Annotated in this window: 50 protein-coding genes and 3 pseudogenes (2 of these 53 only partly in view); 46 read left to right on the top strand and 7 right to left on the bottom strand. The window is 30.0% G+C overall.

From position 1 onward, the window contains the following. Nucleotides 1-29, top strand: the 3' portion of a protein-coding gene (locus Q5O44_RS15060; RefSeq protein WP_022169282.1) for a YhgE/Pip domain-containing protein. The gene continues 2,122 nt to the left of window position 1, outside the view; the window shows 29 of its 2,151 coding nt (coding positions 2,123-2,151); the start codon falls outside the window, past its left edge; the stop codon is at nucleotides 27-29. 263 nt (nucleotides 30-292) lie between these two features. After that, the gene (locus Q5O44_RS15055) at nucleotides 293-2,050 is read left to right on the top strand and encodes a DEAD/DEAH box helicase (protein ID WP_302637367.1); all 1,758 of its coding nucleotides are present in this window, start codon (nucleotides 293-295) and stop codon (nucleotides 2,048-2,050) included. Between the two features lie 36 nt (nucleotides 2,051-2,086). Here the strand turns inward: Q5O44_RS15055 and Q5O44_RS15050 are convergent, their stop codons facing one another. The 5 genes from Q5O44_RS15050 to Q5O44_RS15030 all read right to left on the bottom strand — a co-directional run bounded on the left by Q5O44_RS15050 (nucleotide 2,087) and on the right by Q5O44_RS15030 (nucleotide 7,124). Beyond that, nucleotides 2,087-3,190, bottom strand: coding sequence for a DEAD/DEAH box helicase (locus Q5O44_RS15050; RefSeq protein ID WP_291661898.1), 1,104 nt, complete (start codon nucleotides 3,188-3,190; stop codon nucleotides 2,087-2,089). Between the two features lie 135 nt (nucleotides 3,191-3,325). Further along, nucleotides 3,326-3,514, bottom strand: coding sequence for a hypothetical protein (locus Q5O44_RS15045; protein ID WP_022169279.1), 189 nt, complete (start codon nucleotides 3,512-3,514; stop codon nucleotides 3,326-3,328). A 154-nt stretch (nucleotides 3,515-3,668) separates the two neighbouring features. Next, nucleotides 3,669-5,588, bottom strand: a complete 1,920-nt coding sequence (abc-f, locus tag Q5O44_RS15040) for a ribosomal protection-like ABC-F family protein (protein WP_022169278.1) — start codon at nucleotides 5,586-5,588, stop codon at nucleotides 3,669-3,671. A 180-nt stretch (nucleotides 5,589-5,768) separates the two neighbouring features. Further along, complete coding sequence (locus Q5O44_RS15035; protein ID WP_022169277.1) at nucleotides 5,769-6,386, bottom strand: DUF4397 domain-containing protein; 618 nt, start codon at nucleotides 6,384-6,386, stop codon at nucleotides 5,769-5,771. Nucleotides 6,387-6,398: 12 nt separating this feature from the next. Continuing rightward, nucleotides 6,399-7,124, bottom strand: a complete 726-nt coding sequence (locus tag Q5O44_RS15030; protein ID WP_022169276.1) for a hypothetical protein — start codon at nucleotides 7,122-7,124, stop codon at nucleotides 6,399-6,401. Between the two features lie 177 nt (nucleotides 7,125-7,301). On the opposite strand from Q5O44_RS15030, the gene Q5O44_RS15025 reads away from it, so the two are divergent. Further along, entirely contained in the window at nucleotides 7,302-8,594 is a 1,293-nt protein-coding gene (locus Q5O44_RS15025; RefSeq protein WP_022169275.1) for an aminotransferase class V-fold PLP-dependent enzyme, read from the top strand. Nucleotides 8,595-8,676: 82 nt separating this feature from the next. Then, nucleotides 8,677-9,210 carry a carboxypeptidase-like regulatory domain-containing protein gene (locus Q5O44_RS15020; RefSeq protein ID WP_022169274.1) on the top strand — a complete coding sequence of 178 codons (534 nt, stop codon included), beginning with the start codon at nucleotides 8,677-8,679 and terminating at the stop codon, nucleotides 9,208-9,210. Nucleotides 9,211-9,266: 56 nt separating this feature from the next. Here Q5O44_RS15020 and Q5O44_RS15015 read toward each other — a convergent pair whose 3' ends face one another. Then, a complete protein-coding gene (locus Q5O44_RS15015; protein WP_022169273.1) occupies nucleotides 9,267-10,457 on the bottom strand; it encodes a 6-phosphofructokinase in 1,191 nt (396 codons plus the stop codon). A gap of 220 nt (nucleotides 10,458-10,677) precedes the next feature. Here Q5O44_RS15015 and Q5O44_RS15010 point away from each other — a divergent pair, with 220 nt between their 5' ends. The 24 genes and pseudogenes from Q5O44_RS15010 (at nucleotide 10,678) to Q5O44_RS14895 (ending at nucleotide 41,198) form a co-directional block, all read left to right on the top strand. Next, a complete protein-coding gene (locus Q5O44_RS15010) occupies nucleotides 10,678-11,232 on the top strand; it encodes a manganese efflux pump (RefSeq protein ID WP_022169272.1) in 555 nt (184 codons plus the stop codon). A gap of 257 nt (nucleotides 11,233-11,489) precedes the next feature. Next, nucleotides 11,490-14,075, top strand: coding sequence for a 3'-5' exonuclease (locus tag Q5O44_RS15005; RefSeq protein WP_022169271.1), 2,586 nt, complete (start codon nucleotides 11,490-11,492; stop codon nucleotides 14,073-14,075). A 93-nt stretch (nucleotides 14,076-14,168) separates the two neighbouring features. Further along, nucleotides 14,169-14,942, top strand: a complete 774-nt coding sequence (locus tag Q5O44_RS15000; RefSeq protein WP_022169270.1) for a hypothetical protein — start codon at nucleotides 14,169-14,171, stop codon at nucleotides 14,940-14,942. Nucleotides 14,943-15,058: 116 nt separating this feature from the next. Further along, a complete protein-coding gene (locus Q5O44_RS14995; RefSeq protein ID WP_022169269.1) occupies nucleotides 15,059-15,739 on the top strand; it encodes an ABC transporter ATP-binding protein in 681 nt (226 codons plus the stop codon). After that, nucleotides 15,739-17,604: an FtsX-like permease family protein gene (locus tag Q5O44_RS14990; RefSeq protein ID WP_022169268.1), complete on the top strand. Its 1,866-nt coding sequence runs from the start codon at nucleotides 15,739-15,741 to the stop codon at nucleotides 17,602-17,604. The genes Q5O44_RS14995 and Q5O44_RS14990 overlap by 1 nt, the downstream gene beginning before the upstream one ends. Before the next feature lie 310 nt (nucleotides 17,605-17,914). Next, nucleotides 17,915-18,556 (top strand): annotated as a pseudogene (locus tag Q5O44_RS14985) (response regulator transcription factor); the annotation flags it as partial. A 1-nt stretch (nucleotide 18,557) separates the two neighbouring features. Next, nucleotides 18,558-18,908, top strand: a complete 351-nt coding sequence (locus Q5O44_RS14980) for a hypothetical protein (RefSeq protein WP_022169266.1) — start codon at nucleotides 18,558-18,560, stop codon at nucleotides 18,906-18,908. 93 nt (nucleotides 18,909-19,001) lie between these two features. Next, a complete protein-coding gene (locus Q5O44_RS14975) occupies nucleotides 19,002-19,808 on the top strand; it encodes a sensor histidine kinase KdpD (protein ID WP_291661875.1) in 807 nt (268 codons plus the stop codon). A 14-nt stretch (nucleotides 19,809-19,822) separates the two neighbouring features. Then, the gene (locus tag Q5O44_RS14970; RefSeq protein ID WP_022169264.1) at nucleotides 19,823-20,089 is read left to right on the top strand and encodes a hypothetical protein; all 267 of its coding nucleotides are present in this window, start codon (nucleotides 19,823-19,825) and stop codon (nucleotides 20,087-20,089) included. 53 nt (nucleotides 20,090-20,142) lie between these two features. Next, complete coding sequence (locus tag Q5O44_RS14965) at nucleotides 20,143-20,541, top strand: DUF6762 family protein (RefSeq protein WP_022169263.1); 399 nt, start codon at nucleotides 20,143-20,145, stop codon at nucleotides 20,539-20,541. Between the two features lie 38 nt (nucleotides 20,542-20,579). Beyond that, nucleotides 20,580-22,376: an oligoendopeptidase F gene (gene pepF / locus Q5O44_RS14960; protein ID WP_022169262.1), complete on the top strand. Its 1,797-nt coding sequence runs from the start codon at nucleotides 20,580-20,582 to the stop codon at nucleotides 22,374-22,376. 2 nt (nucleotides 22,377-22,378) lie between these two features. Then, nucleotides 22,379-23,344, top strand: coding sequence for a rhomboid family intramembrane serine protease (locus Q5O44_RS14955; RefSeq protein ID WP_022169261.1), 966 nt, complete (start codon nucleotides 22,379-22,381; stop codon nucleotides 23,342-23,344). After that, nucleotides 23,341-23,955, top strand: a complete 615-nt coding sequence (locus Q5O44_RS14950) for a hypothetical protein (RefSeq protein ID WP_022169260.1) — start codon at nucleotides 23,341-23,343, stop codon at nucleotides 23,953-23,955. The genes Q5O44_RS14955 and Q5O44_RS14950 overlap by 4 nt, the downstream gene beginning before the upstream one ends. 42 nt (nucleotides 23,956-23,997) lie before the next feature. Further along, nucleotides 23,998-25,110: a glycosyltransferase gene (locus tag Q5O44_RS14945; protein WP_022169259.1), complete on the top strand. Its 1,113-nt coding sequence runs from the start codon at nucleotides 23,998-24,000 to the stop codon at nucleotides 25,108-25,110. Between the two features lie 112 nt (nucleotides 25,111-25,222). Beyond that, nucleotides 25,223-26,569 carry an NADP-specific glutamate dehydrogenase gene (gene gdhA / locus Q5O44_RS14940; RefSeq protein ID WP_022169258.1) on the top strand — a complete coding sequence of 449 codons (1,347 nt, stop codon included), beginning with the start codon at nucleotides 25,223-25,225 and terminating at the stop codon, nucleotides 26,567-26,569. A 254-nt stretch (nucleotides 26,570-26,823) separates the two neighbouring features. Then, nucleotides 26,824-28,395 (top strand): annotated as a pseudogene (locus Q5O44_RS14935) (type IIA DNA topoisomerase subunit B); the annotation flags it as partial. 776 nt (nucleotides 28,396-29,171) lie between these two features. Continuing rightward, the gene (ltrA, locus tag Q5O44_RS14930; protein ID WP_022169255.1) at nucleotides 29,172-31,082 is read left to right on the top strand and encodes a group II intron reverse transcriptase/maturase; all 1,911 of its coding nucleotides are present in this window, start codon (nucleotides 29,172-29,174) and stop codon (nucleotides 31,080-31,082) included. An 89-nt stretch (nucleotides 31,083-31,171) separates the two neighbouring features. Next, nucleotides 31,172-31,549, top strand: a pseudogene (locus Q5O44_RS14925) (DNA topoisomerase IV subunit B); the annotation flags it as partial. 23 nt (nucleotides 31,550-31,572) lie between these two features. Next, nucleotides 31,573-34,467, top strand: coding sequence for a DNA topoisomerase IV subunit A (locus Q5O44_RS14920; protein WP_022169253.1), 2,895 nt, complete (start codon nucleotides 31,573-31,575; stop codon nucleotides 34,465-34,467). Between the two features lie 128 nt (nucleotides 34,468-34,595). After that, nucleotides 34,596-35,132 carry a DJ-1 family glyoxalase III gene (locus tag Q5O44_RS14915; RefSeq protein ID WP_022169252.1) on the top strand — a complete coding sequence of 179 codons (537 nt, stop codon included), beginning with the start codon at nucleotides 34,596-34,598 and terminating at the stop codon, nucleotides 35,130-35,132. Nucleotides 35,133-35,244: 112 nt separating this feature from the next. Further along, nucleotides 35,245-35,520: a hypothetical protein gene (locus tag Q5O44_RS14910; RefSeq protein ID WP_022169251.1), complete on the top strand. Its 276-nt coding sequence runs from the start codon at nucleotides 35,245-35,247 to the stop codon at nucleotides 35,518-35,520. 761 nt (nucleotides 35,521-36,281) lie between these two features. After that, entirely contained in the window at nucleotides 36,282-38,156 is a 1,875-nt protein-coding gene (gene ltrA / locus Q5O44_RS14905) for a group II intron reverse transcriptase/maturase (protein WP_022169250.1), read from the top strand. A gap of 90 nt (nucleotides 38,157-38,246) precedes the next feature. Then, the gene (gene recJ / locus Q5O44_RS14900; RefSeq protein WP_022169249.1) at nucleotides 38,247-39,791 is read left to right on the top strand and encodes a single-stranded-DNA-specific exonuclease RecJ; all 1,545 of its coding nucleotides are present in this window, start codon (nucleotides 38,247-38,249) and stop codon (nucleotides 39,789-39,791) included. Between the two features lie 159 nt (nucleotides 39,792-39,950). Then, complete coding sequence (locus Q5O44_RS14895) at nucleotides 39,951-41,198, top strand: NlpC/P60 family protein (RefSeq protein WP_022169248.1); 1,248 nt, start codon at nucleotides 39,951-39,953, stop codon at nucleotides 41,196-41,198. 63 nt (nucleotides 41,199-41,261) lie between these two features. Here the strand turns inward: Q5O44_RS14895 and Q5O44_RS14890 are convergent, their stop codons facing one another. Further along, entirely contained in the window at nucleotides 41,262-41,462 is a 201-nt protein-coding gene (locus tag Q5O44_RS14890; protein ID WP_022169247.1) for an alpha/beta-type small acid-soluble spore protein, read from the bottom strand. Between the two features lie 144 nt (nucleotides 41,463-41,606). Between Q5O44_RS14890 and Q5O44_RS14885 the strand changes: the two genes are divergently transcribed. From Q5O44_RS14885 to fliM, 18 genes are all read left to right on the top strand, one after another. After that, nucleotides 41,607-42,680 carry an undecaprenyldiphospho-muramoylpentapeptide beta-N-acetylglucosaminyltransferase gene (locus Q5O44_RS14885; RefSeq protein WP_022169246.1) on the top strand — a complete coding sequence of 358 codons (1,074 nt, stop codon included), beginning with the start codon at nucleotides 41,607-41,609 and terminating at the stop codon, nucleotides 42,678-42,680. A gap of 100 nt (nucleotides 42,681-42,780) precedes the next feature. Further along, nucleotides 42,781-43,224 (top strand): flavodoxin domain-containing protein, encoded by a 444-nt coding sequence (locus Q5O44_RS14880; protein WP_022169245.1) that lies wholly within the window; start codon nucleotides 42,781-42,783, stop codon nucleotides 43,222-43,224. 98 nt (nucleotides 43,225-43,322) lie between these two features. Further along, complete coding sequence (gene nifJ, locus Q5O44_RS14875; protein WP_022169244.1) at nucleotides 43,323-46,847, top strand: pyruvate:ferredoxin (flavodoxin) oxidoreductase; 3,525 nt, start codon at nucleotides 43,323-43,325, stop codon at nucleotides 46,845-46,847. A gap of 151 nt (nucleotides 46,848-46,998) precedes the next feature. After that, complete coding sequence (locus Q5O44_RS14870) at nucleotides 46,999-47,277, top strand: four helix bundle protein (protein WP_022169243.1); 279 nt, start codon at nucleotides 46,999-47,001, stop codon at nucleotides 47,275-47,277. A 116-nt stretch (nucleotides 47,278-47,393) separates the two neighbouring features. Continuing rightward, complete coding sequence (locus tag Q5O44_RS14865) at nucleotides 47,394-47,723, top strand: DUF1292 domain-containing protein (RefSeq protein ID WP_022169242.1); 330 nt, start codon at nucleotides 47,394-47,396, stop codon at nucleotides 47,721-47,723. A gap of 148 nt (nucleotides 47,724-47,871) precedes the next feature. Then, nucleotides 47,872-48,693, top strand: a complete 822-nt coding sequence (locus tag Q5O44_RS14860) for a PHP domain-containing protein (RefSeq protein ID WP_022169241.1) — start codon at nucleotides 47,872-47,874, stop codon at nucleotides 48,691-48,693. Nucleotides 48,694-48,712: 19 nt separating this feature from the next. Beyond that, nucleotides 48,713-49,906, top strand: coding sequence for a pyridoxal phosphate-dependent aminotransferase (locus Q5O44_RS14855; RefSeq protein WP_022169240.1), 1,194 nt, complete (start codon nucleotides 48,713-48,715; stop codon nucleotides 49,904-49,906). A 60-nt stretch (nucleotides 49,907-49,966) separates the two neighbouring features. Beyond that, complete coding sequence (locus tag Q5O44_RS14850) at nucleotides 49,967-50,605, top strand: HAD-IB family hydrolase (RefSeq protein ID WP_022169239.1); 639 nt, start codon at nucleotides 49,967-49,969, stop codon at nucleotides 50,603-50,605. A 186-nt stretch (nucleotides 50,606-50,791) separates the two neighbouring features. Next, nucleotides 50,792-51,481 carry a flagellar assembly protein A gene (locus tag Q5O44_RS14845; protein WP_022169238.1) on the top strand — a complete coding sequence of 230 codons (690 nt, stop codon included), beginning with the start codon at nucleotides 50,792-50,794 and terminating at the stop codon, nucleotides 51,479-51,481. A gap of 107 nt (nucleotides 51,482-51,588) precedes the next feature. Next, the gene (locus Q5O44_RS14840) at nucleotides 51,589-52,098 is read left to right on the top strand and encodes a hypothetical protein (RefSeq protein ID WP_302638252.1); all 510 of its coding nucleotides are present in this window, start codon (nucleotides 51,589-51,591) and stop codon (nucleotides 52,096-52,098) included. Between the two features lie 10 nt (nucleotides 52,099-52,108). Beyond that, complete coding sequence (locus Q5O44_RS14835; RefSeq protein ID WP_022169236.1) at nucleotides 52,109-52,564, top strand: chemotaxis protein CheW; 456 nt, start codon at nucleotides 52,109-52,111, stop codon at nucleotides 52,562-52,564. A gap of 5 nt (nucleotides 52,565-52,569) precedes the next feature. Continuing rightward, nucleotides 52,570-53,067 (top strand): chemoreceptor glutamine deamidase CheD, encoded by a 498-nt coding sequence (locus tag Q5O44_RS14830; RefSeq protein WP_022169235.1) that lies wholly within the window; start codon nucleotides 52,570-52,572, stop codon nucleotides 53,065-53,067. 27 nt (nucleotides 53,068-53,094) lie between these two features. Continuing rightward, entirely contained in the window at nucleotides 53,095-53,862 is a 768-nt protein-coding gene (locus Q5O44_RS14825) for a protein-glutamate O-methyltransferase CheR (RefSeq protein WP_022169234.1), read from the top strand. Nucleotides 53,863-53,874: 12 nt separating this feature from the next. Further along, nucleotides 53,875-55,896, top strand: a complete 2,022-nt coding sequence (locus Q5O44_RS14820) for a chemotaxis protein CheA (RefSeq protein ID WP_022169233.1) — start codon at nucleotides 53,875-53,877, stop codon at nucleotides 55,894-55,896. A gap of 16 nt (nucleotides 55,897-55,912) precedes the next feature. Next, complete coding sequence (locus Q5O44_RS14815; RefSeq protein WP_022169232.1) at nucleotides 55,913-56,509, top strand: chemotaxis protein CheC; 597 nt, start codon at nucleotides 55,913-55,915, stop codon at nucleotides 56,507-56,509. A 19-nt stretch (nucleotides 56,510-56,528) separates the two neighbouring features. Continuing rightward, entirely contained in the window at nucleotides 56,529-56,888 is a 360-nt protein-coding gene (locus Q5O44_RS14810; RefSeq protein ID WP_022169231.1) for a response regulator, read from the top strand. 23 nt (nucleotides 56,889-56,911) lie between these two features. After that, nucleotides 56,912-57,307, top strand: coding sequence for a chemotaxis protein CheW (locus tag Q5O44_RS14805; RefSeq protein WP_022169230.1), 396 nt, complete (start codon nucleotides 56,912-56,914; stop codon nucleotides 57,305-57,307). Nucleotides 57,308-57,335: 28 nt separating this feature from the next. After that, nucleotides 57,336-57,671 carry the beginning of a flagellar motor switch protein FliM gene (gene fliM, locus Q5O44_RS14800; protein WP_022169229.1) on the top strand. The gene runs 663 nt beyond the window's last position, so only the first 336 of its 999 coding nucleotides appear in the window; the start codon lies at nucleotides 57,336-57,338; its stop codon lies beyond the right edge, outside the window.

The following is a 57,671-nucleotide window of genomic DNA, read 5'->3' as shown; positions in this document are numbered from 1 at the left end:
AGTTCCATGAAAGCGGACTAGGAGAATAGAAATTAATTATGAATTAAGAATTATGAATGATGAATTAAAGATAAAAGTGCTAGATATATTTTGTATCTAGCACTTTTTTTTAATTTTCTAAAATTAAACTAGGCATAATAACATTCTAAATTTCACATAATTATATATAAATTATATAGTTGTGATTTTTAAAGTGCAAATTAAAGAACAAATTCAAGGAAATAATAAAAGATATGAAGTAGAATATGTTAAAATAAGTTATAAGGATACTTTTGGAAAGGGGCTTAAATGCATGAAAAAAAATGCTGCTCAAAGAGAGTTTAAAAAATTAAAGGGACAAATAGCTAATATTGAGGATATAATAAAGCATTCTAAAGCAGGGGCTTTAGTAGAGCAGGAAACTGCACTTAGAAAGAAACTTAAAGCTTTAAAGGAAATGGAAAATCAAGGTTTTAGGGAATATAAAGAAGTAGTAATGAAATATGAAGAAGCTTTAGAAGAAGCATCTAAGAAACTCTTAGAAGATTATAATAGAAAAAATAAAACATCATTTGATTTTTATGATGTAATTGCGGGAAATTATAATTCCTTTCTTAATTCTGGATTTATGACGGTACTTACTAAGCTTCATATTCCTAAAATAGTAGGTGAAGAATTTGAAAAGAATTTCCCAGAAAATCCAAAGGATGAGTATAAACTAGCAAGAGCAATAAAGAGAAAGGTTATAATTCATTTAGGTGATACCAATACAGGAAAGACGTATAATGCCATTGAACGTTTAAAAAATGCAAAGAAAGGCATATATTTATCTCCTCTTAGGATTCTTGCACTAGAGAATTATGAAAAGCTTAATAACGAAGGTGTTACTTGTGATTTAATGACTGGTGAGGAAGAAATAATAAATGAAAATTCTACTCATGTATCATGTACTATTGAAAAAGTAAATTTAAATGAAGAATATGATATAGCTGTTATTGATGAGATACAAATGATAGGTGATAGTAGAAGAGGAATGGCATGGAGTAGGGCTTTATTAGGCTTAAGATGTAAAGAAATACATATATGTGGAGCTTTAAATACTAAAGAACTATTACAAAAGATATTAACTGATTGTAATGATGATTATGAAATAAATGAATATACAAGAAATACGCCATTGGAAGTTGAAAATAAAAACTTTAGCTACAATGATACTAAGGAAGGAGATGCTATTGTAGTATTCTCTAAGAAAAGAGTTTTAGAAATAGCACAAAGCTATTCAGAGAAAGGTATTAAGGCAAGTATTATATATGGAGACTTACCACCTGAAGTAAGAAAAATGCAGTATGCAGAATTTTTAAATAAGGAAACTAAAGTATTAGTTACTACTGATGCAATAGGAATGGGAGTAAATCTCCCAATTAGAAGAATTATTTTTATGTCAGTTTCTAAATATGATGGAGAGGAAGTTAGAGAGCTTACATCACAAGAAGTAAAACAAGTTGCTGGAAGAGCAGGTAGAAAAGGTATATATGATGTAGGATATGTAGCGTCTATAGGAGGTACACAAGATCTTATTAAAGAAAAGCTAGAGATGAAGGATAAGCTTATAGATAAGGCAGTTATAGGTCCATCAGATGCCATATTAAAAATTAAAAATTTACCATTAAATCAAAAATTGGCATTATGGAAAGATAGAAAAGAAAGTTTAGATTATTATACAAAGATGGATATAAGTGAATACTTACTAATTCTTGATAGAATTAAAAAGTATAAGTTAAAGGAAATAGATCAGTGGAAATTAATAAGAGTTCCTTTTGATGTTTCCAGAGATGATTTAATGGAAGCGTTCTTATTCTATGTAGATGAGCTATTTGTATTAAAATATAAGGAATTAACAAAACCTCAATGCTTTGCAGGAAATTTAGATGATTTGGAAATATACTATCAAAAAATAAATATGTATTATTCATTCTCAAAGATATTTAATTTAGACTTTGATGTGGAATGGGTCTATAGCGAAAGAAGAAGGGTAAGCGAAGACATAAATGATATTCTAGTGAGAATTTAGTTAAAAAGGGGAGGGAAGAGTTTGCTTCCCCTTTTTTTATAGCTTTCTTCTCGGTATAGTAAAGCCTATTTTTTCTTCAATTTCTTCTAGTACCTTGAAGTTTTTAGGGTCAACGAAAAGGCATGTATAGCCTTTTTCACCAGCTCTTCCAGTTCTACCAATTCTGTGTATATAATCAGTGGCTTTTTCAGGAATATCATAGTTGTAGATATGTGTTACTCCATTTATATCAAGTCCACGAGAAGCTACATCTGTGGCAATAAGGAATTGTATATCTGCATTTCTAAATGATTTAATAATTCGTTCTCTTTTAGATTGAGGAATATCACTATGAATCTTTGCACAATTAAATTTTCTTTGGTGCATAGCAATTTCAAGCTCATCAGCACGTCTTTTTGTTCTACAGAATATTATGGCCATAAATGGATTATCTTCAAGTAAGGCATTGCATAATGAATCTCTCTTCCATCTATCTGTAGTTTCCACCACTTCCTGAATTATATTATCAAGAGTAGGTTCTTCTTTTTTTACAGAAAAGACAAATGGGTCAGTGGTGAATCTATAGGCTAATTTTTTAACAGCTGAATCCATTGTGGCAGAAAAACATAAAGTTTGGCGTTTTTTTGGCAAAACTTTCATGATTTTTTCAACTTCATTTTTAAATCCCATTAGAAGCATTTGATCAGCTTCATCTAAAACAAAGGTTTTTAATTTTGATAAGTTTACAGTTTTTCTATCTATATGATCTAAAAGTCTTCCAGGAGTAGCAACAATAATATGTATATTACCTTTCAGTTTTTTTAATTGTGAACTAACATCTTTTCCACCATAAAGAGAAAGTATGTTTACTTCTTTGCCTTTAGAAAGCTTATGGGCTTCTTCTGTTATTTGTAGTGCTAATTCACGAGTAGGTGTAAGTATCAGTGCTTGTATATTATTATCCTTTATACTTATCTTTTCAAAAATAGGAAGTAGAAAAGCCAGTGTTTTACCACTACCTGTATGAGCCTCACCAATAACATCATTACCTGACTTTATGGCAGGAATGCTTTGACTTTGTACTTCTGTAGGTTCAGTAATTCCAGAGGATTTTAAAACTTTAATTAAATTTTCACTTATATTTAAATCTTTAAAATTCATATTAACCATCCAATTTTTATTTCCAATATTAATATTAAATGCATTAAGATAAGTCATCATGATTTATCTTAATGCATTTTATTTTTAAAATTACATTTAATTATGTAAAATATTAAATATTAAATTTAGAATTAATTAGCAAACTCTTTTTATATAATCTAAAAGTTCTTCTTCAGTTGAAGTTTCAATTAATTCATCATTAATATATGCAACAAATTCTTGTCCGCATTGACCGATGCATCCAACTTCAACATTTTCATCACCAACAATTGTTTTAATGGCATCAATATCAACATTAGAACAATATCCGCATACTCTTATCATAGAAAGCACCTCCTAGATATTATTTTTCTTTAGTAATAATTTTCTCACAAAAATTTACTTTTACCGAATATACTCTTTAAGCAACATTATATTATAACTAAATAAAAAAAAATTCAAGTGTTTTTTATGTGATAAATAAAAAACTTACTGAAATTTATTCAGCAATTTTTTCCCATTCTTCATAAAGAGATTCTAGTTTACTTTCTGTTGAACGTATTTCTTTATTAACCCTATTACTTTCTTCAGGGTTAGAATATACGCTTTCTAGACATAGTTGATTTTGAAGTTCCTCTAATGCTTCTTCTAAGTCGGTAATACTTTTTTCTATGTTTTTTATTTGAAGTTTTAACGCTTTTGCTTCTTTATCAGCTTCTCTCTTTTTCTTCTTTTCCTCTTTTATTTGTGTTTTTGTTTTTCCAGAAGCTAATTCCTCATATTGCTGGAATCGATTTGGATTTTCCTTCTTTTCTTGGTAGTAACTATAATTACCAAGATATTCAGTAATTCCATCTTCCTTAAGTTCTAAAATACGATTTATAACCTTGTTTAAGAAATATCTATCATGAGATATTATCATTAATGTACCATCATATTCAAGGATAGCATCTTCTAAAGCTTCTCTCGATAGTATATCTAAATGGTTTGTAGGCTCATCAAGTAAAAGTAAGTTAGACTTAGAAAGCATAAGCTTTAATAAGTTAATCCTACATTTTTCTCCACCACTTAGTTTACTTATTTCTTTAAAGACATCATCACCAGTAAATAAGAATGAGGCAAGTACACTTCTAAGCTTAGTTGTAGTCATATTAGGGAATTCATCCCATACTTCATCTAAAATAGTCTTTGATAAATCAAGGTTAGATTGCTCTTGATCATAGTATCCTACATTTACGTTGGTACCTAATACTTTTAAGCCACAATCAGGTTCAATCTTATCCATTATTATTTTAAATAATGTTGTTTTTCCTCTACCGTTTTCACCTATTAAAGCAACTTTTTCACCTCGTTTTAAATCTAATGAAAGATTTGTAAACAGTGTTTTATCGCTATAGGATTTCTTCAAGTTTTCAATATGTAAAACATCATATCCACTTTTAACTTGAGTTTCAAATTTAATTTTAGAGCTTTCCTTATCAGTAGGAGGAGCATCAATCTTATCCATTTTTTCTAGAGCCTTTTCTCTACTTTCAGCAGCTCTAATACTTTTTTCACGATTAAAAGAACGGAATTTTTCAATTATTGCTTCCTGTCTTTTAATTTCTGCTTGTTGAAGATCGTATGCTTTTTGCAAAGCTTCATATTTTTTCTTCCTTTGTTCAATATATTTAGTATAAGGAACATTATAAGTTTCAACGCTTCCGCTGATTACTTCAAAAGTTTTGTTTGTTACAGAGTCAAGGAAGAATCTATCATGAGATATAACTAATACAGTTCCCTTATAGCTTTTTAAGTATTCCTCTAGCCATGTTATTGCTTCTAAATCAAGATGGTTGGTAGGTTCATCAAGAAGTAGTATATCAGGTTTTCTTAAAAGAAGCTTACATAAAGCTACTCTTGTTTTTTGTCCACCACTTAAAGTATATATTTCTTTGTCAAAATGTTCTTCTGCAAAACCAAGCCCGTTTAATACTCTAGATATTTCACCTTTATAAATATATCCACCTTTATGTGAATAGATATCTTGCAATGTAGTATAATCCTTTATAAGTTTATCATGATAGGCTGCATTGCTAGCATCATAAGGTTCGTTCATTTTCACTTCTAAAGTAGCTAATCTATTTTCAATGTTTAATAATTCTTCAAAGACAGATAAAGTTTCTTCATATATTGTTTTTGAAGAATCAAGGGATAAATTTTGTGATAAGTATCCAAGGTTACTTGTTTTATCTATAAATACTTCACCAGAATCTTGCGAAAGCTCTTTTGTTAATATTTTAAAAAGAGTTGATTTACCTTCACCATTTGGACCTATTACACCAACTTTATCTCCTTCATTTATAGAGAATGTAATGTTTTTTAATATATCTCTAATACCATAACTTTTACATATATCTTTACAACTTAAAACTATCATTATAATTAACCTCCATATTAAGTAGAGTCGTAATTATTATACTATAATAAGAAATTTAAAGCTATTGTAAAAGTAAAGTAATAAGCTCAGGTGGAAAATTAATCAATGAAGATTTATAAAGATAAAATTTAGGAACTGTGTTATTTGAATGTTTAATTCAATTAAAACAGTTCCTAAGTTTTATTGGTAGTCTACAGTAAGAAGATATCCTAATTGAGGAGTATCATTAAATAAACCAATTATATAAATGGTATAGAAGTTACCATTATAAAAAGAAATGTTCTTTATATATTTTGTAATGCTTTGATCTGAAGCAACGGTAACTTGTAGATTATAAATGCCAGAAGAAAGCATATAGTAGCCTGTAGTTTCTAAATATTCAACGCTATTGAAGAGTTCTATATTATTAGGCAATGAAAGGCTAAGTAATGGAGAGTTAGGAGAAAGGTTTATAAACCTAAGGAAAGTATATATCTTGGTAGAAGGAACATTATCATCTTTAAGCCTAAAAAGATATAGGTTATCTTGTAGTGTAACTACTGATATTGTGTAATTTGAACCATGAATGGTGGTGATATCCTGTGAAAGCAATGGTGTATCATAAGTACCTGCAGCATAGAGTTGGAATTGGTAGTTACCTGCTGGTAAAGCAGAGTATTTAGTTAGTTTTCCAAAGGATACATTGCTGGCAATAAGATTACCATTGGCATATATATCAATAGGATTAGCTGTTGGAACAGCATGTAGTATTCTAATATTAGAATCGGTAACAGGTGCATTTCTATTAAATAAGCTCATTGAATCACCTACTTATTTATGTTCTAAAGTAATTTTGATTATCTTTTTAATTATTAAAGATGCTATAGGAAGTGGTATCCTATAGGCTTTTAGGGTAGAAAAGATATGAGAATTATTAGTTTTTATGGATTCAAATATTTCATCAATTTCCTTATTAGAAGCAGAGTCTCTAGAATCATCATATAAGGATAAGTTAAAATTTCTTAATATATCTAACGGATTTATAAGCGGAAGATAATAACTTATATTTCTAAAATCAGTGGTGTTATATGAAAATAAATCATTAGAAGACGGTTCAGATGGAAATTCATTATTTAAGGCATTCTCATTAGATGAAGTAATAGAAGTAGTATTACTGGTATCCATTGAAGGAATATTATTAGGATAAGGCATTGCAGGATAATACCCTGTAGTGTTACCGGAATTAAATGTAGGATTAAGTAATGATGAATTAGTCATATATGGATTACCTATATTAGTGCTACTCATATTAGTATCTGCTATATTTTCAGTGTTCATATATGGAGTATTCATATTAGTAGATGAATTTAATCCTAAAGGTGGGAAGCCTATATAAATATTATTACAATCACTATTTATGGAAATTCCATCTAAAGCATTGGGGGTAGTAATTGAATTAAGCTTGGAATTACCCATATTCAAGGGCGGATTAATATCTAAAGGTGTAAATTTTAAATCATCATTATTATTATTTTTTTTTACTTTTTTCTTTTCCACTTTAATTTTTATCCTCCAAAAATAATTTATTAATAATGTATGAAAAAATTAATTTATCTGTTACTTAAGTTTATGAATAGGTCTGTAACCTTAGAATCTTATAAAAGAAATATAATGAAAAGAGGTAGTAGCAATGTCAAATTGGAATGAATAGTATGTAATGGAGGGGAGAATGTCATGCATAGAGATAATATAGATGAAATTAGAAAATTATTTATAGGGTTAGACAATAAGATTGTAATTAATGGAAAAAAACAAGTTATTCCTATAAATTTAGATAATGCCGCTACTACTCCAGTTTTAAAAAAAGTTATGAAAGCTGTATTAAAGGCTAGTGAAAATTATGGATCTATTGCTCGGGGTGATGGACAAAAATCACAGTATAGTAGTGATTTATATGAGGAATGTAGAAGATATGTTATAAAGTATTTTAATGCACCTCTAAATAAATATACTGCTATATTTGTAAGCAATACCACTGAAGGAATCAATAAATTATCGAATATTTTAATTAAAAATAAAAATGATATAGTAATAACCAGCAGAATGGAGCATCATTCTAATGACCTTCCCTGGAGAGGTAAGTGTGATTTGAAATATGTGGAAGTAGATGAAAAAGGTCGTATAATCATGGAAGAGTTAGAAGAGATGTTTAGTATTTATCAGGACAGAATAAAGTATGTAACTATTACAGGTGCTTCTAATGTCACTGGATATATTACTGATATAAGAATGGTAGCTAAATTAGCTCATAAATATGGAGCTAAGCTTATAGTCGATGGAGCTCAATTAGTGCCACATAGGGCAGTAAATATATGTGGGCAAGAAAATGATGATTATATCGACTTTTTAATATTTTCAGCACATAAAGTATATGCACCATTTGGTAGTGGTGCAATAATAGGGCTACGGGATGAATTGGAAAAGTACCCACCTGATACTAAAGGTGGAGGAACTGTAGAAAGGGTTTTAGATGATGAGATAATATGGCTATCTACACCTGAAAAAAATGAAGCTGGAAGTCCAAATTTTTTCGGTGCAGTTGCATTAATGCAAGCATTGAAAGAAATGAATAAAATTGGACTTGAATTAATTGAAAGTAATGAAAAGAAATTGCTGAAAATGTTGATTGATGGAATGAAGAATTTTGAAAGAGTAATTCTGTATGGTGATAATGAAAATATTGAAGATAGATTAGGAATAATGGTATTTAATATAGATAGATTATGTTATGAAATGGTTGGAGAATATTTAGCGAGTATTAGAGGAATTGCAGTAAGACAGGGAGGATTTTGTGCGCACCCATATACACGAAGATTGCTGGGGATAAAAAATGATGAAATAGAAGAATATATTAAAAAAAATGGTATGCCAGGTATGGTAAGAGTAAGTTTAGGAGCATATAACTCAGAAAAGGAAGTAAATATATTTTTAGAAACCATAGAATATATATGCAAAAAGTGCTTGTAAATAATATATTTTTTATATAAAATTCACCTTTTTGGTAGAGTTATCATATTTTATAGTATAAGAAACTTAGGAGGGAAACGTTATGAGCGGAAGAATAGGTAGTTGTACTTTTTCAACTGGGTGTAATCAGCAAATTAATGCAGTAGCAAAAATAGAAAATGAAGATAGATGTGCAGTATTAGGAACTGTAGTAAATAATGGTGGGAGAGCAATAGCTGACGCTGTAGTTGTATTATTAAAAGTTAATGATAGATGTTCAATTCCAACACCAATAACTCATACTTTTACAGATAGATATGGCCAGTTTGTATTTGGACCTTTATGCCCAAATTCAACTTATATGCTAAAGATATACAAAGATGATATTAATGTAGAAAATATTAATTTAATTTGTAATTGTCAAGTTGGTTCATGCTTAGGAAGGAACAATAATAATTCTAATAATTATTCAAATAACTATTCTAATGGCTATTCAAACAATTATTCAAACAATTATTCAAATAATTATTCAAATAACTATTCAAATAACTATTCAAATAACTATTCAAATAATTGCTGTAATAGCTGTTCAAATAGAAACAGAGAAGGCTATAGAAAATCTGAAGATAATATGTAGATAAGAATATAAGTAAATAAAAGGCTCTAGTAATTAAACTAGGGCCTTTTGTTATATTATTTATTAAATACTTTGAACTCTGGAAGAGGAGAAATTAGTGGTAGTAAATATTTAAGAGCTTGTGGTTTTATATGATTTCCCTTATCATTAATCCAGTCAGTTGGAAAGTATTTAATGTTATTAGCAACTTTATTAGCTTCAACAAGTGAATAAGAAGTTTCATATGGTTCATTAGAAGTTCTTTCAATTGTAACCATGTATCCACATTTTCCAGTAAGTGAATATTTTAATGCTTCATATCCAGCTTCATAAGCTTCTTTTAAATCTATTTCTGAAGCACAATGCATTGCGCATCTTTGAAGTACACCAAGTTCTAAAGATTTAACTCTTTTTGTTATACCTGCATTTATAATCAGGTTTTTTAAGTAATTACCTACGCCGCCTAATTGAGCATGTCCGAATTTATCATTGGCATCAGCTTGCATTTCAGAAATGAATTTTCCTTTTGTATCTTTAATGCCTTCAGAAACCACTATGTACACTTGGTTTTGTTCTTCGAATTTATCTGTAACATCTTTTAAAAATGTTTCAATTTCAAAAGCTTTTTCTGGAAGATAAATAAAATCTGCAACTGGCTTACCATTCATTTGTGCTAATGCTCCAGCAGCAGCTAGCCATCCAGTATCTCTTCCCATAGTTTCTAGTATGAATATACCATTGTTAGTATATACAGAAGAATCTAAATATGTTTCTAAAACTGAATTTGCGATAAATTGTGCAGCACTTCCAAAGCCAGGAGTGTGATCTGTATACATTAAATCATTATCTATAGTTTTAGGAATTCCTATAAATGTGATGTCTATGCCAGTTTCTTTTGCATATCTGCTAAGCTTGGCAGTGGTATCCATAGAGTCATTACCACCTACATAGAAAAATGCTTTTATATCATTAGCCTTTAGTACATCTAATAACTTGTCATATTCTTCAGTTGATTCATCTAATGATTTCATCTTATATCTGCATGAACCTAAGCCAGAAGATGGAGTAAATCTAAATTTATTAATTTCTTCATCACTATAAGAAGTTAAGTCAATTATATTACCATTTAAAATACCCTCAATCCCATTTAAGCCTGCAAAAACCTTATTATATGCTTTTAATTCCTTGTTTGCATTATAAAGTCCTACTACACTTGAGTTTATTACAGAAGTGGGACCACCTGATTGTGCTATGATACAATTTGCCATTAAAATACGCTCCTTTTCTAAATGTGCTATACTATTTAAAGTTAATTCGTAATACAATATATACTATACAACAAAAAATAGATAAATAAAAGTATTATTTTTATAATAAAGTACAAATTAATGTAAAAATCAAAAGGAAAATTAAAATATGTCGCCAAGTAACATATGTAAAAATATTCAATAATACAATGTTATATAAGTATAATTTAGGAGTGGGCATATGAATATAAAAGATATCCTTATAGTTGGAGTAGCTTTGGCTATGGATGCATTTGGTGTAACTATAAGTATTGGATTAAATAAACGTGTAAATAGAAGCAAGAAAATAGGTTTTATTATTTCTTTTGCATTATTTCAATTTTTATTTTTCTTTAGTGGCGCTATTATGGGCTTTTTATTTGAAAAATATATTACTGCAATTCCCAATATTATTGGAGGAACAGCCATAGGGATAGTAGGGGCAATGATGATAAAAGAGGGATTTGAAAAAAATGAAAATGAAGATCTAGTTTTAAAAAATATTATGTATTTAATTTTAGGTGTTTCAGTAAGTATAGATGCATTGGTAGTAGGATTTACTACTATAGGTACTACAATATCTTATTGGATTATTTTTATTGATTCTATTTTTATAGGAATCATAACTCTTATTATATGTACCTCAGGATTTTATTTTTGTCGTTTTATAAGAAAGATAAATTTCATAACCCAATATGCAGACTTTCTAGGGGGAATCATTCTTATTCTCTTTGCCTTCAAAATGATCTTTTTCTAAAGGAAAAGGTCATTTTAATTAAGTCACCAATTGAAAATGTAGAATGTAAAATGAAGAATTAAAAATTAAGGGTAGAATTTCTACGAAATTCTTTTTAAATATATATTTAAGAAATTTCCTCAAGGAATTTCATCCTCAATTCTTCATTCTTCATTTTTAATTTTTCATTCTTAATTGTTTAATTAAACAATTAGTTTCGCAGTTTATTTAATTTTGGCTATAATAGTAGATAGTATAAAAATTTCGGAGGTGTTTTTGTGGCACTGAATAAAGAGCAGGTTACAGTTGTTAATGAATTAAATGAAAATATAATGCTTTTGGCCTCAGCAGGAACTGGCAAGACTGAAACTTTAGCCAGAAGAGTTGCTAATATAATTGAAGCTAAAAAGGCCAGTGGTGATGAAATATTATGTATTACCTTTACCAATAAGGCATGCAAGGAAATGAAGGAGAGGGTGGAGCAGATTGCCGGTGCTGAAGGAAATAAGGTTAATGTAAGCACTTTCCATAGTTTTTGCTTCGATATTATGAAGCTACAAGCCAAAAAAAGAACAGATATATTTACTGATTTTGTGGTTTTTGATGAAGATGATTGTGTGGAAATAATAAAAACATGTAATTATTACAATTTTCCTATTCCCTTAATTCAAAGATTTCTAGATTTTATAAAGTTAGAAAGAGCAAGAAGAGATATTTATTCTGAAGATGAAAAGAAGGATTATGAAGAAGTAATAAATTTATCTTTTAAAGAGAATGAAGAGAAGCTTAATGGCATATGTTCAGATAGAGGTAATATAAATTTAAATTTTAAAAAATTCATTAAAGAAAATGGTCATACACTTATTAATAGCTATAATGGGGCTTTACGTAATAATCATGCCGTTGATTTTGCTGATATAATTGTCAGTGCAAAAGAGCTGTTTAAGAATGAAGATTTAATAAATAGCCTAAGAAGCAAGTATAAATATATAAATATTGACGAAGTACAAGATACTAGTTTCTTGGAATATTCAATAATAGAAAAGATATTTGGCAATAATAATATTTTAATTTGTGGAGATGTTTTTCAAACTATATATAAATGGAGAGGTTCGGAACCAAATAAGATATTTGATAAGTTTAAAAGTAAATATAAACCAAAGGAAATTATCTTTGTAAAAAATTATAGGGCAACTAAGAATCTTACAGAGGCATCTTTATCATATTTAAAAAATGCCTTTGAAAATGAAGTAAATGAAATATATAAAGAAGAAATAAAGGCTTTTACGGAAGCTGAAGGTGAAAAGATTAAATATAAAGCTTTAAATAACTCCATGGAAGAAGCAAGATTCATTGTGGATGAAATAAGAAGGCTACAAGCTAAAGGTGAAGATTTAAATAAGATAGCAGTACTAACAAGAGATAATAGATATAATGTTGAGCTTAGCAGAAACATTGAGAATATATTATCTAGAGAAGGAGCAGATTTTTCTTTTGCCTTAGTGGATCAGTTTAGATTCTTTAGAAGGCAGGAAATAAAAGATATTATTGCTTTTTTAAAGCTTATTGGCAATAAGAATGATGCAATTAGTTTAAAAAGAATTGTAAAAAGACTACCTACTGGTGTAGGAGATAAGGCTTTTGAGGCTATAGAATCTGATGAGTATAAATCAATAGGCATAAGCCTTTGTGATTATATTGATGAAAATACTGTTTTATTTGGTGAGAAATACGGGCTTTTAATCAATGAATTTGAAAATAATAATATTATTGTCTTTGATGTGGAAAGCACTGGTGTTGATGTTACTGAAGATGAAATAATTCAAATAGCTGCCATAAAGATAAATAAATATGGTGAAGTTACAGAAAAATTTGAAAAGTTCTTAAAGAATAAGAAGTCAGTAAAATCATCGGAGCATGTTCATGGATTTAGTGATGAGTTCTTAAGGGAAAATGGAGAAGATAAAGAAGTTGTATTAAAAGAGTTTATAGAATTTTCAAAAGATGCAATAATTGTAGGGCATAATGTACAATTTGATATAAATATATTAACTAGTGAATTAAGTAGATTAAATTTAGGAAAAGTAAAATTTAAAGGCTTTTTTGATACCTTAGATATTTATAAGAGATTTTATTCCAATTTACCTAATCATAAATTAGATACATTAAGCAGGATTTTTGAAACTGTTAACAAACCAAGCCATGATGCTATGGATGATATTTTAGCCACAAAAGAACTTTTAGTGATGGCAATAAAAAATAAGATAAAACCTACATCACTAGAGAGAATTGCTCATATGTCAAAGCATATGAAGGCTTTTACAGCTATAAGAAATAAGTTAAATGCTTTATTTATTAAGGCTGAATCTTTAAGACCATGTGATATTGTGGCTGAAGTTATTAATGGGTTTAGTATAAAGACCTTATATCCAGGAGAAGAGGGACGTGAAAAAATAGAGCGTCTGAGGGATTTTTATATGCTTTTAAAGGAGTTAGATGAAGAAGAAAAGAGCAATAGGGATGCTCTTATGGAAATAATTAAGATCATTGCATTATCTAATGGCGATTTAGAAGCACTTATTATAAATAGAAGCAAATTTCCTAAGATACCTATAATTACAGTGCATCAGTCAAAGGGACTAGAATATGATACGGTATTTTTAGCAGGACTAAAGGAAAATACTTTCCCTTCATATATGTCAGTGAAAGCAAATAATATTGATGAAGAAAAAAGGACTTTTTATGTTGCTATCACTAGAGCAAAGAAAAGGCTTTATATGACATGCAGTCTTGAAGGAGCTTATGGAAGAAGAGGAGAAGAAAGTAGATTCATAAAGCTAATAGATGATAAATACTTAGGTTAATGATGAATTATGAATTATGAATGATGAATTGTGGAATAAACTCGTAGAGTTTAGAAAAATTAGAAATTAAAGATAAGTAACTAAGAGGTGAAAATGAGCAAGATAAGTAAAGCAATAGATTTGTTAAAGACAAAATATAAAATGGCAATGAAACAAAAAGTATATCAGGGTGAAAAATATAAAGTTAAGTATATATTGGAGGAAAATAAAAATTCAGAAGTTTTATTAATTCTTTTTACTTCATGTACAGCTAAAGGTCAAAAGGCAAGATATAATTATATGAGAACCGTTGAAAAGTATGATGTCAATAAGCTTTTTATCTTAGATGATTTTGGCTTTGATGGACGAGGGGCATATTATTTAGGAAAAGATAAGGATTTTAAGATTGTAGAAGATGTAAAAAGTTTGATAAATAGCATTTGCAATAAGATAAAGCCTAAAAAAGAAGTTTATATAGGTTCAAGCAAAGGTGCTTATGGAGCATTATATTTTGCTTTAGATAGAAAGAACACTTATGTTATTGCAGGGGCTCCTCAGTATATGTTAGGTAATTATTTAAATTTACCAGGTCATAAAGAAATTTTAGAATATATTATGGGAAATACATGTGAAGATTCCATAGAGTATTTAAATGTACTTATGAAGAAAAAATTAGAAGAAAGCACTAAAAATAATACTAAGATATTTTTGCATTATTCCAGTGAAGAGGAAACTTATGAAAGTGATTTAAAGCCCTTGGTTAATGAGATTAATAAATTAAATTATGATTGTGAGTTTGATGTAATGAAATATAATAGTCATGCAGAGCTTACAAAGTACTTCCCTAAGTATATTCAAAATTGTATAGAAAAAATAACTAGAGCTTAATATAAGCTCTAGTTATTTTTATGTTTATTACAAAATTGTAATTTTTAAATTTATGGTAAAGTAATATTTGTAAATTATAGTATAAGTATAAAGTTTGAGAGAGAGGGGAAATAATAATGGCTTTTATAGAAATAAAGAATTTAAATAAGATATATGGCAAAGGTGAAGTTGAAGTTAAGGCTTTAAATAATATAAATTTAGAAATTAATGAAGGAGAATTTGTAGCTATAGTAGGGGCATCAGGATCAGGAAAAAGTACACTTTTACATTTACTAGGGGGAGTAGATAAACCAAGCAGCGGAGAGGTAATTTTAAATGGTACTAATATGTATAGCTTAAAAGAAAGAGAACTTTCTATTTTAAGAAGAAGAAAAATAGGTTTTGTATTTCAGTTTTTTAACTTAATACCTGTATTAACAGCAGAAGAAAATATTGAAATGCCAGTACTTTTAGATGGTGGTAAGATGGATAAAGAATATAAGGCTGAGTTATTAAAGATTTTAGGTTTAGAAGAAAGAAAAAAACATCATCCAGCTCAACTTTCAGGAGGACAGCAACAAAGAGTTTCCATAGGAAGAGCGTTAGCTAATAAGCCATCATTAATTTTGGCTGATGAACCAACAGGAAATCTTGATTCTAAAAATTCAAAAGAAATCTTAGAATTATTAAAGTATTCTGCTAAAAAGTATCATCAAACGTTGATTCTTATAACTCATGACTTAGCCATAGCAAAGGAAGCTGATAGAGTAATAACCATTGCTGATGGAGAAATAATAGGCAATGAGGTGAATAAATAATGAAAAATTATAGTGAAATCACTGTAAAGTATTTAAAAGAAAAAAAGAAGAGAACCTTATTCACCATTGTTGGCATAATAATATCACTATCATTAATTAGTGGAGTGGGCTTTTTAGGATTAAGTTTAAAAGATTATATGTATAATTTAATCATAAATGATGGTGGAGATTATGAGTGCAGTTTTAATGGGATAAATTATAAAAATATTAAAGCACTTAAATATGATGTTGATTTAGAAAAGGTGGCTGTAACCACTTATGAAGGAGTTTTTACAGATATAAAAAATGAAAAAGAAAACTATATTGATATTTTAAAAGGTGATGAAGAATATTTTAATATAATTACTTCATATAGGATTAAAGAAGGGAGAGTATCAGAAAATGGTGATGAAATAATATTAAATGAAAGTGCTAAGAAGTTTTTTGGTATTAATATTAATGATGAAATTGTATTAAATATAATAAATGAAAATAATGAAGTAACTGATAAAACTAAGACTTATAAAGTTGTTGGATTTGAAAAAGATAAATATATTGGTGGTACTTACTTTTCGGCATATACATTATTAGAGAATATAGAAGCAAATAAAGACTATTTTGTTTATTTTTCAGTAATTGATAGTGGTAATAAAATAAATACAATTTATGAAAAAGCCAAAAGGTTTAATGTTGAAGATATAATGAATATTAATAATGATCTTTTATTATTAAAAGGAGAAAGTACAAGAGATGGAATAAATATTGTAATTAAAGGTATAGTAGCATTTGTTTTTGCTGTAATAGTAATAGCAACTATATTTTTAATATACAATGCAATAAATATTTCAGTGGCAGAAAGAGTTAAGCAGTTTGGTATATTGAGAAGTATAGGAGCTACTCCAAGGCAAATAAGCTCCATAGTTTTTAATGAAGGTATAATAATGTGTTTAATATCAGTGCCTTTGGGAGTGATTTTTGGATATTTAGGTGTAAAAGTGACAGTTAGCCTTCTAGGTAGTAAAATAGCATCAATATTTAATGGTGACTCAATGACAGTAAAGTTTTATCCAAGTATTATATTATTTACACTTGTTTTAGGATTAATTACTATTTTATTTGCATGTTATGGATCAGCAAAAAGGGCAGGAAAAGTTAATGTTATTAATGTTATCAAAGGCAATGATCATGGTGAAAAAATAAAATATTATAAAGGAACATTAGTAAGAAAAATTTTTGGAGTGGAAGGATGGATAGCTTATAAAAATATAAGAAAAAATTCTAAAAGATTTGTAGTCACAATACTTTCCTTAAGTATTTCACTTATTATGTTTATAACTTTTACCACATTAAATTTAAAAAGAATAAATGAATTAAAATATATACAGAAAACTAGTTTCATTCATGGAAGAATATATGAATATAAAGCAGAAAATTCAAGTGAAGTAGAGGATAAATTAAAAGAGATTAAAGATATAGATAATATATATAGAAGACAGCAAATAACTTGTAATATTGTATTAGATAGTAACAATTTAACTGATGAATTTAAAAGATTATATCCAGGATTGTTAATAGATGGATATTTCACTAATGAAGTGTTTTCTTATTCAGAAAATACACTTAAGGAAATAGAAGTAGATAATTTAAAGGATGATGAGATAATACTTATAAATAGTATTAGCAGGTATAATGAAGATGGAAAATTAGAAAAAATAGATATTACAAATTATAAAGAAGGGGATATTATAAAAATACCTGCAGCTTCGTTGAAATATATGAAGATTATGGATATGGAAGAGTGTAAAAAGGCTATTAATGAAGATATTAAAAATAATAATTATATGGAATTTAAAGTGAAAAAGATAGTGGATAAAGATTTATTTTAAATGACGGACTGTATTTATCACCATTTATTATAGGGATTATAGCTAATTTAATAATTGTTTTAATTGCTTCACTTATTCCACTTAGAAAACTTAAGAAAATGACATTGGTGGAAACCATAAAAGCAAGCGAGTAAACTTTGATAATGATGAATTATGAGTGATGAATGATGAATTGATGAATAAACTCCTTAAGGGAGTTTAGAAAATATATATTTATTAGAAACTCTTTGAGTTTCATCCTTAATTCATAATTTTTAATTCATAATTCATCATTATTATAAATATTTATATGGAAAAATTATGTAAATGAGAGAGTGAAGGTTTTGATGTAGTTCATAGTAAAAATTTAAAGGAAGCTAGAGAAAGTTTTGAAAAAGGTAACTTTAACTTAATTTTGCTTGATGTTATGTTACCAGATGGAACTGGATATGATTTTTGTAAATATGTAAGAGAAAAAAGTGAGATTCCTATAATTTTCATGACAGCTTGTGATGAAGAAGTTAATGTGGTTATGGGATTAGATTTAGGTGGGGATGATTATGTTACTAAACCTATAAGAGTGAAGGAGCTTACATCTAGAATAAGAGCTGTATTAAGGAGAAGAGGAATAAATGAAGGCAGGGAAGAAAATAAAGGATATATTATTTCAGGTGATATAAAGTTGGAGCCACTTAAATATAAAGTTTATAAAAATGAGTTGCCTATAGAACTTACATCTATTGAATATAAATTAATGCTGATACTTATAGAAAATAGGGGAAATGTATTAGAAAGAAATAAATTATTAGAAAAGCTTTGGGATATTGAAGGTAACTTTGTAGATGGAAATTCATTAAATGTTTATATTAAAAGATTGAGACAAAAAATTGAAGACGATGTTAAGAAGCCAAAATACGTAGAAACTGTAAGAGGAATTGGTTATAGATGGGCTATGGATGTTAGGGAGAGGTAACATGAGTAATATATTGAAAAATAGTGAAATAAAAAAAGTAATTATTGCTGTAGTGACGTTAGGAATAATTTTTTATTGTATTTCATTTCTAAGTATTAATTTAACTTTTAATAACATAAGTAAGAATTATGCCAAAGAAAATATTGCTTTAGCAGGAGCTATATTAGAAAAATATCCAGAGTTAGAAGATGAAATAATACCTATAATTATTAAAGGATATAATAAAGAAAATTATAATTTAGGATTAAGTTATATGGATAAATACTCATATGGTATAACTTTACCAGCGTATAAAAATTATCTTATAAACAATGAAAGAAGAGTTGTTAATAAAATATGGATAATTGTATAGGCAACCTTTTTATTATTATTAATTTTAGTAAATATAAAAATAATCATGCCTATATTTAATAAATTAAAAGTATTGGGAAATTTAGCTGATAATATGGTTGAAGGAAAGTTTAATAGTGAGATTATTGATTTTAAAGAAGGGGAGCTTTTTATATTCTATAATAAGTTTTTATCTATGGGAGAAAGACTGAAAAAAGCTTTAAATGATCTTCAAAATGAAAAAATACTTTTGAAAGATATAATAAGCGATATATCACATCAATTAAAGACACCTCTTGCGGCACTTATATCTTATAATGATATTTTAAAAAATCATGAAAGTATGTCTGTAGAAGATAAAAATATGTTTATAGAATTTACTTCAAAGCAATTAGATAGAATGGAATGGCTTATAACAACCTTATTAAAATATGCCAGAATAGAAAGTAATGTTGTGAAATATAATAAAGATACAATACCATTAAAAGAAACTATAGTTAATGCCATAGGACCTCTAAGGTTAAAAGCAGAAGAAAAAAGTCAAAAAATAATTTTAAATTGTCATAGCCAAGGATATTATCTTCATGATAAAAAATGGATGGAAGAGGCTATTAGTAATATTATAAAAAATGCTATTGAACATACAGAAAATAATGGTATTATAGATATAAAATTAGAAGAAACACCTTTATCTATAGGAATTTCAATAAAGGATAATGGAGAAGGCATAAAAAAGGATGAACTTAGAAAAATCTTTAATAGATTTTATAAAGGAGAAAATTCATTGAATCCTACCAGTATAGGTATTGGCTTGTCATTAAGCCGTAAAATAATAGAGGCACATAACGGCACTATTACAGTGGAAAGCCAGCTTAATAAAGGTACTACATTTTATATAACATTTTTAAAAGGAATAATATAAGGAGAGATTAACAAATGAGAAGCGATAAAATAGAAGAGTTAATGGACATTTATGAAACACTAGTGGATGCAGGAGTAACTTTTTATTATGAAGATGAAGAAATTTCTCATGGAGAAGTAACAAGTCTTACTTTTAATGAAGATGATACTGTGGATATAGAATTAGATGAGTCAGAAAACTTTACTGTAGAAGTAAAAGATTTCATTAATAATCACTCAAAAGAAGGAATGAATTATCATTGTTTTGAAACAGTAAGAAAATTTGATAAACTTTTAAGCTAATATTATAATAAAAATATATGAAAATTTTACAAGAGAGAAATAGGAGAAATGCAATGGATTATTCAAGTTTAATATTAATGGAAAGAGATAATGAAACAGGATTTGTATCGAAGGAGGTTGGAAGTTTTCAAGTTTCAGAAGGTGCTGAATTTGTAAAAAACTTCTATGTAAAAGGTGATACAGTTTACTTCATATTTGATACAAAAGAGGATGTAGAAGAATGGCAATATTCTGCTATTTATGATTTATTTGATTATGAATTATTTAAAGGTGAAGGGTTAGATATAGAGGATATAGAAGATGAATATAATCCAACATTTTTAGTAAAGTTTGAATATAAGGATGATTATGATTATTTAAAAGAAAAATTAGATCTTTGTATAGAATTAGTTGAAGAATCAATGGAAAAGGTATTTAAGGATATTGAGGGGAAAGAAGAAGAGTATAAATAAGAAAGGAGTGCTACAGTGTAGATTGTAGCGATAGGGCTATGGAAGATAAGGTTTTAAAGAAAAGAGAGGAAATAAGAGAAGAAGATAAATGGCTTGTAAATGAAATATACAGCAGTGATGAAGTATGGGAAAAGGAATTTGAAGAGCTTAAGACAGAAGCACCTAAATTAAAAGAATTTCAAGGAAAGCTTGGTTCTGGGGAAAAGCTATTAGAATACTTTGAAGTAAATGAAAAAATATCTAGAAAAGCTGAAAAGATTTATATATATGCACATTTAAGAAGTGATGAAGATACTGCCAATACTAAGTATCAAAGTATGATGAATAGAATAGATGCCTATATGGCAGAATATGCTACATATTCAGCTTATTTTGTACCAGAAATTCTTTCACTGGAAGATGGATTTGTTGAAAAAGAAATAGAAAGATTAGATGGCTTAAAAGAATATAAATTTTTACTAGAAAACATCCTAAAGGAAAAACCACATGTTTTAAGCGAAAAGGAAGAAGAACTTTTAGCAGCAGCATCTGATTGCCTTGATGCACCATCGTCTATTCATAATATAATGACTAATGCAGATATGAAATTTGGTGATATTAAAGATGAAGAAGGACACACTGTTGAATTAACAGAAGGAAATTATTCTTCATTTATAAGATCAAAAGATAGAGCTGTTAGAAAAGCTGCATTTGAAGGATTATTTAAAGAATATAAGGCCTTTGAAAATACTTTAGCAACCACTTTATCAAGCTCTATTAAAACTTTTAATTTTGGAGCCAAAATAAGAAATTATAATAGTGCACTAGAAGCATCATTAAAACCAAATGATATACCAGTTGAAGTATATACTAATGCCATCAAGACAATTGATGAAAACTTATCAAGTCTTCATAGATATGTTTCGTTGAAGAAGAGATTATTAGGGTTAGATGAAATGCATATGTATGATTTATATGTTCCTGTTATTGAACTTGATAAGGAGCATATAGAGTTTGATAAAGCTGTAGAAATGATTATTGAAGGACTTACACCTTTAGGAAAAGAATATTTAGATATATTTACTCAAGGAATTAAGGATGGTTGGGTAGATAAATATATGAATAAAGGTAAAAGAGGCGGCGCATATTCATGGGGTGGATATGATACTAAGCCATATGTACTTTTAAATTATAATTATCAATTAGGTGATGTATCAACATTAGCTCATGAAATGGGTCATTCAATACATTCATACTATTCAAGAAAAGAACAAAGCTATTATTATGCAGGATATACTTTATTCTGTGCAGAAGTAGCATCAACTACAAATGAAGCTCTTTTAATACATCATTTAATAAATACTGAAAAAGATAAGAAGAGAAGATTATATTTAATTAATCAAGAGTTAGAGCAAATTAGGACTACTGTATTTAGACAAATGATGTTTGCTGAATTTGAACTTTGGACTCATGAAAGCTTTGAGCAAGGAATGGCGTTAACAGCTAAAGATTATAATGCAAAATGGCATGAGTTAAATGTTAAATATTTTGGTGAGGATATGATAGTTGATGAAGATATAGATGTTGAATGGTCAAGAATTCCTCATTTCTTTACCGATTTTTATGTATATCAATATGCAACAGGATATGCAGCAGCATCAGCTTTTGCTAAAAATATTTTAGAAGGAAAAGAAAATGCTGTAGAAAAATATGTAGGATTCTTAAAGAGTGGTGGAAGCGACTACCCAATAGAAATATTAAAGAAAGCTGGCGTAGATATGACTACATCTGAACCACTACAAGCAACTATCGATAGATTTAATGAATTATTAGAGATGTTAGAGAAAGAAATATAGTAATGGATAAATTTGAAAAAAAGCTTTTTAATACTTTGGTAAGCAAAGCAGGTTTTTACATAAGAAGTTTTTATAGTGAAAGCCTTAAGAAAGAACAATGGATAGCAATTTTAGAAAATGAAAGTATGCTTTATTCTATAATAATAGCAGAAAACTCATATAATGTTTCACTTTATGATGAAACATATAAATATCTTAAGTCTTTATATAACAAAAACATTGTGATAAATGAAATTGTAACTATTGAAGGTTCTTATGATTATTATGAACATGATAATATGCTTATTTATTCATTAAGAGATAAGAAAGTAGTTTACAGCAGCAATAGCTGTAAACTACTTATTCCTATTATTAATGAAATGGATATTACGAAAAAGACCAATAATAAAAGAGATAAATATATGATGTTGACTAACATATTAATAGCTATTAATTTGTTAGTATTTTTAATATCTGCCTGGATTTCGAAAAATATATTTGATATAGATATATATACTTTAATAATCATGGGAGCAAAAGTAAATTCTCTTATTGATAAAGGGCAGGTTTGGAGGTTGATAACCTGTGCCTTTCTTCATGGAGGGTTAATTCATATATTTTTTAATATGTATGCCTTAAAAATATTAGGGCCAGAAATTGAATATGTTTATGGAAAAGTAAAATATTTAGTGATATATTTACTGTCAGCTATTGCAGCAAGTATATTTAGCTATATTTTTGGACCGCAATCAGTTTCAGTAGGAGCTTCAGGGGCTATATTTGGATTGTTTGGCGCAATGCTCATATTTGGCATAAAACATAGAAAGCAAATGGGAAAAGCATATATGATGAATATTTTACAGGTTATCTTTGTAAATGTAATAATAGGTATAAGTAGCAGCAATATAGATAATGCAGCTCACTTTGGTGGCCTTATTGTTGGGGCATTAATAGCATTATTATTAGGTGAGAGGAGATCGTTAAAATGACCATTAAAGAAAACAAACCACTTTTAGTTAATCTCATTTATATGGCAGTACTAATTATAACTTTTATATATAAGTATGCAATAAAGGATTATGATGAGTTGTTTAGGATAGGTTTAGCAGCAGTCACTGCATGGATTGTTTATTTTGTATGTAAAATAACATTTTTAAAAAAATCTGAAATATGCTTTTATGTAATATTAGCTTTTACTTTTTCCTCCATATACTTAGGAAATGTATGGGATTTATATAGAATAATTCCTATCTATGATAAATTGCTACATTTATTATCGGGTGTAATAATTGCTATCATAGGATTTGTATTATTTTTATATTTAAATAACGGAAATATTAAAGGGGATTTTAATACTTATTTTGTAGTTATATTTTCTATTATATTTTCTATTGCAGCAGCAGGATTATGGGAGATATGGGAATTTTCCACTGATATGCTTTTTGGATTTCATTCACAAAATAATAGTCTTATAGATACAATGATGGATATTATATGTGGAAGTATTATGGGTATAATAGCTAATATACCTATATATTTATACATCAAAGGAAAAAATATATCTTTTATAGAAAAGATTATTGATGAAATAAATAGGTAAAGTAAGAAACTATATAAATGGTTATGAAGGGTATGATATGACATGAATGTACTCATACTGACTGCAGCTACTGGTGGTGGTCATATAAGGGCGTCAAATGCGTTAAAGAATTATTTTAAAGAAAAAGATAAGGCCATTAACGTAAATGTAGTGGACACTTTTAAGTATATAAATCCGTTGCTTGATAAGACAGTGAGCAATGGATATTTATATCTAGCTAAGAAAACTCCTAAATTATATGGAAAGCTATATAAGTTAAGTAATGATAAACCAATGATGAATAATTATATTAATAGGATGAATAGTATATTTGCCAGAAAGTTAATACCTCTTATTGAGGAATTTAAACCACAAATAATACTTACAACTCATCCTTTTTCTACTGAAATGATTGCTTATTTAAAGATGAAAAATAAGATTAATATCCCTCTTATATGTGTAATGACAGATTATAGTTCACATAATGCTTGGATAAGAGATAATGTAAATGAGTACATAGTATCCAATGATGATATGATGAAGGAAATGATAAAAGTAGGTGTAGATAAGGAAAAAATACATTCTTTTGGTATTCCCATTGACGAGGATTTTTATGATGAAAAAAAGAAAAGCTTTTATATAAATGATGTTAATTCTAATCATCATAAAAAAGTTATCCTTATGATGGCAGGAAGTTTTGGCGTGAAGAATATACTTGCAATTTATGAGGATATTATAGATATAAACTATGATTTTAAATTAATTATAATTACTGGCAAAAATAAAAAACTTTATGAAAAGTTTAAGGAAAAAGTTGCTTTAAGTAACAGAGATATAGAGCTTATATATTTTACAGATGAAATTGTTAAGTATATGAAATGTGCCCATATGATAATTACCAAACCAGGAGGGCTTACAGTAACTGAAGCATTAGCATGTAATACACCTTTAGTAATCTTTGATGCAATACCAGGTCAAGAAGAAGAAAATGCAGATTTTCTTGTTAAGAATAATATGGCTATAAGATTAAGTAGTAATGATAAAAGTATAAGAAACACCATTGAAGCTCTATTAACTAATGATGAAAAGTTAAAAACAATGAAAAAGGCATGTATTGCTTTTGATAAAAGTAAATCTTGTGAAAATATATTTGATTTAATAAAAGAAATAAAATAATAAAAAAATAAGGTTTATTTTACGAAAATATTAAATTTTTACAAAACATTACTTTTTTTCTTCCAAAAGGATTATAATAGAGGGTGAAGAAATTTTAAGGGGGCCTACAAACGTGAGAGGAATTGAATATGTAAATTACGTATTGGAACAAGTTGAAAAAAGAAATAATGGTGAGAAGGAATTTAATGATGCTGTGAAGGAAGTATTAACTTCTATTGCTCCAGTATTTGATGTTCATCCAGAATATGTTGAAGCTGGGATTCTAGAAAGAATAGTTGAACCTGAAAGACAAATATTCTTTAGAGTTCCATGGGTAGATGATAAAGGAAAAGTACAAGTAAATAGAGGATATAGAGTTCAATTTAATAGTGCAATTGGACCATACAAAGGTGGGCTAAGATTACATCCAACTGTTAATGCAAGTATTATTAAATTTTTAGGTTTTGAACAAATATTTAAAAACTCTTTAACAGGACTTCCAATAGGTGGAGGAAAAGGTGGATCAGATTTTGACCCTAAAGGTAAATCAAATGGAGAAGTTATGAGATTCTGTCAAAGTTTTATGGCAGAGCTTTATAAACATATAGGACCTGATACTGACGTGCCAGCTGGTGATATTGGAGTAGGAGCTAGAGAAATAGGTTATCTTTATGGATATTATAAGAAATTAAGAAATGCAAGCCATATGGGAGTTTTGACAGGTAAGGGATTAAATTATGGTGGTAGCCTTACTAGAACAGAAGCTACTGGATATGGATTAGTGTATTTTACAGAAGAAATGATGAATGATAATAACATGTCTTTTGTAGGTAAGAGAGTTGTAATTTCAGGTTCAGGAAATGTAGCTATATATGCAACTCAAAAAGCTACAGAATTAGGAGCTAAAGTTGTTGCACTTAGTGATTCTAATGGATATATCTATGATGAAAATGGAATTAATTTAAATGCTGTAAAGGAAATAAAGGAAGTTAAGAGAGGAAGAATCAAGGAATACTTAGATTATGTACCTACTGCTGAGTATCATGAAGGATGTAGAGGTATATGGAATATTAAATGTGATATTGCTCTTCCATGTGCTACACAAGGAGAACTTGATTTAGAATCAGCAAAGGTATTAATTGCTAATGGAACAAAAGTTGTTTCAGAAGGAGCTAATATGCCTACATCATTAGATGCTATAGCAGAATTACAAGGAGCAGGTGTATTATTTGGGCCAGCTAAGGCAGCTAATGCTGGTGGAGTTGCTTGTTCTGCTCTTGAAATGTCACAAAATAGCATGAGATTATCATGGACATTTGAAGAAGTAGATGCAAAATTAAAAGATATTATGACTAATATTTATAAAAACTCTGCAGAAGCAGCTAAAGAATATGGCTGTGAAGGAAATATATTAGCAGGAGCTAATATAGCAGGATTTATAAAAGTTGCAGATGCTATGATGGCACAAGGAATTGTTTAGAAGTTAAGAAAGTTAAGAAGTTAAAAATTATAGAAGAGTTCTCAAAGATTTTGGGAACTCTTTTCTTTTTTGCGGGATAATATGTAAAGAGAAATTAAAATATTATAATTAAAAGTTTTTAATGCAAGAGATAATAACTGTAAAAGGAAAAAATAAATAGATGTAATCGAAAGTATGTTTTGTTAAAATATAAAAATGTGATAGAATAGTATAGTTAAAAAATTAAAGAATGGTTTTTGGAGGTTCGAAGGGACATGGAAAATAAAGTTAAGTATGATGTAACTGACTTAACGTCACTTGAAAAACTTGAACCAGTAAGAGTTAGACCTGGGATGTATATTGGGTCTACTGGAACAAAGGGATTACATCATTGCATATGGGAAATATTAGATAACTCCATTGACGAAATTTCTAATGGTTATGGAAATAAAGCAAGCGTTATTTTAAATAGAGATAAAAGTGTAACAATTATAGATAATGGTAGAGGGGTTCCAACAGGAGTACATCCAATTAAGAAAAAAACAGGGGTGGAAATGGTTTATACTGAACTTCATACTGGTGGTAAGTTTGATAATAAAAATTATAAGACATCAGGAGGACTTCATGGTGTTGGTGCAGCTGTAGTAAATGCGTTATCAGAATGGCTAGAAGTAGAAGTTCATCAAAATGGTAATATATATAGACAGAGATTTGAATATGCCTTTGATAAAGAAATAGGTAAGGATATGCCAGGTACAGCAGTTACTCCTTTAGAAATAGTAGGTAAGTCAAAGGATACTGGTACAAGAGTAACTTTCAAACCATCAAAGGAAGTATTCAGTACTACAGAATTTAAGTTTGATATCATAGATGAGAGATTAAAAGAGTTATCATTCCAAAATAAGGGGATATATTTAGAGCTTATAGATAGAAGAAAAGATGAAGAAGTAAAGAAGGAATACTATTCAGAAAATGGTCTTTTAGACTTCATTAAGTATTTAAATGAAAGTAAGACACCAATTCATCAAAATCCTATTATATTTGAAGGAGAAAGAAATGTAGATAATACACAGATGTTTGGTGAAGTATGTATTCAATTTACAGATTCAACAACTGAATATATAGCAAGTTATGTAAATAACATTCCAACAACAGAAGCTGGTACACATGAAAGTGGATTTAAGACTGGGATGACAAGAGCATTTAAAGAATGGGCTAAGAAATTGGGATTAGTTAAGGAAAAAGATAAGGAATTTGAAGGTGATGATTTAAGAGAAGGTATGACTGCCATCGTTAGAATCAAGATAACAAATCCTGTCTTTGAAGGACAGACTAAGACTAAGCTAGGAAGTTCAGAAGCTTATACAATGATGAATGATTTATCTTATACAAAATTCTGTGAATGGATAGAAGATAATAAGGAAGTAGCTACAAGCCTTATAAACAATGCTTTAGCAGCAGCTCAAAGAAGAGAAAAAATCAAAAAAATCAATGAAGCAGAAAAGAAAAAAGTAGGAAAAGGAACAGCACCTCTTGCAGGAAAGATAGCTGTATGTACTTTAAAAGATAAAAGTGTAAATGAATTTATTGTGGTGGAGGGAGATTCTGCCGGAGGTTCTGCAAAACAAGCTAGAGATAGAAGATTCCAAAGTATAATGCCATCAAAAGGTAAGATTATGAATACTGAAAAGCAAAAGCTTGAAAATGTCTTAGCATCAGAAGAACTTAAGATATTTAATACTGCTATAGGTACAGGAACATTAGATAATTATAAAGAAGAAGATTTAAAATATGACAAAATAATTATTATGAGTGATGCCGATGTTGATGGATATCATAGTGCGACACGTTGCTAGTTGAAAAGACTAGCCACTAGCTCCTAGGAGCTAGGAGAACTAACAATTTGAGAGATGTAGAATGAAGGAGTAACGTCCCGAAATGCACCCCTAATACTCCGACATGCAGGAATTTGGGTAGACAATGAACTGTGTGGAGCTCGGTGAAGACGGCTGAGAGTACACCCTAACATGGTATCTAAGATAGCATAGAGGAAAAGCGAACCAGAGGTGGTCGAGTGTATGATAGGTCGGGGGTCCATAAAATGTCCATGGTGAGAATGTTACGATGTGTAAGCAAAGTGACTGACGAACTTCCGAATGTACAGTCCTATAAGCCTGAAGTAATCGAAATGTTACTCACACCGAAGTTGTGTGGTCTTGTGAGGAAAAGTAAGATTTGTGGTCATGAAATTCCTTATGTTGTTACAGGCAACATTACGCAAGACAGGATTAAAGGAAGCACCTAAAGACATATGTAAGGATATTAGTTGTTGGAACGTGGAAAGCCAAGAACATGGAGGAGCTACATCCTATGAAGTGTTGAGATAGAAAGGTAATACAGATTTAGGGAAACTTAAATTTGAACTATAATATTTCTTAATCTTGGTGAGAGTAGTGCCACAGTACCGTTGAAGCAGTGATAATAAGCTGTGGAGGGATAGGCACAAGTCAGATTATAACTTTAAACTTTACTACTAGAACAATCTAGTAAAACAATTTTTGAAAATTAGGTTCGAGTAAGACTAAGAGAAGCGAAAAACACCGTAAGGAGTAATAGCTAACTAATGACACATTTTGACGGAGAGAAAATAGCGAAGAAAACTTCTCTTAGGAATAATGAGTACTACAGTACTCAAGAAATCTTTGATAAGCTTTATAAAGAAAGTAAGGCTAATAAAAAGTTTAAAAACTTAATGCCATTAATAGTAAGCGAAGAAAATATAAAATTAGCTTATAGAAACGTTAGAAAGAATAAGGGTAGTAAAACAAGTGGTACAAATCACAGAGATATCCGAGATATTTCTAAAATGAGCATTGAGGAAGTCATTGAATATGTTAGAAAAAGATTGGAAAATTACAATCCACAACCTGTAAGGAGAAAGGAGATACCAAAAGAGAATGGTAAAACAAGACCTTTAGGTATACCTACAATAGAAGATAGACTTATACAACAGTGTATAAAGCAAGTCCTTGAACCAATATGTGAGGCAAAATTTTATCACCATAGCTATGGTTTTAGACCTAATAGGTCAACTCACCATGCAGTATCAAGGGCAATGACACTAATGAATAAAACAAAACTACACTATGTTGTAGATATAGACATCAAAGGATTCTTCGATAATGTAGACCACTCCAAACTAATAAAACAAATGTGGAGCTTAGGTATTCAAGACAAAAACTTGATATGTGTTATAAATAAGATGTTAAAGGCAGAAATAAAAGGAGTTGGAGTTCCTAATAAAGGTACACCGCAAGGTGGAATCTTATCGCCACTATTAGCTAATATAGTTCTTAATGAACTGGATTGGTGGGTCAGTAGTCAGTGGGAAGCTTTTCCGACTAGGAAAAATTATAGTAAAATAAGAACACTAAAGTCAGGAAAAGCATATTTAGACCACTCAAATAAATACAGGGCGATGAAAGAATCAACAAAGCTAAAAAGAATGTTCATTGTCAGATACGCAGACGACTTTAAAATATTCTGCTCCAGTTATGAAGATGCTCAGAAAATATTTATAGCAACCAAGCAATGGCTGTCAGAAAGACTTCACTTAGAAGTAAGCCCTGATAAATCTAAAATTACCAATTTAAGAAAGAACTATACAGACTTCCTAGGTTTTAAACTAAAATTAAAGCCTAAGAGAAAACAATTTGTCTGCACATCACATATTGCTGATAAGCAGATGGAAAGAATACAGAACAAGATTAAAGAAGAAATTAAAAAGTTAAAAGCTGAACCGAGTAGAAAAGGGGTTATGAGATACAATTCAGTTATACTGGGACAGCATAATTACTACAAAATAGCCTCAGAGGTCAACACAGACTTCAAAATAATCGCTTATCGAGTCTTACGAAAACAATATAATCAGCTACGGCGAAGGTTTAAAGCAACTAAATATGTGGGTGCGAAAGAAAAGCTAAAAAGGTACAATAGGTACAAAATAAAAACCTATGTCCATAAGGTGAATAATAATAAAAAAGAAACCACATATGCAATACTTCCAATACAGGCGATAACGAATAAGCCACCTATGAACTTTAACAATGATATATGTAATTACACAGAATCAGGTAGAAAGTTAATTCACAAGGAGCTTGAAACGATAAGCTGGAAGATACTTAGGTATCTAAGAGATAATCCAGTAAAAAGCCAAACAGCAGAATACAATGATAACAGAATTTCGTTATACTCTGGACAATTAGGATTATGTGCAATCACTAAGCTACCTCTTGAAATAGAGGAAATGGAAGTACATCATAAAAAGCCAAGAAGTAAAGGTGGAACAGATGAATATAAAAATCTAATATATGTTAATACGTATGTACATAGATTAATTCATTGTACATCTGAAAACACAGAAAAAAGGCTTATGGAAAAACTTAAACTTACAAGCGAGATGATAAAAAAAGTTAATTCACTACGCAAATTATGTGGTAGTAAAAAATTGGGTGAAGTTAAAGCTATAATTTGAGGGAACGCCGTGTGCGGTGAAAGTCGCATGCACGGTGTGGAGCGGGGGAAAATTTGGAGATAATATCAAAGGATTACCTATCGCTATTCAGAACATTATGGATGACTTATATTTATAGATATATGAGACCATTAATAACTAATGGCCACTTATATTTAGCACAGCCACCTTTATATAAAGTTTATAAAACTGTAAAAGGTAAAGAAGTGTTTAAATATGCTTTTAGTGATGATGAGCTGGAAGAAGTTAAAAAAGAAATTGGAAAGGGCTTCTTAATACAGAGATATAAAGGACTTGGAGAAATGAATCCAGAGCAGCTTTGGGATACAACATTAAATCCAGAAACAAGAACTCTTTATAAAGTTACCATAGAGGATGCTGCAAAAGCAGAAAAAATGGTATCACTTCTCATGGGTGATGTAGTGGAGCCGAGAAAAAATTATATGTATAAATACGCAGAGTTTTAGAGTGGAGGAGAGGAGAATTAAGGATGGCAAAGAAAGAGATTAATATTCCTAGAGATAGGAACATCATGACAGTGCCAATAGAAGAAGCTATGCCAGATAATTATCTTCCATATGCAGTTGAAGTTGCAAAGGAAAGAGCACTTCCGGATGTTAGAGATGGATTAAAACCGGTTCATAGAAGGATTCTTTATGGATCATATCTGTTAAAAGCTTTTCCAGACAGACCATATTATAAATCAGCAAGAATTGTTGGGGATGTACTAGGTAAGTTCCACCCTCATGGTGATTCATCAGTTTATGAAGCAATGGTTATTATGGCGCAAGATTTCTCAACAAGAGAGCCTTTATTTGATGGGCATGGGAATTTTGGATCAATGGATGGAGATAGTGCAGCAGCAATGCGTTATACTGAGGCAAGGCTTTCAAGTATAGCTATGGAAATGTTAAGGGATATTGATAAGGACACAGTGGATATGGTTCCAAACTATTCAGATAGTGATTTTGAACCTAAAGTGCTTCCAGCAAGATATCCTAACCTTTTAGTAAATGGGACATTTGGTATTGCAGTAGGACTAGCAACAAATATACCTCCACATAATTTAGGAGAAGTAACAGATGGAGTACTAGCATGTATAGATAATCCAGAAATAACTACAGAACAGTTAATGGAATATATAAAAGCTCCAGACTTACCAACAGGAGGAATACTTATAGGTAAAAAATCTTTACTTTCTGCTTATGAAACAGGAGAAGGAAAAGTTACCTTAAGAGCTAAAACATCTATAGAGACATTGGAAAATGGTAGACTGGGAATTGTAATAACAGAATTCCCATACAGAAGATGTAAAGCAAAATTATTACAAACAATATCTGAAATGACTGGTGATAAAAAGCATCAAAAGGTTCTTGAAAGTATAGTTGATATTAGAGATGAATCAGATAGAAGCGGAGTAAGAGCTGTAATAGAGTTCAAAAAAGCTGCCACAAGAGAATCAGTAGATAAGGTTCTTAAATATTTATTTAAGAAGACTGATTTACAATGTAACTTAAGTTTTAATATGGTTGCTTTAGCCAATGGAAAACCAAAAACAATGGGGCTTAAAACTATATTAATGCATTATATTGAACATCAAAAGGAAATTATCACAAGAAGAACTATAAGGGAGTTAGCAATAGCAGAAAAGAGATTCCATATAGTTGAAGGTTTTATTAAGGCAATTAATATATTAGATGAAGTTATTGCTACTATAAGATCTTCAAAGTCTAAAAAGGATGCAGGAATAAACCTTGTTGCCAAATTTGGATTTACAGAAGAGCAGGCAGAAGCAATCCTAGAGCTTATGCTTTATAGATTGACTGGTCTTGAAATAACAGTATTCCAAAAGGAATATGCTGAGCTGGAAAAGAAAATTAAAAAATTAAAGAAAATTTTAGCCAGTGAAAGAGAACTTTTAAAGGTTGTTAAGACAGAATTAAAAGAAATCACTGATAAATATAGAAATCCAAGAAGAACCATGGTGGTGGAAAATGATAGCGAAGCTAAGATAGATGTGGAAGAGCTTATTGTAGTTGAAGATGTAATGGTAACTTTATCAAAGGATGGATTTATTAAGAGACTACCAGTAAGAAGCTACACAAGATCTAATTCTAATGCTGATGATATAGATTATAGAGATGGTGATGAACTTAAATATCTATTTAAATCAAATACAGCAGAGAATGTCTTAGTATTTACTGATAAAGGGAATATGTATCAAACTAAAGGTATAAATATTCCTGAATGTAAATGGAAAGAAAAAGGTGAAAGAATTGATTCTATTATCAAATCATTAAAACTAGAAGAAGAAAATATTGTATCTGCAATGTCAATAAATATATTTGATGCAGAGAGAAGCATTCAGTTTATTACTAATAAAGGTACTGTAAAGAGAAGTACATTAGATAAGTTTGTAACAAATTATAGCAAGCTACAAGCTTTAAAGCTTAGAGAAAAAGAATTTGTTGTAAGCTGTGTACTTGTAGATAGTGAATTTGATGGACAATTCTTAGAAGTAAAATCAAAACTAGGTTTAGAATTCAAGTTACAGGTACCGGTGATTGAAGATATGCAAAGAAATGTCTTAGGACAGCAGCTATTTAATCTTACAGCAGATGATGAAGTGGTTGAAGTAGCTTATACTAATGAGTTTGAATACTGTGAATTCTCTGTAGGACTTACGGCGAAGAATAATTTCAAAGCTTTTGCCAAAGCTAAGAAAAACCATAGATTAAAGGTGAATACTGATAATTTAAGTGATTTAATATTATTTAGTAATAAGGGTAATGTATATAAGGTTAAGGGATTCTTACTTACAAAGATCAATGAAAAAGAAATACCATTAACAAGTTTAGTAGATGGATTTAGTAAGGGTGAAAGAATTATAAATATTTATTCTATAAAAGATTTCACTATGGAAAAGATGCTGTACTTCTTCACGAAAAAGGGAATGGTTAAAAAGACTGCCTTAAGTGAGTATGGTGGAGAATATTTGGTTCAGCAAGGTTATAAATTCAAGTATGAAAATGATGAGATAATTGCTGTGGGAATGGCTGATGATGTTTTAAGTGATGTTATTATAGTAACTAAAGGTGGAATGGCTATTAAATTCTCCAGTGAAAATGTAAATCCAATGGGAAGAATAGCGTCAGGTGTTACTGGAATTAGTTTAAAAGATGGCGATGAAGCAATTGCTGCAAAAGTAAAAGAAAACTATGAAGACTTAGGTATAATAAATGATGATACAATAACATTAATATCTAAGAATAAGGAAAAGAAAGATATTAAGGCTATGGATATCAAGCTACAAAATAGGGCTGGAAGAGGAACTGTAGTTATGGTAACTGATCTTGATGATGAAGTTGTAGAAGCAAACTTTTAAGAATTAAGAATGAAAAATTAAAAATGAAAAAATGAGGTATAAATTATATACCTCATTTTTTTATATAAAAATAAGGATTTAGTGATAAAATATAACATAGAAATATAATTTAATAAGGAGAGATAGATATGAAGGTAGCTGTATTATTAGCAGAAGGCTTTGAAACTATAGAAGCATTAACAACAGTAGATATATTAAGAAGAGCAGGTGTAGAATGTCATACATTTGCTACAAAAAATCAAGAAGTAACAACATCTCATCATATAACATTAAAGGCAGATAAAGTTTTCAATGAAGAAATTAAAGAATATGATATGGTAGTATTACCAGGTGGAATGCCAGGATCAGTAAATTTAAGAGATGACGAAAGAGTTATTAATTTATTAAAAGAATTTAACAGTAACAATAAGAAGATTGCGGCTATTTGTGCAGGACCAATATCTTTAGGTAAAGCAGGTTTAAGTGAAGGTAAAAATGTAACATGTTATCCAGGATTTGAAGATCAATTAGGTAATTGTAATTATCAAGAGGAGTTAGTGGTTGTTGATGGCAATATAATTACAGGAAGAGGACCAGCTGCTGCCATACCTTTTGCTTTTGAAATATTAAAACAAATAGCACCAGAGAAAGTAGAAGAAATAAAAAAAGCAATGCTTTTTAATTAATGATGACTTAGATGATGAATTAAGGATGAGACTCAGAGAGTTTATTCCAAAATTCATCACTCATCATTCATAATTTATAAAATGCGTGCATTTTATTTAGTGAGGAGAAAATATGGAAAAGTGGACCATTAGAAATGTAAAATTTAATACTGTAGGCTTTGCAAAAGCATTAGGAGTTAGCCCCGTTGTGGCAAAGCTTATGGTTAATAGAGGTATATATGAATTAAATGAAGCAAAGGCTTTTTTAAATTCAACTATAGATAATTTTCATGATGGAAAGAGTATGAAGGATTTATCTAAAGCAGTAGCTTTAATGAAAGAGAGTATAGAAAACAATAAGAAAGTACTTATAGTAGGAGATTATGATGTAGGTGCGAGACGTTCCTAACTGAAAAGGTTAGGCATGCAGACGTAAATCTGTAGAGAACTGTTTGAGTGAGAAATGGAATGATTGGGTAACGCCTTGAAACATTTTCGATGATACTCCGACTTGCGGTTTGAAAGCTAAATAAAAATCGTAAGAAGCTCGGTGAAGTCGGCAGAAGTATTCCTAAGTATAGAAGTGACTAAAGTAAGGTTGGTTAAAAGCGGTCAGAGTCCACCTGCCCAAAAAGGTTATGAAAGTATATGGAATATGATATGCCGGTCGTCCTATAAACTGTCTATGATGAGAATGGTGGGGTAAGGCCTACTGACGAACTCTCGAATGTACGGGACTATACGTAGACCTTATGGAAACATAAGGGGCTCCAAGAGGAGTGAACATGAGGTAAAGTAAAAATCTGACGTTATGAAATACCTTACGGTGTTAAAGGCACCGTCCAGTGTTCAGGACCATAGAGAGCATCTAAGGGCAGATAGAATGGATAACTCAAACGGAACGTCGGAAGTTTGGTACGTGGAGATTTTAGCTAATCAAAGAAGCGGTCGAAATATAAATAAGATTCTTTAGTATTTCACTAAAGTTGATTTAGTAAATTCGTTTAATCAAATGAAAGTGATGCCATGGTACCAGTGAAACAGTGATAATAAGCTGCGGAGGGACGGGTATCAGTCAATATTTGGAAATTGTTTAAGTAATATAGTTAATAATAGGTTCTAATGTGAATAAGAGAATCAAATCCAAAGTATAGTTAATCTTTGGAGGTGATGACTATAACCAATAAAGTGTTAAAAGTAACAAAAATTCGAAATACGGAATACTACGATATGACGTATGTATTTGATGATTTATATGCCAAAAGTTTGAAGAACCAAAAGTTCACGAACCTTCTAGAAATAATACAAATGGAGGAAAATATCAAGCTTGCTTATAGGAATATGAGGAAGAATAGTGGTGATAGGACTCCTGGTATAGATAATTTAACGATTAATCATATCAACTCTATTTGCGAGGATGAATTTCTAAGAATAGTGAAATCTAAGATGAGAAATTATCATCCTAAACGCGTAAGAAGAGTTGAAATACCAAAAGTAAATGGGGAGATGAGACCTCTGGGTATCCCAACAATATGGGACAGGATTATTCAACAGTGTTTCCTACAGGTTTTAGAACCAATATGTGAAGCGAAATTCTTTGAGAGAAGTAATGGATTCAGGCCAAATAGGTCTGTAGAAAACGCCATTGCACAAAGCTACAAAATGATGCAGATGTATAAATTGCATTATGTAGTAGATGTAGACATCAAAGGGTTCTTTGATAACGTTAATCATGGAAAATTGTTAAAGCAACTATGGACAATTGGTATTAGAGATAAAAGAGTAATAGCTATGATATCAAAAATGCTAAAAGCCGAAGTTGTTATGCCAGACAAGAGTATTGTAAAAAGTGAGAAAGGTATACCACAAGGAGGAATTCTTTCACCATTATTAGCAAATGTGGTTTTGAATGAATTGGACTGGTGGGTGGCGAGCCAATGGGAGAGGTTCCCTGCGAGAAATTTTGTAGAAAAACCAAGATCAGATGGTAAAGGCACTAACCTATCGAGTAAATACAGAATGTTACAGTGGAGTACACTCAAACCATGTTATATCATTAGATACGCCGATGATTTCAAAATCTTTTGCTTAAACTATGAGGACGCAAGGAAAATATTCTTTGCAACAAAAGATTTCCTAAAAAAGAGATTGAACTTGGAAATAAGTGAGGATAAGTCAAAAATCACGAATCTAAGAAAAGAATACTCTGAATTTTTGGGATTTAAAATGAAAGTGTATCAAAAAGGCGACAAATGGAAAGTTAAATCTCATATGTGTGACAAAGCCTATGATAGAACAAGGAAAGAGCTAAAAAAAGCCATGGATGTTATCAAAGATACAGAAGGTTCAGCCAATACTGGCAGAGCAATCAGTATATATAATGCGAAAGTTATTGGTATACATCAATATTTTCAACTGGTAACTATGATTTCAGAAGATGTTTCAAAAATATCGTATGAAATTCAACACAAATGTAAATCTCGCAAATTAGAAAGAAGAATTGAACAAACTGGCAGAACAAAGCAAGGATATATTGAGAAAATATATGGAGCCAGTAAACAGCTAAGGTATATAAATGAAGTTGCTATAGCGCCTATTGGATACTGCAAACATAAAAATCCAATGTATAAGAAAAAGAAAGTTAACAAGTATACGCCTGAAGGAAGGGAACTGATATACAAAAATATATCAGTGAGTCAGACAGCAATACAATACATGCTTAACAATCCTATTGAAAACAGGAGTATTGAATACAATGATAACCGTATTTCATTATATGTAGGACAACAAGGTAAATGTGCTGTAACAGGAAATGTATTAGATTTTTACAACATGCACTGTCATCATAAAATTCCAAGAAAAATGGGAGGAACGGATGAGTATAATAACCTTGTTATAGTTGAAAGAGAGGTACATACTCTGATACATGTAGTTGATGAAGAAGTTATAGCGAAGTTATTAGGAAAACTTAGTCTGGATAAAAAGAAACTTGCAAAACTAAACACGCTGAGAACTAAGAGCGGAAACAAAGCTATAAATTGGTAAAACTATATTTTCTATAAAATAATAACTTAATTTTGATGGAACGCCGTGTGAGCGGGAAACTCTCATGCACGGTGTGAATCGGGGGAAAAGATGGAGATAGTATCAAAGTCTTACCTATCGATATACGGCGTTATAAGTACTTATATTCTAAATAAGGCATTGACTAGATGTAATGCTAATGTAAGTTTTCATATACCAGATAGAATAAAAGAAGGTTATGGAATAAATGAAAGTATAATTAGAAAAGCTGCCGAGGATAATGTAGATATAATTATTACTTGTGATAATGGAATATCTGCTATAGATCAAATACGTTTAGCTAAAGAATTAGGCTTAAAGGTTATAGTAACAGATCATCATGATATTCCTTTTATAGAAAAAGAGGATGGTAGTAGGGAATATATAATTCCTAAGGGAGATTGTGTAGTTAATCCTAAGAGAAAAGATTGCAACTATCCATTTAAAAGCTTATGTGGAGCTGGGGTTGCTTTTAAGTTTATTGAAGAACTTTATAGGGAATTTAATATACCAGAAAGTGAAGCTATTGAATTACTACAATATGTTGCTATAGCTGTTGTTTGTGATGTAGTGGATTTGGTAGATGAAAATAGAATAATGCTTAAAAAAGGATTGGAACTTATTAATAATACAAACAACATTGGCTTAAGGGCATTGTTTAAGGCAACTGGTTTAGAAGGAAAAACTATTAATGTTTATTCCTTAGGCTTTGTTATAGGACCTAGCATTAATGCTTCTGGAAGATTGGAGCAAGCCATATGGGCATTGAAATTATTAATGGAAGAAAATAAAGAGTTGGCAGAAGAATTAGCTGACAAGCTTCATGAATTAAATAAAGATAGACAAGAACTAACAAAGGAAGGTTTGGAAAAAGCCATTGAAATAATTGAGAGCAACAATATGGATAAAGATAAAGTTTTGGTGGTATATCTAGAAGATGTTCATGAAAGTATAGCAGGGATAATTGCAGGAAGGATTAGGGAAAGATATAATCTACCAGCTATTGTGCTTACAAAGGCACATGATGGAGCTAAGGGATCAGGGCGTTCCATAGAAGAATATAATATGTATGAAGAATTAATAAAATGTAAAGATATTCTAGGAAAGTTCGGTGGCCATCCTATGGCAGCAGGAATGTCTATTCCTAGGGAAAATATAGATGAGTTTAGAAAAAGGCTTAATGAACTTACAGTGTTAACTGATGAAGATGTAATTCCTAAGGTATCCATTGATATGGCGCTTAAATTAAGTGAGATAAATTATGGACTTATTGATGAAATATCTATGCTAGAACCTTATGGTAAAGGAAATTCCAAGCCAAATTTTGCAGTGAAAAATTTAATTGTCAGAGGAGCTAGGATATTAGGTAAAGATAAAAATGTTTTAAAATTAAATTTAACAGATGGCAGTATGTTTATTGATGGAATATATTTTGGCAATATTGAAGTTTTCGAGGAAGAAGTTAAAAATAACTATGGTGAAATGGAATATATGAAGCTTTTAGATGGTAATGCAAGAACTATAAAAATGGATTTTGTTTACTATCCAGAAATTAATGAATATATGGGCAATAAAAAGGTTCAGATGGTGATAAATAATTTTAGAGTATCGCAATAATTATAAAAATGAATAAAATATAAATTGTGTTAATATAAAGTCTAGACATAATAATAAAAACTAAGTAAAATAGTATTTGATTAAAAAGGGATATGTTCATTAGAGGGAGCATATCCCTTTTGTAATTCATAGTACAAAAGAAAAAATTAGGGGATGGATATGAATAACAAGAAAATAATTTCATTTTTATTGGCTGTTGGAGTAGTGGTATCTTCTTTTTCAAGTGTTACTTTTGCTGATGTTGAAGAAGATGTTATTAATGCTCAAGCTAAATATGAAGAATATCAAAAAAGTATAGATAAAATGACTGAAGAGGTAGTGAAATTTAATAGTGAAATAGAGCAATGTTTAAGAACTATTGAAGATGCAGAAAGTGAGTTATCTACTCTAAATTTACAAATTGAAAATAATGAATTAAGAATTAAAGGTTTAGAAGAGCAAATAAAAGAACGAGAAAAAATTAAAGACAAGCGTCTAAGAGAATATCAAAAAAATGGTGGTAATATTAATTATGCTACGCTAATTTTTCAAGCTGAAGATGTTATAGATTTGTTAGATAAGATGTATGTAACTACAAAGCTTATTAGAATGGATAGAGAAATAGCTGATAGTATTAATGAAGATAAGGAAGAAATAAATAATATACTTGAGCAACAAGAATTAAATAAGCAGACAATTAAAAAGTTATTAGTAATGCTTGAAGATGAGAGAGCAGTATTAGAAGAAAAGAAAAAAGAGCAAGAAGAGTTATTAACAGAACTGAAAGAGGAACAGAAAAAGTTCAGTGTGGAAGTTTTAGAAGTGGCAGAAATGGCACTATTAAAAGTTCAGGAAGATGTAATAAAGGATTCTAAAAGTTCTATTAGTAGCTTAAGAGGTGCAGTTAGTCAATTGAAGGCTGTAAAAGACAATCAATTAACTATGGAAGGCCCTAAAAAGAAAGCAGATTCACTAATAAATGAGGCAAATGAAAGAATTAATTATTTAGAAGCAGAACGTATTGCTCAGGAAGAGGCATTTAAAAATCAAAACCCAGATTATTGGTTTGAAAAAGGTGAGGGAGAGGTAACGGGACAGGATATTGTTAATTATGCATATAATTTCTTAGGTCGTCCATATGTGTGGGGAGCAGTTGGACCTGATACTTTTGATTGTTCAGGATTTACAAGTTATGTATATAGACATTGTGCAGGTATAGAAATAACAAGAACTACATACACTCAAATTAATGTAGGAGTTCCAGTTTCATATAATAATATGCAACCAGGTGACTTGGTATTTACTTATAACAATGAACATGTTGGAATTTATGTGGGAAGTGGAATGTACATTAATGCTACATATCCAGGTTCAACTATAAGAGTTACACCTGTTACTAACTTCTATGCAGCTAGAAGAATATTATAAAAGTAGAGGAGCTATTATTTAAAATAGCTCCTTTTTTTTATAAATCAAAGGATTTGTGAAATTTTATTTTAAGCCTTGTTCGTATTGTTCTACCATACGTTTAACCATTTCTCCGCCAACGCTACCACATTGCTTAGAAGTTAAATCGCCATTGTAATCACTAAATGGTACTCCCATTTCGCTAGATACTTGGTTTTTAAATTTTTCTAATCCGCCTCTTGCTTCAGGTACTAATGTTTGTGACTTTGAATTTGAGTTTGACATTAATTATTCATCTCCTTTTCCTTTGACAGTAATATCTTGCCCCAATATTAAAACTCTATTTTATTTAATTCAAGGAAATGGTGGAAAAAAAATATTGAAGTGGTAAAATGGTAATGAAATAAATAATTATAGGGGTGCAATATAATGAGTAAATATAAGATAATAATGACTGGTGGAGGCACAGCAGGACATGTTACTCCAAATTTAGCTTTAGCTCCAAAGCTTAGAGAAAAGGGTTTTGAAATAAAATACATAGGCAGTTACAATGGTATAGAAAAAGAAATAATAACTGATGCAGCCATAGAATATTATCCTATTTCTTCAGGAAAATTAAGAAGATATTTTGATGTTAAAAATTTTACAGATCCTTTTAAAGTTATGAAAGGTATTTGCCAGGCATTAAGTATATTATCTAAGGAAAAACCAGATGTAGTATTTTCAAAAGGTGGCTTTGTGGCTGTACCAGTAGTCATGGCAGCTTCAATTAAGAAAATACCAGTAATAGCTCATGAATCTGATTTAACACCAGGTCTTGCTAATAAGTTAGCAGCACCATTTTGTAATAAATTATGTGTAACATTTAGAGAAAGCTTAAAATATATAAATGAAGGTAAGGGAGTGCTTACAGGAACACCTATTAGGGAAGAAATACTACAAGGAAGCAGAATTAAAGGTAAGGAAATCTGTGGGTTTAAAGATGAAAAGGAAATATTATTAGTAATAGGTGGAAGCTTAGGTGCAAAAAGCATAAATGATGAAGTAAGAAAAAATTTAACAAATATCTTAAAGGAGTTTAATGTTATTCATATATGTGGAAAAGGAAACTTAGATGCTAGTTTAGAAGGAACTTTAGGTTATAAGCAATATGAATATGTTAAGGAAGAGCTACCACATATGCTTAAAGCGTGTGATTATGTTATCTCTAGAGCGGGAGCTAATGGAATATTTGAGCTTCTAGCACTTAAAAAGCCTACATTATTAATTCCGTTATCAAAGAAGGTAAGTAGAGGAGATCAAATTTTAAATGCTGCTTCTTTTGAAAAAGAAGGTTATTCTTTAGTATTAGATGAAGATGAAATGATGGAAAAAGATTTATTAATGAATAAGCTAGAAGAATTAAAGAGTAAGAAAAGTGAATTAATAATGAATATGGAAAAAAGTACTGCAAAAAATGGAGTAGATGCAATAATAGATATAATAATGAAAAGTATTTGTTAAAAAATAGAAAATAAGGAAAAGGTATCTTGAAAATTATTTGTGGTGATATATAATAAAGATAGAGCGACAAATAATTAACAATCTTTGATGAGGTGCTATTATGAGTAAAGTTTCAATTATTTATTGGAGTAATGGTGGAAATGTAGAAAAGTTAGCTAATTCCATAGCGGAAGGCGTTAAGATGAGCAATGTAGAAGTTGATATAAAACATGTAAATGACTCATCTGTAGATGAAGTACTAGAAGCTGGAGCAGTCGCTTTAGGAAGTCCAGCAATGGTAGAGGATGATATTGAAAGGATTGATATGAAGCCATTTATAAATAAACTAAGTAAGCTTAATATAAAAAATAAGCCCGTAGTATTATTTGGATCTTGTGGATGGAGAGATGATAAATTTATACACAAATGGTCGTCTGTTATGAAGGAAGCAGGATTTGATGTAATTGGTAAATTGGCAATAAAAGAATCACTTACGAAAGAGGAAATTAAGTTTGCTGAAGATTTAGGTAGCACTTTAGCTAATAAGGTTAATCAGTCTTGCTAAAAAGCAAGGGTATTAATATATACTTAAGGAGGAAGATATTCATAAAAGAATATCTTCCATCAATTTTATAGAAAAGTTAAAGGGGAGAATGGGATATTATGAGAAAGATGAAAACTATGGATGGTAATACTGCAGCTGCACATATATCATATATGTTTACAGAAGTTACTGCAATCTATCCAATAACACCATCATCACCAATGGCAGAACATGTTGATGAATGGGTTGCACAAGGAAGAAAAAATATTTTTGGAAGACCAGTTAAAGTAATGGAAATGCAATCAGAAGCAGGGGCAGCTGGAGCAGTTCATGGTTCATTACAAGCAGGTGCATATACTACAACTTATACTGCATCTCAAGGTTTACTATTAATGATACCAAATATGTATAAAATAGCAGGTGAAAGATTACCAGGTGTTTTCCATGTATCTGCTAGAGCATTAGCTACATCATCATTAAATATATTCGGAGATCATCAAGATGTTATGGCTGCAAGACAAACAGGTTTTGCTATGCTTGCTGAAGGATCAGTACAAGAAGTCATGGATTTAGCAGCAGTTGCACATTTAACTGCTATAAAGACAAGAATGCCATTCTTAAACTTCTTTGATGGATTTAGAACATCACATGAAATTCAAAAAATTGAAGTTTTAGATCAGGAAGAATTAGCACCATTAGTTGATATGGAAGCTGTGGAAAGCTTTAGAAAGACAGCAATGAATCCAGATCATCCAGTTACAAGAGGTACAGCACAAAACCCTGATATCTACTTCCAAACTAGAGAAGCAGTAAATAAATATTATGATGATATTCCAGCTGTAGTAGAAGACTACATGGCTGAAATCACTAAATTAACAGGAAGAGAATATCATTGTTTCGATTACTATGGAGCAAAAGATGCTGATAGAGTAATTGTTGCAATGGGATCAGTGATAGATGTTGCTGAAGAAACTGTTGATTATTTAAATTCTAAAGGAGAAAAGGTTGGTTTAGTTAAAGTAAGACTTTACAGACCATTCTCAATAGAAAGATTATTAAATACTATTCCAGATACAGTTAAGAAAATTGCTGTATTAGATAAGACTAAGGAACCAGGATCAATTGGAGAACCTTTATACTTAGATGTTGTAAGAGCATTCTATGGAAAAGAAAATGCTCCAATGATAGTTGGAGGAAGATTTGGTTTAGGTTCTAAAGACCCAAATCCATCTCATATAGCAGCAGTTTATGCAAACTTAAATGCTGATGAACCTAAAAATGGATTCACTATTGGAATAGTAGATGATGTTACAAATACATCATTGGTAGCTACAGATGACATTGATGCTACACCAGAAGGAACAAAAGCATGTAAGTTCTGGGGATTAGGATCTGACGGTACTGTAGGTGCTAATAAGAGTGCTATTAAGATAATAGGTGACCATACAGATATGTATGCTCAAGGTTATTTCTCATATGACTCTAAAAAATCAGGTGGTATTACAGTATCTCACTTAAGATTCGGTAAGAAGCCAATTAAATCACCATATTTAATCAATAAGGCTGATTTTGTAGCATGTCATAATCAATCTTATGTATATAAATATGATGTATTAGAAGGATTAAAGAAGAACGGAAGCTTCTTATTAAATACTATTTGGACTCCAGAAGAAGTGGAAGAAAAATTACCAGCTTCTATGAAGAAATTCATTGCTGAAAATAATATTTCCTTCTACACTTTAAATGCAGTTAAGATTGCACAAGAAATTGGTCTTGGTGGAAGAATTAACATGATAATGCAAGCTGCTTTCTTTAAGATAGCAGATATAATTCCTGTAGAAGATGCAATTAAATACTTAAAACAAGCAGTTGTAACTTCTTATGGTAAGAAAGGTGAAAAAGTTGTAAACATGAATAATGCTGCTATAGATGCAGGTGTACAAGCTATAGTTAAGATAGATGTACCAGCTTCATGGGCTACAGCTACTTCAAATGATGAAGCAGCAGCTACAACTGACCTTCCAGAATTTATTAAAGAAATAGTTGAACCAATGAATAGACAACAAGGTGATACTATTCCAGTTTCAACATTCATTAAAAATGGAATGGAAGATGGTACTTTCATGGCAGGTACTGCTGCATATGAAAAGAGAGGAATAGCTATTAATGTTCCAGAATGGCAAGAAGATAAATGTATTCAATGTAATCAATGTGCATTTGTTTGTCCTCATGCTGCAATTAGACCTTTCTTATTAACTGAAGAAGAAAAGGCTAATGCACCAGAAAGTATGAAGATGGTTGCTGCTAAAGCATTAAAGAGTGAAACACCATATATTTATTCATTAGGAGTATCTCCTCTTGATTGTACAGGATGCGGAAACTGTGCTGAAGTATGTCCAGCTCCAGGAAAAGCATTAGTAATGAAACCACAAGATTCTGAACATGATCAAATAGAAGCTTGGGATTATGCAGTATCAAAGGTTAAAAATAAGAAGAATCCAATGAACAAGAATACAGTTAAGGGAAGTCAATTTGAACAACCATTACTTGAGTTCTCAGGTTCATGTGCAGGTTGTGGAGAAACTCCATATGCTAAACTTATAACTCAATTATTTGGTGATAGAATGATGGTAGCTAACGCTACAGGATGTTCTTCAATTTGGGGTGGTTCTGCTCCAGCAACACCATACACTGTAAATCAAGAAGGACATGGACCAGCATGGGCTAACTCTTTATTTGAAGATAATGCTGAATATGGTTTAGGTATGTTCTTAGGTGTTGAAGCAATAAGAAACAGAATTGCTGAAAATGTTAAAAATGCTTTAGAAGAAGAAATATCTGAAGATGTAAAGGAAGTATTAAGTGCATGGCTTGAAGGCATGAATAATTCTGAGGGAACTAGAGAAAGAGCAAAGGATATGGTTGCTGCCTTAGAAGGATGCGATGCTCCAATAGCACAAGAAATATTAAAAGACAAAGAATACTTCGTTAAGAGATCTCAATGGATCTTTGGAGGAGACGGTTGGGCTTATGATATCGGATACGGTGGAGTTGACCATGTTTTAGCTTCAGGAGAAAATGTAAATGTATTTGTATTCGATACAGAAGTTTATTCCAATACAGGTGGACAATCTTCAAAAGCTACTCCAACTGCTGCAATAGCTAAGTTTGCTGCATCAGGAAAGAGAACTAAGAAGAAAGATTTAGGTATGATGGCAATGAGCTATGGTTATGTATATGTAGCTCAAATCTGTATGGGTGCTGATAAGAATCAAACACTTAAAGCCATTGCAGAAGCTGAAAGCTATGATGGACCATCATTAATAATAGCTTATGCTCCATGTATTAACCATGGTATTAAAGCTGGTATGACAAATTCACAAGCAGAAGCTAAGAAAGCTGTTGACTGTGGATATTGGTCATTATACAGATATAACCCAACATTAAAAGCTGAAGGAAAGAATCCATTTACCTTAGATTCTAAAGAACCTAAGGGTGACTTTAAAGAATTCTTAATGGGTGAAGTAAGATATGCATCTCTTGCTAAAGCATTCCCAGAAGTGGCTGATCAATTATTTGAAAAGACACATGCTGATGCTATTGAAAGATTAAACAACTACAAGAGACTTGCAAATCAAGAATAGTAAAAAAGAGACCAAACGGTCTCTTTTTTGTTAAGGGAATTATGGACTAAAGTCATAATTCGGTTAAGTTATTGCAAGCAATAGTGAAAAGTTTATTTATTAAGAGTTTATAAAAGAGGATATATGTCAATGCTTTTAATGAGGGGATAAAGTGAATAAAAGCATTATATATGTAAAATGCGAAAATTTCTCAGTGCTAATTATAGAAATCTATAAATTGTTAATAGATAAGAAAGAATTTGTTATGTCAAAACAATTACTAAAAAGTTCAACATCTATAGGTGCTAATGTTGCTGAAAGTAGATTTGCACAAAGTAAGAAAGACTTTATTTCAAAAATGCATATTGCTTTAAAGGAGGCTAATGAAAGTGAATACTGGATTAAGTTACTTTGGAAAGGTGAATACATAGATGAGGGCATATATTACTAATATAATGAGTTTTTTTATTAATAGAAAATTTTTCTTAAATATAATTAGATTTTACTTTTAATTTTTAATAATTGGGGGTACAATGATAAAGACTACTAATATTAGGAGGAAGAAAAATGAGCGAAAAAGAATTAGATAAATGTGGATGTGGAGATAACTGTGGATGTGGAGATAACCACGGACATGATGCATGTGGATGTGGATGTGGAGAACACGAACATGAACACTTTGTAATAGATTTAGAAGACGATAATGGAAATATAATTTCATGTCCAATCGTTGATGCTTTTGAATATGAAGAAGCTGAATATGTTTTAGCTCAAAATCCAGAAGATAACTCAGTATACTTATTTAAATCATCAGAAAATGGTGAATTAACAGTACCAGAAGAAGCTGAATTTGATAAAGTTTCTAAGTACTACGAAGAAGTATTAGCAGATCAATAATTTAAAGTACCCTTAATGGGTACTTTTTCATATTAATACATTTACTTTTTTATACCAGAATGATATATTTTAACTATAATTAATTGAAAATATAAGTTATCTTATAATATATAAAGATTACTTTAACGAAAGAAAAAAGGTGTATAAAATGAAGTATGCAGATTTACATATTCATTCAAGTTATTCTGATGGTGCATATACTCCTGAAGAAATAATAGATATTGCCAAGAAAAATGGAGTTAAATATATATCTATAACTGATCATGATTCTATTGGTGGCCAATATATTAATGGCAAAGAGGTAGAAGATATTGATATTATTTCTGGAATTGAGCTCAGTGCTGAATATAATGAGATGGAACTACATATTTTGGGGTATTGTATTGATGTAAATAATGAACGGTTAAGAGAAAGTGTTAAGATGCTCAATGATAAAAGGTTAGATAGAGTGCAAAAAATAATAACTAACTTAAGAGAATATGATATACAGTTAGGAATTGATGAACTGTATAAAAATAATAACGAAACTTTGGGTCGAAGTCATATAGCCAATGCTATGGTTGAAAAGGGGTATTTTTCCAATTACAAGCAAGCGTTTCAAAGTTTTTTAATCAAGGGAAAGCCTGGTTATGAAAGAGGTTTTAGATTGTCATATAAAGAAGCTATCGATATAATAAAAAGTGCCGGTGGTGTGGCTGTTCTTGCTCATCCAGGGCAGATTTATAAACGTATGGAAGTGGAAAAAATCTTAAAAGAATTAAAGTGCTTTGGGCTTAGTGGAGTTGAAGTTTACCATCCTAGTCATGATAAGAGGGATAGTAATGAATTTTACAATTTAGCAAAAAAGTATAAACTAGCAATTACTGGAGGAAGTGATTTTCATGGTGGAAGCACGTATAAGGAGAATAATATAGGTAGTTGCGGTCTAGATGAAATAATGCTAGATAAGTTTATGAAAAGTTTTAAGTAGTGTATATGGGGGATTGACAATGAATTTATCAAAAAAAGCAAATAGTATTTCACCATCAATAACTTTGGAGATTACTGGGAAAGCAAATGAACTTAAAGCACAAGGTGTTAATGTAATGAGTTTTGCTGCAGGAGAACCAGATTTTAATACTCCAAAGAATATAATAGAAGCAGCAATTAAAGCAATGGATGATGGATATACAAAGTATACAAAGACATCAGGAATAGTTGAACTTAGAAAAGCTATATGTAAAAAATTGCATCAGGAAAATAATCTTAATTATAGCGAGGAGCAAATTGTTGTTTCTACAGGGGCAAAGCAATGCTTAGCTAATACTTTTTTAGCTATTTTGAATAAGGGAGACGAAGTTATTTTACAAAATCCTTGCTGGGTAAGTTATACTGAGTTAATTAAATTAGCAGATGGAGTACCAGTAATAGTTAATTGTGATGAAAATGATGGATATAAGCTTTCAGCAAAGAATATTGAAAAAGCAGTAACAAGTAAAACAAAAGCAATATTATTAAACTCTCCCCATAATCCAACGGGAATTGTTTATAACAAAAATGAACTTGAAGAAATAGCACAAATAGCTAAAAAGTATAATCTTATAATCATCTCAGATGAAATTTATGAGAAGTTGATATATGATGGGGAAGAACATGTAAGTATAGCAAGTTTATCAGAAGATGCATATGAAAGAACAATTGTAATTAATGGTTTATCAAAAACTTATGCTATGACAGGGTGGAGAGTAGGTTATACGGCGTCATCTGCTAAATTAGCTAAGATAATGAGTAGTGTGCAAAGCCATATGACTTCTAATGTGTGTTCAATATCACAATATGCGGCATTAGAGGCTTTAACTGGACCACAAGATAGTATTAATATGATGAAAAATGCTTTTGAAGAAAGAAGAAATTTTATGATGAAGAAGCTAGAAGAAATAGATGAAGTGAGCTTTATCAAGCCTCAAGGAGCTTTTTATATTATGGTTAATATAACGTACTTTATTGGTAAGAGTATCAATGGTGTTAAGATAAATAATTCTATTGAATTTGCAAAAATGTTATTAGAAGAAGAAAAAGTAGCTGTAATTCCTGGAGCAGCTTTTGGTTTAGAAAATTTTATAAGATTATCTTATGCTACATCTATGGAAGTTATCGAAGAAGGATTGGATAGAATTAAATCTTTTTTAGGCAAGCTTAAATAAAAAAACTGCGGATTTTTAACCGTGGTTTTTTCTAATGTACATTAGAGAAAGGTAGAAGAAATGGAGAAATTAGCTTTATTTGATGTGGATTATACCATAACAAAAAAAGAAACGTTAATGGAGTTTTATAAATATATAGTAAGTAGAGATATAAAAAATATTAAATTTTTACCTAGAGCATTATATTCAGGTGCCATGTATGGTGTTGGAATATATGATGAGAAAAGGGTTAAGGAGTCGTTTTTAAAGTTTATTGAAAATATAGAAGAAAAGGAATTAGCTATTTTAACAAAGGAATTTTATCATGATAGATTAAGCAAAATTTTATATAAAGATGCTGTAGATATGATAAAAAAGTTAAAAAATGAAGGATATATGGTAATTTTGATTTCAGCATCACCGGAATTTTATATCAAGGAATTTTACGCAATAGATGAAGTGGATTTAATCATTGGTACAAGATTTAAATTTGAAAATGGTAAATTCATAAGAAGTATGGATGGTAATAATTGCAAAGGTCAGGAAAAGGTTCGTAGATTGAAAGCAGTATTGAAAGAAAAGAATATAGAAGCTGACTTTAAAAATTCTTATATGTTTTCTGATTCTTTATCGGATAAGCCACTGTTAGATCTTGTAGGGAACCCGTATTTAATAAATTATAAAAAGAAACATGAAATAGAAATATTAAAGTGGAAATAAAACAATAAATATGAATAGTGAAAATAAGGTATATCAATGAAAGTTGATATGCCTTATTTTTTTAATAAAAATCATTTAAATGGCATTAAAAAAATAATTAAATTTATATAAATATAATTTTATTTTAATTTATATTATGATATAATTTAAATAATAATGGGGTGAAATGATAAAAAGTGGAGGAAGATGGCGAAAAATGGAAAAATAAAAGTAGTTTTAGGTAAAATTATAGTTATTAATCCAGTTGGCGAAGGAAAATATCCAACTATAACTCCATCAAGTAAGGGAATGTTGACTATAAATGGTAAAGAGATTTATGAAACTACTAAGGTAAATGAAAGTGATGAAATAGAGTTTTTATCTAATGATAAGCTTTCTAAAAATATTAAAGTAGATATTTCAAAAGATAAAATGGAAGCTTATATTTCCTTTGAATATAAGAATGCAGTTAAAATAAATATAAAAGATAGCAATCCTGTGGAAAATTTGGTTATTGATGTATATGAAGAAGAGATGGATTGCAGAGGTCTTTTAAGTAAAGAGGAAATAGAGCAACTACTTAAAGAAGCAAATGTGATATATGGAGTAAAAGAGGAAGCTATTGAAGAAATAACCAAAGCTCAGAATGGTGGAAGAGTTTTGGTGGCAGAAGGACTTAAGCCTATAGATGCTATAGATGAAAAGATAGAATTTGTTTTTAATAAAGAAGATGTCAGTATTGGTGAATATGAAAAGATTGATTATAAAAATATAAATAAAATTAATGGTGTTGAAGCTACTGCTATTATAGGTAAGGTTATAAAGGGAGAAGACAGTAAGTTTGGCATAAACGTTTTTGGGCAAGAAGTAAAACCTAAAAAAATAAAAGAAAAATAATAAGATGCGGTAATGGTTGTAATATTTTAGACGATAATATAATTGCAGAAATTAGTGGACAAGTATCTTATAAATTGGCAATAAAAGATGGAGATAAAAATTCCCAAGTGTCAAAGTTTATTAAGGAAAAACTTCTTCCTATGTCTAGAACCAATATAAACTCTATTAAAGAGCTAAGAAATTTTGTTATAAGTTTACTGGAGGAAATACAATATTTAGAGGAATATATGGCCAATATGTCATCTATTACTTTGAGTTATTGTCAGGAGGCTAGTATTCAATCTTCAGGTGATATTTTAATAAATGGCAAAGGTCTTTATTCCACAGATATGTATGCTGTTAGAAGTATTAAGTTTTTAAATAAACAATCAGTATGTAGAGGTGGAGTATTAAAAGCTGGAGAATTTATAAATGCATCTGTAGTAGGTAGTGAAGCTGGAGCACATAATGTTTTAGAGGTTTTTGGAAAAAAAGGAATAGTAACTATAGAAAAAGCTTATAGCAATACACTGATAATCATAAATAATAAAAGATATTTGGTTACAGAACCTTGTAGAAATGTTAAATGTTACATAGATAACAAAGGTGAGCTTGCTGTAGAAAAATTAGTATTATAGGGAGGTTTATATGAAAGAGATAAGAATATTAGTATTTAAATTAAATGGTGAATATTTTGCAACAGATATAATGGAAGTTGAAAGAATATTAGGAAGTATTGGAACTACAAAGCTTCCAGATTCGCCTAGCTTTTTAGAAGGAATTATAAAATATGAAGAGGAAGTAATACCAGTTATTAATTTAAGTAATAAATTTGGTTTTAATAGCTGTAGTGTTGATTCAACAAATAAAGTTATTGTTGTAAAAAAAGAGTTAGGAAAATTTGGTGTTATAGTAGATGATGTTAATGAAGTAACTACAGTAAATGAAGAAGTAATAGATTATTCTTCATCTGTAGCAACTATAATTTCAAAAAAATATATTAAAGGTATTATAAAAGAAAAGCAAAATCTTATTATTTTATTAGATTTAAATAAGGTTTTGTTAGAAAAAGAAGAGGAGCTTGTGTTTGAAAGGGTGGAGTAAGGCACATGGAAGCAGTAAGAAAAAATGAGGTCAGAGTTGGAATTGCTGATGCTAAAATAATATCAGCGCCTAACAGTATTATGACCATAGGGCTAGGTTCTTGTGTTGGAATTGCATTATATGATACAGTGAAAAAAATTGCAGCACTTATACATATAATGCTTCCTGATAGTCATGCCTTTAAAAGTGTAACTAATCCGTATAAATTTGCAGATTTGGCTATTCCTTTAATATTAGAGGAAATGACAAAACGAGGATGTATTAAAAAGAATGTGGTAGCAAAGATAGCTGGAGGAGCTTCCATGTTTAAGTTTTCTGAGAAATCTATTAATAGTTATATAGGAAATAGAAATATTGAAGCTGTAAGAGAAGCGATTAATAGAGAAGGAATAATTATAGCAGCAGAAGATGTTGGAGGCAGCAAAGGAAGAACAATGTTTGTTGAATCTGAAAGTGGAAAAGTATTAATTAGAATAGTGGGGCAAGGAATTAAGGAAATTTAAATGGTTTACTGATTGATAGGAGGAATAATGGAATTTACAGAATTTCATAATTGGGTATATAAAGAAATTGGATTAAGCTTAAATTCATATAAGCCTACTCAGTTAAATAGAAGAATAGGAAGCCTTATGGAGAGAGTAGGTGTAAAAACTCTGGAGGAATATACTAAACTGCTAAAAGAAGATGCAGTTGAAAGAGAAAAGTTTATGGATCACATAACAATAAATGTAACAGAATTTTTTAGAAATCCAGAGTTTTTTGAAGCGTTAAGAAAAAATTTACTATCAGAAATAATTCCCAATAGAAATAATATTAAAATTTGGAGTGCAGGATCATCCATGGGGTGTGAGGCTTATAGTCTTGCAATGATGTTTGATGATATGAATGATAAAGTTAGTTACTCTATTCTTGCTACAGATATAGACAAAAATATTTTGGCAAAAGCAAGGAAAGGAGTTTATTCCGCAGCTGATGTTAAAACTTTGGATAAAAAATATTTAGATAAATATTTTAATAAATATGACGATAAATATATAGTAGATTCAAAAATAAAGTCAAAAGTAAATTTTAAGAGACATGATTTGATTTTAGATAGTTATGAAAAAGACTTTGATTTAATTCTTTGTAGAAATGTGATAATTTACTTTAAAGATGAAGTAAAACAAAAGATAATAGAAGATTTTATTAAATCTTTAAAGGTAGGAGGACTACTTTTTGTTGGAGCAACAGAAAGTATAAACACATATAAGACAAGTGGATTAGAAAAATTATCACCATTTATTTATAAGAAAATATAAGGAGGGTAAAAATTGGATACATCACAATATTTAAGTATGTTTTTAGATGAGTCAATGGATAATCTTCAAACACTTAATGAAGCGTTACTTAATTTAGAACAAAATCCAAATGACATAGAAATGTTAAATCAAATTTTTAGAGTGGCACATACTATTAAAGGTATGGCAGCAACTATGGGGTTCACAGCAATGGCTGAATTAACTCATAAAATGGAAGATGTTTTATCTAATTTTAGAGAAGGTAAATTAGAGGTAAGTGAAAATGTTGTTACAGTGCTATTTAATTGTCTTGATACCTTAGAAACTATGGTTAATAATATAGAGGCAGGGGTAGATGATGAAGTTGATGTAACAGATATAGTACAATCCTTGGGAAATATAGTAAATGGTAATGGGAAAGAATTAGAAGTTGTTGTTGAACATGGTGAAGAAGACGGAAAAGAAGATAAGAAAATAAAGGTTGAGTTAAATCAATATGATATATCAATTGTAAGGCAAGCTATTAAAGGTGGATTTAACACTTTAAATGTTCAGATAAGATTAAGTGAAGAAACATTATTAAAATCTGCAAGAGCTTTCTTAATATTTCAAGAGTTAGAATCACAAGGTGAAATAATAAAATCAAAACCAACAATTGAAGATATAGAAACTGAAAACTTTGACTTTGATATTTATTTCCTTCTTGTAACTAAAAAATCTGCACAAGAAATCAGTGATATTGTTGAAAATATTTCAGAAGTTGTAAGTGTAACAGTTGAAGATGTAGATATAGATATTGAAGATTTAGAACAAGAAGAAGCGCAAGTTCAAAAATCTGAAGTGGTAGCAACTCCTGTTAAACCTAAAGATATTGCAACTAAAAAAGCTCCAGAAGTTAAGAGAGAACCTAGAGCTAACAACAAGAAGGCTCATCAGTCAGTAAGAGTAGATTTACAAAGAATAGATACACTTATGAATATGGTATCAGAACTTGTAATATATAGAACAAGACTTGAACAGATAGTTGTAAATAACAAATCACCAGAATTGGTGGAGACGTTAGAACAAGTTGAGAGAACTACTTCTGATTTACAGGATTTAGTAATGAAGATTAGAATGCTTCCGTTAGATGTTGTATTTAATAGATTCCCTAGAATGATGAGAGATTTAGCTGTTGATTTAGGTAAAGAAATAGATTTTATCATTGAAGGAGCAGATACAGAACTAGATAGAACTGTAATTGATGAAATTGGTGAACCACTTATTCACTTATTAAGAAATTCTGCTGATCATGGAATTGAAAAGAAGGAAGATAGAATAGCAGCTGGAAAGCCAGTGCAAGGTACAGTTAAGCTAATGGCTTATCAAGAAGGTACAAAAGCTATCATAAAGGTTACTGATGATGGTGCAGGAATCAATGTTGATAAGATAAAAGCTAAAGCTGAAAAGGTTGGTATTTCTACATCAGGGCTTACTGAACAAGAAATAAAGAATTTAATATTCCATCAAGGATTCTCAACTAACGAAGTTGTTACAGATGTTTCAGGAAGAGGAGTTGGAATGGACGTTGTAAAGACTAAGATAGAAGCTTTAGGTGGAACAGTAGAATTACATAGTGAACTAGGAAAAGGTACATCATTTATAGTTACTCTTCCATTAACATTACAAATAATTCAAGCTCTATTGGTTAAAGTTGGAGAAGAAACTTTTGCAATTTCTTTAGGATTTATCGATAGAGTTATAGAGTTTAAAGATGAATATGTGAAACAAACTAATGGAGAAGAAGTGATTGTATATAGAGATAAAATTATTCCATTAGTAAGATTAAATAAAATATTAGGCATTGAATCAGGTTCAAGAGGAAAAGAGTATGTAATAATCGTTAAAATAGGCAATAAATTAAGCGGGTTATTAGTAGATTCTTTACTTGGACAACAAGAAATAGTTATAAAACCATTAGGAAAGATATTTAAAGATACTAGGGCTTATATAGGAGCAACTATATTAGGTGATGGTTTAGTAACGTTAATATTAGATGTTGGTTCATTGGTATAGTGATGAGGTGAGAACGATGGATTATAGAAACTTGAGTTCTATGCAGTTAGATGCATTGAGAGAAGTATTTAATATAGGTTCAGGAAATGCAGCTACATCATTGTCATTTCTTTTGAATAGAAAGATAGATATGGGGATACCCAATATAAAAATAGTAAGGCTAGAAGAGATTTTAGAAAATGACTTAAATAATGAGGTCATTGCAGTATTGGTAAAAGTCATAGGAGAAGCTCCAGGAAATATATTATATGCCTTTGATAAGCATGTTGCTAAAGAAATAATAGAAGCGTTGATTTCTAATAGTGATGTATTTAGCGATATAGGAATGTCTGCTATAGCTGAAATAGGTAATATAATAGCATCATCTTATATGAATTCCATTGTATCATTTACAGGGATTAAAATGATTGCTTCTGTTCCAGCAGTGACTCATGATATGTTTAATGCAATTCTGACCTCGACATTTATTGAGTCAGGTCAATATGATGATTATATTTTAGATATAGAAACATTATTTAAAGGACACAATGGCCAAGATGTATTAGGACATTTTTACTACATACCGCAGCCAGGGTCTTTAGAAAATATATTGAAGCAATTAGGAATGGTTTAAATTTAGGAGGAATAGAAAAATGGCAAAAATATTAATAGTTGACGACGCAGCGTTTATGAGAATGATGATAAAGGATATTTTAACAAAGAATGGATATGAAGTAGTAGCTGAAGCAGCAAATGGAGTAGAGGCAGTAGAATTATATAAATCACATCAACCAGACTTAGTAACAATGGATATAACAATGCCTGAAATGGATGGAATAGAAGCAGTGAAACAAATTAAAGCAGTTAATCCAGCTGCAAAAGTTATAATGTGTTCAGCAATGGGGCAACAATCAATGGTTATGGATGCTATAAAGGCAGGAGCAAATGACTTTATAGTTAAGCCGTTCCAAGCAGATAGAGTTTTAGAAGCAGTTAAGAAAATAGTAGGATAATATTTTATAGCGGAGGAGTAGCTATGCAATTTATAATCTTTAGATTAGGTAGCGAATATTTTGCTACAGAAACTGAAAAAATACAAAATATAAGTGATATTATGCAAATAACTAAAGTTCCTACAGCACCTTCTTATATAAAAGGTCTTATTAATTTAAGAGGTAGCATCAAACCTTTAGTTGATATTGGTATGCTTTTAAATATTAAAAATCAAAGTGAAAATCAAAATATAATAATATTAAAACTTGATGAAGAAGAAGTGGGAATAGCTGTTGATGAAGTGATAGAAGTGGCAGATATAGACTTAAATATGTTGCAAAACACATCAATAGACAGCAAAGAATATATTAAAGGTGTAATAGAATTTAATAAATATTTATTAACTGTTATTGATATAAATAAAATTGTTAATATATAGATTTAGTAAAAAATAAGGAGGAATATTTATGGCGGAAGTACTATCTCAGGAAGAGATAGATGCACTTTTATCAGCTTTGTCATCAGGAGATGTAGAGCCAGAAACTATAGATTCTGTGGAAGAAGACATACATAAAGTGAAACAATATGATTTTAAAACCCCACAAAAATTCTCCAAAGATCATATCAGAACATTAGAAAAGGTTCATACTAAATTTGCGAGATTAATAAGCAATTATTTAACTATGCAAACTCGTAAGAGTGTTAAAGTAAATGTAGAAAATGTTGAACAGGTTCCTTATGAAGAGTTCATAAGATCTATTCCAAATCCTACTATAATCTCATATTTTAAATTACATCCAATG

This window comes from Clostridium sp. CAG:221, from assembly GCA_000435835.1.
Classification (GTDB): domain Bacteria; phylum Bacillota; class Clostridia; order Clostridiales; family Clostridiaceae; genus Clostridium.
The sequence above is the reverse complement of the archived record's forward strand: the minus strand, read 5'-3'. Positions and strand labels throughout refer to the sequence as shown.

Bases quoted from the DNA above. Each gene is read 5' to 3' on its own strand.
- Q5O44_RS15055 (WP_302637367.1), top strand. From the start codon at position 293: ATGAAAAAAAATGCTGCTCAAAGAGAGTTTAAAAAATTAAAGGGACAA.
- Q5O44_RS15050 (WP_291661898.1), bottom strand. From the start codon at position 3,190: ATGAATTTTAAAGATTTAAATATAAGTGAAAATTTAATTAAAGTTTTA.
- Q5O44_RS15045 (WP_022169279.1), bottom strand. From the start codon at position 3,514: ATGATAAGAGTATGCGGATATTGTTCTAATGTTGATATTGATGCCATT.
- abc-f (WP_022169278.1), bottom strand. From the start codon at position 5,588: ATGATAGTTTTAAGTTGTAAAGATATATGTAAAAGTTATGGTATTAGA.
- Q5O44_RS15035 (WP_022169277.1), bottom strand. From the start codon at position 6,386: ATGAGCTTATTTAATAGAAATGCACCTGTTACCGATTCTAATATTAGA.
- Q5O44_RS15025 (WP_022169275.1), top strand. From the start codon at position 7,302: ATGCATAGAGATAATATAGATGAAATTAGAAAATTATTTATAGGGTTA.
- Q5O44_RS15020 (WP_022169274.1), top strand. From the start codon at position 8,677: ATGAGCGGAAGAATAGGTAGTTGTACTTTTTCAACTGGGTGTAATCAG.
- Q5O44_RS15015 (WP_022169273.1), bottom strand. From the start codon at position 10,457: ATGGCAAATTGTATCATAGCACAATCAGGTGGTCCCACTTCTGTAATA.
- Q5O44_RS15010 (WP_022169272.1), top strand. From the start codon at position 10,678: ATGAATATAAAAGATATCCTTATAGTTGGAGTAGCTTTGGCTATGGAT.
- Q5O44_RS15000 (WP_022169270.1), top strand. From the start codon at position 14,169: ATGAGCAAGATAAGTAAAGCAATAGATTTGTTAAAGACAAAATATAAA.
- Q5O44_RS14995 (WP_022169269.1), top strand. From the start codon at position 15,059: ATGGCTTTTATAGAAATAAAGAATTTAAATAAGATATATGGCAAAGGT.
- Q5O44_RS14990 (WP_022169268.1), top strand. From the start codon at position 15,739: ATGAAAAATTATAGTGAAATCACTGTAAAGTATTTAAAAGAAAAAAAG.
- Q5O44_RS14980 (WP_022169266.1), top strand. From the start codon at position 18,558: ATGAGTAATATATTGAAAAATAGTGAAATAAAAAAAGTAATTATTGCT.
- Q5O44_RS14975 (WP_291661875.1), top strand. From the start codon at position 19,002: ATGGTTGAAGGAAAGTTTAATAGTGAGATTATTGATTTTAAAGAAGGG.
- Q5O44_RS14970 (WP_022169264.1), top strand. From the start codon at position 19,823: ATGAGAAGCGATAAAATAGAAGAGTTAATGGACATTTATGAAACACTA.
- Q5O44_RS14965 (WP_022169263.1), top strand. From the start codon at position 20,143: ATGGATTATTCAAGTTTAATATTAATGGAAAGAGATAATGAAACAGGA.
- pepF (WP_022169262.1), top strand. From the start codon at position 20,580: ATGGAAGATAAGGTTTTAAAGAAAAGAGAGGAAATAAGAGAAGAAGAT.
- Q5O44_RS14955 (WP_022169261.1), top strand. From the start codon at position 22,379: ATGGATAAATTTGAAAAAAAGCTTTTTAATACTTTGGTAAGCAAAGCA.
- Q5O44_RS14950 (WP_022169260.1), top strand. From the start codon at position 23,341: ATGACCATTAAAGAAAACAAACCACTTTTAGTTAATCTCATTTATATG.
- Q5O44_RS14945 (WP_022169259.1), top strand. From the start codon at position 23,998: ATGAATGTACTCATACTGACTGCAGCTACTGGTGGTGGTCATATAAGG.
- ltrA (WP_022169255.1), top strand. From the start codon at position 29,172: ATGACACATTTTGACGGAGAGAAAATAGCGAAGAAAACTTCTCTTAGG.
- Q5O44_RS14920 (WP_022169253.1), top strand. From the start codon at position 31,573: ATGGCAAAGAAAGAGATTAATATTCCTAGAGATAGGAACATCATGACA.
- Q5O44_RS14915 (WP_022169252.1), top strand. From the start codon at position 34,596: ATGAAGGTAGCTGTATTATTAGCAGAAGGCTTTGAAACTATAGAAGCA.
- Q5O44_RS14910 (WP_022169251.1), top strand. From the start codon at position 35,245: ATGGAAAAGTGGACCATTAGAAATGTAAAATTTAATACTGTAGGCTTT.
- ltrA (WP_022169250.1), top strand. From the start codon at position 36,282: ATGACTATAACCAATAAAGTGTTAAAAGTAACAAAAATTCGAAATACG.
- recJ (WP_022169249.1), top strand. From the start codon at position 38,247: ATGGAGATAGTATCAAAGTCTTACCTATCGATATACGGCGTTATAAGT.
- Q5O44_RS14895 (WP_022169248.1), top strand. From the start codon at position 39,951: ATGAATAACAAGAAAATAATTTCATTTTTATTGGCTGTTGGAGTAGTG.
- Q5O44_RS14890 (WP_022169247.1), bottom strand. From the start codon at position 41,462: ATGTCAAACTCAAATTCAAAGTCACAAACATTAGTACCTGAAGCAAGA.
- Q5O44_RS14885 (WP_022169246.1), top strand. From the start codon at position 41,607: ATGAGTAAATATAAGATAATAATGACTGGTGGAGGCACAGCAGGACAT.
- Q5O44_RS14880 (WP_022169245.1), top strand. From the start codon at position 42,781: ATGAGTAAAGTTTCAATTATTTATTGGAGTAATGGTGGAAATGTAGAA.
- nifJ (WP_022169244.1), top strand. From the start codon at position 43,323: ATGAGAAAGATGAAAACTATGGATGGTAATACTGCAGCTGCACATATA.
- Q5O44_RS14865 (WP_022169242.1), top strand. From the start codon at position 47,394: ATGAGCGAAAAAGAATTAGATAAATGTGGATGTGGAGATAACTGTGGA.
- Q5O44_RS14860 (WP_022169241.1), top strand. From the start codon at position 47,872: ATGAAGTATGCAGATTTACATATTCATTCAAGTTATTCTGATGGTGCA.
- Q5O44_RS14855 (WP_022169240.1), top strand. From the start codon at position 48,713: ATGAATTTATCAAAAAAAGCAAATAGTATTTCACCATCAATAACTTTG.
- Q5O44_RS14850 (WP_022169239.1), top strand. From the start codon at position 49,967: ATGGAGAAATTAGCTTTATTTGATGTGGATTATACCATAACAAAAAAA.
- Q5O44_RS14845 (WP_022169238.1), top strand. From the start codon at position 50,792: ATGGCGAAAAATGGAAAAATAAAAGTAGTTTTAGGTAAAATTATAGTT.
- Q5O44_RS14835 (WP_022169236.1), top strand. From the start codon at position 52,109: ATGAAAGAGATAAGAATATTAGTATTTAAATTAAATGGTGAATATTTT.
- Q5O44_RS14830 (WP_022169235.1), top strand. From the start codon at position 52,570: ATGGAAGCAGTAAGAAAAAATGAGGTCAGAGTTGGAATTGCTGATGCT.
- Q5O44_RS14825 (WP_022169234.1), top strand. From the start codon at position 53,095: ATGGAATTTACAGAATTTCATAATTGGGTATATAAAGAAATTGGATTA.
- Q5O44_RS14815 (WP_022169232.1), top strand. From the start codon at position 55,913: ATGGATTATAGAAACTTGAGTTCTATGCAGTTAGATGCATTGAGAGAA.
- Q5O44_RS14810 (WP_022169231.1), top strand. From the start codon at position 56,529: ATGGCAAAAATATTAATAGTTGACGACGCAGCGTTTATGAGAATGATG.
- Q5O44_RS14805 (WP_022169230.1), top strand. From the start codon at position 56,912: ATGCAATTTATAATCTTTAGATTAGGTAGCGAATATTTTGCTACAGAA.